The organism is Micromonospora sp. NPDC047620 (genome assembly GCF_043205005.1).
Taxonomy (GTDB): domain Bacteria; phylum Actinomycetota; class Actinomycetes; order Mycobacteriales; family Micromonosporaceae; genus Micromonospora.
The window spans coordinates 55,418-101,969 of sequence record NZ_JBIDDG010000024.1 but is presented as its reverse complement, the minus strand read 5'-3'; the positions used below and the strand labels follow the sequence as shown (position 1 = coordinate 101,969).

Here is a 46,552-nt window from a genome sequence, read left to right as displayed (position 1 = left end):
GCCGATGGTACTGCACTCGGGAGGGTGTGGGAGAGTAGGACACCGCCGGACAATCTTTCGTTCAGGGCCACCCCAATCGGGGTGGCCCTGAACGCGTTTGAGAGCGCGTTGAATAACCAGGTCAGCTGGTGTTGAGTGCGGCCTGGAGTCGGCCGGTCTTGTGGTATCGGGCGAGGCGTCGGGTCATGATGATGACCATGGCCCACTGGACCATAGCGGCGTGCTGTTCGGGGTGGCGTTCGTATGGACCTGTTCGCAGGCCAGCGTGCAACCGGGTGAGGTTCCGTCGCGGGTCCAGGTGCGGAAGTAGTGGTAGACGGTGCGCCAGGACGGGAAGTCGACCACACGCAACTGTGTCGAGGTAGCGGATGGCGTCGACGATGTCGCGGCGCGGGTAGGTTACCGGCGCCGCCGCGTTCGCGGCAGTCACCGGCAGGCAGGTACGCGGTCCAAGCGGCGGCCACCACTATCTCGTAAGGAGCGCTGTAGCATAGCGGTCATGACAGCACCTACCGCCCTGCCGGCGGGTTATCGGTTGGTCGATGGACCACCGACGGTCGGAGACTACCTAATCCTTCGCAAACGATCTGGGCTCTCACCGCGTCGACCCGATCAGGCTGCCGCCGCGGTGCAGGGTGGCTGGGCTGCGGTGCACGTATTGCACGAGGAGAGCGGCACGACGGTAGGGATGGGTCGGGTGCTCGGCGATGGCGGGTGGTACTTCCACGTGGTCGACATGGCTGTATTGCCAGAGCACCAGCGCCGGGGCATAGGTGACGCGGTACTGACTGCGTTACTGGAGACAATCCGTCGGGAAGCGCCGCCCGGTGCGTTCGTGAACTTGCTCGCCGATCCGCCGGGTCGCCGCCTCTACGAGCGGCACGGTTTCCGCCAAACGGGGCCGAACTCTGTCGGGATGGCCCGGACCCTTGACTGACAACGCAACTGGCCCCAGGTCACAAGACCGGCCGACTCCTCAACACCAGTTGACCTGGTTATTCAACGCGCTCTGAGGGTTGTCCGCCGACGTGAAGGGCGTTCCGGCGGGCACGGTGAAGGCACCCGCAGACCAGAAAGACACCCGCGGACCAGAAAGACACCCGCGGACCGGAAAGACTCATCCTGCGGACATGGGAAAGGGCGCTATCGCGGACCCCGCAATATGGGCGCGAACGCGGGCCGGGAAGGCGCGGGCGGCGGCTGACCTCGACGGGGGTGGGGGGGGGGGGGGGGGGGCCGGGGGGGGACACCCCCCCCCCCCCCGGGGGCGGGGCCCGCCCCGCCCCCACCCCCCACCCGACACCGCAACAAACGCTCAGGCAGCACCCCACCCCCCCCCACCCGACACCGCAACAAACGGGAACGAGCTCAGGCAGAGGTCCCCACCCCACCACCTCAGCTACCAACGACCGGACAAGGAGGCGGGGCGGGCGTCACTTGCGGGTCTGTATCTCCTCGCGCATCTCGCGGAACAGCCCGCCGGCGTCGTCGACGGAGCGGCCGGGGAACATCGCCATCACGACACTGCCGTGGTCGGCCCACCCGCAGACGGCGAAGTCGCCGCCGTCGCCGCTGGTGGTGCCGCACTTCATCACGCCGCCCAGCCGGCCCGCAGGCACCTCCCGCAGCCCCGTCACCTTGCCGGTCTCATCGGTCAGCAGGCCGAACAGGCTGTCCAGGTCCCGCTCCGGCTGCCAGAGCAGCGTCGTGCCGCCGAAGACGAGCACCGAGCGCTTGTCGTTTGCCGGGTCCCGGTAGACGGTGCCGAAGCTGCTGTCCAGGTCGATGTCGGCGGCGAAGCCGCTGCGCAGGTAGTCCGACGTGCTGCGGGCCCGTTCGCTGTCGTCCCGGACCAGTCCCGCCACCCGGTCCGGGGTGGTCAGGTCCGCGTCCTTCTGCTGGGCCACCCGCCACCCGGCCGTACCGATGGTGGCGGCGCCCGCGAGCCCGACCAGCGCCGCCACGGCCCAGGCCACCCGCCGGCGCCGCGACCGCCCCGCCCGCGGCCCGGTGGCGTGGTCCGGGTCCCGGTTGCTGAGGTGGATGGGCTCGTCGGTCAGGTCGATCGGCTCGGAGCCGTCGTTGACCGGCCGCTCGGTGAGATGTGCGTCGGACATAGCCGACACCGTACGCGAACGGCAGGTGGCGCACGTCGGGTCCGGAGAAGCCCTCCGTAGACTTTCAGGGTGACCGAGAGACTGGATGCCCGACGCCCCGACGCCCCGACCCTGCCCGGCCAGTACCAGCCGGGCGAGGTAGAGCAGCGACGGTACGAGCACTGGGTAGCCGCCGGCCACTTCCGGGCGTCGGCGCAGAGCGACAAGCCCCCCTTCACCATCGTCATCCCGCCGCCGAACGTCACCGGCTCCCTGCACATGGGCCACGCCCTCGACCACACGGTGCAGGACGCGCTGGTGCGGCGTAAGCGGATGCAGGGCTACGAGGCGCTCTGGCTGCCGGGCATGGACCACGCCGGCATCGCCACGCAGAACGTGGTGGAGCGGCGGCTCGCCGGCCAGGGCCTGTCCCGGCACGACCTGGGGCGGGAGCAGTTCGTCGAGCGGGTCTGGCAGTGGAAGGCCGAGTCCGGCGGCGCCATCCTGGGTCAGATGCGCCGTCTCGGCGACTCCGTCGACTGGGACCGCGAGCGCTTCACGATGGACGAGGGGCTGTCGCGCGCCGTACAGACGATCTTCAAGAAGTTGTACGACGACGGCCTGATCTACCGGGCCAACCGGATCATCAACTGGTGTCCCCGGTGCCTGACCGCCCTGTCGGACATCGAGGTGGAGCACACCGACGACGACGGCGAGCTGGTCTCGATCCGCTACAGCGACGAGGTGGTCGTCGCCACCACCCGGGCGGAGACGATGCTCGGCGACACGGCGGTGGCGGTGCACCCGGACGACGAGCGCTACCAGCACCTGATCGGCACCGAGGTCGAGCTGCCGCTGACCGGGCGGCGCATCCCGATCGTGGCCGACGCGCACGTCGACCCGTCCTTCGGCACCGGCATGGTGAAGGTGACCCCGGCGCACGACCCGAACGACTTCGAGATCGGCCAGCGCCACGACCTGCCCGCGCTCACCGTGATGGACGAGCGCGGCGTGATCACCGTGCCGGGGCCGTTCGAGGGCCTGGACCGCTTCGAGGCGCGCCCCGCGATCGTCGCGGCCCTGCGCGAGCAGGGCCGGATCGTCTCGGAGAAGCGCCCGTACGTGCACGCGGTGGGCCACTGCTCGCGCTGCCGTACGACGGTCGAGCCGCGGCTGTCGCTGCAGTGGTTCGTGAACACCTCACCGCTGGCCAAGGCAGCCGGCGACGCCGTGCGCGACGGGCGGGTGCGGATCGAGCCCGCCGAGCTGGCCAAGCGGTACTTCGCCTGGGTCGACAACATGCACGACTGGTGCATCTCCCGGCAGCTGTGGTGGGGCCACCGCATCCCCGTCTGGTACGGCCCCGACGGCGAGGTCGTCTGTGTCGGCCCGGACGAGCCGCCGCCCGCCGGGGACGGCTGGCGTCAGGACGAGGACGTCCTGGACACCTGGTTCTCCAGCGCCCTCTGGCCGTTCTCCACGCTCGGCTGGCCCGAGCAGACGCCTGACCTGGCGAAGTTCTATCCGACGAGCGTCCTGGTCACCGGCTACGACATCCTCTTCTTCTGGGTCGCCCGGATGATGATGTTCGGCCTGTACGCGATGGACGGCCGGCAGCCGTTCGACGTGGTGGCCCTGCACGGCATGGTCCGCGACCAGTTCGGCAAGAAGATGTCGAAGTCGTTCGGCAACGTGGTCGATCCGCTGGACTGGATCGACCGCTTCGGCGCCGACGCCACCCGGTTCACCCTGGCCCGGGGCGGCAACCCCGGGCAGGACGTGCCGGTGAGCGAGGAGTGGTGCCAGGGCTCCCGCAACTTCTGCAACAAGCTCTGGAACGCCACCCGCTTCGCGCTGATGAACGGCGCGCACACCGACGGCCCGCTGCCGGCCGCCGAGCAGCTCTCGACCGTCGACCGGTGGATCCTGTCCCGGCTGGCGCACGTCACCGCCGAGGTGGACGAGCAGTTCGAGGCGTACGAGTTCGCGAAGGTGTGCGACCTGCTGTACCACTTCGCCTGGGACGACGTCTGCGACTGGTACGTGGAGCTGACCAAGCCGGTGCTCGCCGAGGGGGGCGCGGCCGCCGAGGCCACCCGCCGGGTGCTCGGGCACGTGCTGGACCAGCTGCTGCGGCTGCTGCACCCGATCATCCCGTTCGTCACCGAGGAACTGTGGATCGCGCTCACGGGGGGCGAGACGGTGATGACGGCCGCCTGGCCGGCGGCCGACCGTACCCTCGTCGACGACGTCGCGGAGGCCGAGGTCGGCACCGTCCAGCGGGTGGTGACCGAGATCCGGCGGTTCCGCTCGGACCAGGGGCTGCGCCCGACGCAGCGGGTCGCCGCCCGGCTCGACGGCCTGGCCGCCGCGGGCATCGCCGCGCACGAGCCGCTCATCCGGTCGCTGGTGCGGCTGGACCCGGCCGGCGACGGCTTCCAGGCCAGCGCGACCCTCGCCATGCCGGGCGAGGTGAGCGTGGCCCTGGACACCCGGGGGTCGATCGACGTGGCCGCCGAGCGGGCCCGGCTCACCAAGGACCGGGCGGCCGCCGAGAAGGAGGCCGCGCAGGCCCGGGCGAAGCTCGACAACCCCGCGTTCGTCGGCAAGGCGCCGGAACCGGTGGTCGCCAAGATCCGCGACCGCCTCGCCGTCGCCGAGGCCGACCTGGTCCGCATCGACGCCGCTCTGGAGGCGCTGTCCTCGTGACCGACCGCACCGATTTCGCCGCCGTCGAGGCCGAGCTGGCGGGCCGCGGGTTCACCCGCATGGCCTTCGAGCTGGACAAGATCGAGTCGCTGCTGGACCTGCTCGGCAGCCCGCAGCGGGCGTACCCGTCGATCCACCTGACCGGCACCAACGGCAAGACCTCGACGGCCCGGATGATCGACTCGCTGTTGCGGGCGTTCGGGCTGCACACCGGCCGCTACACCAGCCCGCACCTGGAGACCGTCCGGGAGCGGATCAGCCTGGACGGCGAGCCGGTGGGCGAGGAGCGGTTCACCGCCACGTACCGGGAGGTCGAGCCGCTGGCCCGGCTGATGGACGAGCGCTCGGCGGAGCCGCTGACGTACTTCGACATGACCACCGCGCTGGCGTTCGCGACGTTCGCCGACGCCCCGGTGGACGTGGCGGTGGTCGAGGTGGGCCTGGGCGGCGCCGAGGACGCGACCAACGTGATCCAGGCCGGGGTGTGCGTGCTCACCCCGATCGGGCTGGACCACACCGAGTGGCTGGGCGACACGATCCAGGACATCGCGCTGGCCAAGGCGGGCATCGTCCACTCCGGCGCGACGGTCATCTCCGCCGCGCAGGAGGAGGAGGCGGCCCGGCCGATCCTGGAACGCTGCGCCGAGGTCGGCGCGACGATCGCCCGGGAGGGCTCCGAGTTCGGGGTGCTCCGGCGGGCGGTCGCCGTCGGCGGGCAGGTGCTCACCCTGCAGGGCCTCGGCGGCGTCTACGAGGAGGTCTTCATCCCGCTGCACGGCGCCCACCAGGCGCAGAACGCGGCGATGGCGTTGGCGGCGGTGGAGGCGTTCCTCGGCGCGGGCGCGAAGCGGCAGCTCGACGTCGAGACCGTCCGGGAGGGGTTCGCCACGGCCACCTCGCCCGGCCGCCTGGAGCGGGTACGCAGCGCGCCGACCATCCTGCTCGACGGCGCGCACAACCCGCACGGCATGGCCGCCACGGTGACCGCGCTACAGGAGGAGTTCGCGTTCAGCAAGCTGGTGGCGGTCGTCGGCGTCCTCGGCGACAAGGACGCGGCCAGCCTGCTGGAACTGCTGGAGCCGGTGGTCGACCAGGTCGTGGTGACCCGGAACAGCTCGCCCCGGGCGATGCCGGCCCGGGAACTCGCCGCGCTGGCCGCCGAGGTCTTCGGCCCCGACCGGGTCGAGGTCGCCGAGGAGATGCCGGACGCGATCGAGACGGCGGTGGCGATGGCCGAGGAGGACGTACCGGGGGAGCTGAGCGGGGTCGGGGTGTTGGTCACCGGATCGGTGGTGACCGTGGCCGACGCCCGCCGGCTGCTGAAGCGATGACCGGCCCGGTGCGGGGCACCGCGGGCGACGACCGCCCGGAGGGTACGGCCGCCGGGGGCGACCCGGGCCGTCCGCCGGCGGGTGGGCCGCGACGGTCCGGGCTGCGGAACCCGGAGCGGGCGGTGCGCGGGCTGGGGGCCGGCACGCTGATCCTGGAGGCGCTGGTGCTGGTCCTGGCCATCCAGCCGATCCGCATGGTCGGCGGCGACCTGGGCGGCGCGGCGATCGGCGCGGTCCTGGCGCTGGCCGTGGCGGCGGTGCTGCTGGCCGGCATGATGCGCCGGCCGTGGGCCTGGCACGCCGGCACCGTCCTGCAGGGACTGCTGATGCTGGCCGGCCTGCTGCACTGGTCGCTGCTCGCGCTGGGCGTCGTCTTCGCCCTGGTCTGGGTCTACGCCCTGCACGTCCGCCGGGTCATCCTCGGCTGACGGGCTGACGGGCTGACGGGCTGGCCCGCCATCGTCAGCCCGTCGGCGGGGTCAGGCGTCGGCGCGTTCGCGCCACTGGGTGAGGGCGATGCCGTGGCCGTCCGGGTCGCGGAACGCGGCCGCCCACACCTCCAGCTTCGTGCCCCGGTTGACCACCCGGGGGGCGTACGTGAACCGGACGCCGGACCCGCGCAACCGCTCGTACGCGGAGTCGATGTCGTCCACCTCGAGGTTGACGTGCACCAGGCGGCGGCTGATCGGCGCCGCCTCGGTCACCTCCCGCAGCACCAGCCGGGTCGTCCCGGAGGCGAGGACGGCGTTGCCGGAGCCCCGGTCGACCTCGGTGAAGCCCAGGTCCCGGTAGAAGGCCAGCGAGCGTGGCAGGTCGGTGACCAGCAGCGTCAGGCCCACCCCGGCGATCGGCGCGCCGAGGTCGTCCTCGTCCTCCGCGACCCCGGCGGTCCTGTCGTCGGCGCCGGTGGTCGCCTCGGGGCCGAAGATCGCCTCGTCCAGTTCCTCCGGGCTGATCCGCTCCTCCCGCGCCCGGTCCCGGCGCGGGATCGGGTCGTCCAGGGGCAGGTCGAGTGGGTCGAGCGGCTCCGCCGGCGCGGGCGGGTCGGTGCGCCCGCCGGCCGGGGCCGGCGGGTCGAACCGCTCCTCGGCCGGCGGGCGGGGTGTCGGGGTGGCCCGGCGTGGCAGGGTGCCGGTCGTGGACTGCTCGACGAGGGTGCCCTCCAGCACGACCGGCCCGCCGGGGCGCTGGTGCACCACGACGGGCTCGCGCTCCTCCGGGCGCCTGACGGGCTCCCCACCGAGTGGATCGCCGAGTGGATCGCCCAGCGGGTCGACCAGCGGCTCGCGGAAGTCGTCCCGGAGGTCGTCGTCCGGCGCACGGTCGGCCCACGGCGGCGCCTCCTGCTGGAGCAGCACGTCGTCCAGCGGATCCGGGCCCGCGTACTCGGGTGGGAGGTCGGCGGCGACGGCGGCGGCGGACTCGGCGTGGGTGGGCACCTCGTCCCAGAGCACCCGGACGTGCCGCTGGTCGTCCAGGGCCACCCGGATCGGCAGCGTCTGCCCCAGCGACGGCCACTTCGCCACCGGCACCCGCGGCTCGATGATCTTCTTGGACCGGGGCGGCAGCCCCGGCGCGTCGATCACCAGTTGCAGCTCGCATCGGCCGAAGGCGTACTGGGTGGGCGGCTCGGAGGCGCTGTGCACGTGGCCCACGCCGACCACCCACGTGCGCCCGCCGCCGCGCACGGTGGCCAGCGCGATGGCCAGCACCAGCAGGGCGACCCCGAGCGCCACGATCGCCCAGCTGGTCATGCCCAGCCCGAAGAGGATCACGAAGGTGGCCACGGTGCCGAGCACCGCGGCGATCAGCTTGCGTACCGGCGCGATGGGCCGGTTCCCGCCATTCGCCACTGTGGACCTCCCGGGGGTCAAGGGCCAGGCTAGGCCGGATCGGCCGCCGGGGGAAAGACCGGCCGCCGCGCCGGCGCCGGGACCGGGTCGCTAGGCTGACCGTACCCAGCCCGACCGCCTTCCGCGCACAGGAGGATCCCAGCGTGTCCAACAGCAGCCCCGATGAGCGCACCCTCGTACTGATCAAGCCCGACGCGGTCCGCCGCGGGCTGGTCGGCGAGGTGATCTCCCGCTTCGAGCGCAAGGGGTTGCGGATCGACGCGATGGTGTCCCGGACCATGGACGCCGCGCTGGCCGACGAGCACTACGCCGAGCACGTGGACAAGGCGTTCTACCCGCCGCTGAAGGACTTCATGACCGGCGGCCCGCTGGTGGCGCTGGTGCTCTCCGGCGACCAGGTCATCGACGTGGTGCGCGGGCTGGTCGGGTCGACCGACGGGCGCAAGGCGGCGGCCGGCACGATCCGCGGCGACCTCTCGCTGTCCAACCGCGAGAACCTGGTGCACGCCTCCGACTCGCCGGACAGCGCGAAGCGCGAGATCGCGCTCTGGTTCCCCGAGCTGGGCTGACGGCCGACCGACGCCGCGAGCAGCGGTCGTGCCGGACCCGGCACGACCGTCCGGTCAGGGCGCCCGTCGCAACGGGTCCAGGCCGTCGACCGGCACGACTGTCCGGTCAGGGCGCCCGTCGCAACGGGTCCAGGCTGTCGACCGGCACGACCGTCCGGTCAGGGCGTCCACGGCAGCTTGTCGGGGTTGCCGACCACGTAGAACCCGGTGATCCGGCCGCCGGACGCGCCCAGGGTCAGCGCGTACCTGCCGCCGTCGGGGCGGATGATCAGGGCGGCCGGCTGGCCGTTGAGTTCCAGCCGGCGCGCGGTGAAGTGCCGGCCCGGGCCGTACAGGCCGGCGAAGAAGCGGGCGACCCGGTCGGCGCCGGTGACGGGGTTGCGCGCCGCTTTGACCCGGCCGCCGCCGTCGGTCCAGGCGGTGGCGTCCCTCGCCACCAGCCCGGTCAGCGTGGCCAGGTCACCGTCGCGGGCGGCGGCGAGGAAGGCGTCCAGCAGCCGTTCCTGCTCGGCCCGGCCGGCGGTGAACCGCCGCCGGTCCTGCCCGATCCGGGCCACCGCCCGGTGGTGCAGCTGCCGGCAGTCCGCCACCGACCGGTCCAGGATCTCCGCGATCTCGGCGTACGGCAGGTCGAAGGCGGTGTGCAGCACGTAGACCGCGCGCTCCGGCGGGGTGAGGCGTTCCAGCAGGTGCAGCAGGGCGGTGGAGAGCGAGTCGCGCAGCTCGACGGAGTCCAGCGGCCCGAACGGTGACGGCACGGTCGGCACCGGCTCGGGCAGCCACGGCCCGACGTACGTCTCCCGGGCGGCCCGGCGGGCGCGCAGCCGGTCCAGCGCCAGGTGGGTGACCACCCGGGACAGGTAGCGGCGCGGCTCGATGACCGCCGCCCGGTCCGCCCCCAGCCAGCGCAGGTACGCCTCCTGGAGCACGTCCTCCGCGTCGTGCCGGCTGCCGAGCAGGCGGTACGCCAGGCCGAGCAGCATCGGCCGGTGCGCCTCGAGCGCACCGGCCGCCTGCGTCGCGTCGGTGATCGTCACACGTCCGTCGGGAGCTCGTTCCGGCAGGTCACGGCGATGCGGTTCCACACGTTGATTGTCGCGATGGCCATCAGCAGGTCGACCAGCTCCTTCTCGGGCCACACCTTCGCCGCCGCGTCCCAGACCTCGTCGGGCACCCCGTGCTCGCCGAGGCGGGTCACCGCGTCGGTGAGCGCCAGCGCGGTCCGCTCCCGCTCGTCGAAGAAGGGCGCCTCCCGCCAGGTGGAGACCGCGAAGAGCCGCCGGCTCGACTCGCCCTCGGCGAGCGCGTCCCGGCTGTGCATGTCGGCGCAGAACGCGCAGCCGTTCAGCATCGACGCCCGGAGCTTCACCAGGTGGAGCACGGTGTGGTCGACGTTGGCCCGGACGTACTTCTCCAGCCCCAGCACGGCGTGGTACGCCTCCGGCGCCACCTCGGCCGCGTTGATCCGCTGCATGACAACCTCCCTGATCCGTGGTGGTAACACCGACACGACGACACGGCGGGGGTCCGGCGTGACGGTCCGGGCCTGTGACGCCGGTCATGCCGGCCGGACCACCCCGGACAACCGGAGTTCCGGCCCCGGTCACCCGGCACGCCGCCGCCGGTCATCTCCGCCCGGTAGACCCACGGGGGCAGTCCCCGATCCGGGAGGAACGATGACCGAACTTGACCGACGTACGTTGCTGCGCGCCAGCCTGATCGCAGGTGCCGGTGTCGCGGGCGGCGCCCTGCTCGGCGCGCCCGCCGCGCCCGCCGCACCGGCCTGGCGGCCGGCCGGCCGACCGGTGCTCACCCACGGCGTGCAGAGCGGTGACGTGACCGCGGACTCGGCGCTGGTCTGGACCCGCGCCGACCGCCCCGGTCGGATGCTGGTGGAGGTGAGCCGCCGGCCGGACTTCCGCGGTGCCCGGCGGGTACGCGGACCGGTGCTCGACCCGACCGGCGACTTCACCGGCAAGGTGCGGCTGCGCGGGTTGCCCGGTGGCGAGCGGCTGCACTACCGGGTCCGGGTGGAGAGCCTGGACCGGCCGGGGCTGGTCAGCGAACCGGTGACCGGCGCGCTGACCACCGCTCCCGGCCGGCACGACCGTCGGGACGTCCGGTTCGTCTGGACCGGTGACATCGCCGGGCAGGGCTGGGGAATCGCCCCGGACTTCGGCGGCATGTCGATCTTCCGGGCCATGCGGGCCACCCGGCCCGACTTCTTCCTGTGCAGCGGCGACACCGTCTACGCCGACGGCCCGCTCGCCGAGACGGTGACCCTGCCCGACGGGCGGGTCTGGCGCAACCTGGTCACCCCGGAGAAGAGCAAGGTCGCCGAGACGTTGGCCGAGTACCGGGGGCAGTTCGCGTACAACCTGCTCGACGAGCACCTGCGCGCGTTCGTCGCGGAGGTGCCGCAGATCAACCAGTGGGACGACCACGAGGTGACCAACAACTGGTACCCGGGGGAGATCCTGACCGACGCGCGGTACACCGAGCGCCGCGTCGACGTGCTCGCCGCCCGGGCCCGGCAGGCGTTCGACGAGTGGCTGCCGGCGCCGGTCGACGGGCCGCGGTACCGGCGGATGTCGTACGGGTCGCGGCTGGACGTCTTCGTGCTGGACATGCGGACCTGGAAGGACCCCAACGACGGCAACACCTACGCCGACCCGGCGCGCGGGCTGCTCGGCCGGGAACAGCGGGAGTGGCTGGTCCGGGAACTGACCCGGTCCCGGGCCACCTGGAAGGTGATCGCCGCCGACCTGCCGATCGGGCTGGTGGTGCCGGACGGCGCCGCCGCCCAGGAGGGCGTCGCGCAGGGTGACCCGGGCGCGCCGGCCGGGCGCGAGTTGGAGTTCGCGCAGGTGCTCGGCGCGGCGCACCGGGCCGGGGTGACCGGGATCGTCTTCCTCACCGCCGACGTGCACTACACCGCCGCGCACCACTACGACCCGGCCCGGGCGTCGGTCGCCGAGTTCACCCCGTTCTGGGAGTTCGTCTCGGGGCCGGCGCACGCCGGCGCGTTCGGCCCGAACGCCCTGGACGGCACGTTCGGCCCGAAGGCGGTCTTCGTCAACGCCCCGCCGCGGGCCAACACCTCCCCGGCCGAGGGCTTCCAACACTTCGGCGAGGTCGCCGTCGACGGCGCGTCCGGCGCCTTCACCGTCCACCTGCGCGACCGCGACGGGGTCTCCCTCTGGACGACCACCCTGCCCGCCCCGACCCGCTGACCTCGCCGTCCGTCGGTCGACCATGAGGCGGTCGCCACCACCCGCCTGGGGTACCGCGACAGCCTCATGGTCGACGCGGGTGGGATCAGAGGGTGTCGAGGGAGGCCCGGCGGCTCTCGGCCTCGAAGACCTTCAGCAGCACGGCGGCGAGCACCGCGTACCCGGCGCCGACCGCCAGTTCGGCGGCGAGCGGCGGCGCCACGAGCCGCCGCCGTTACTCGGCGGCGATCCCGGCGGGCGGTCGGGTAACCTTGACGGCTGTAAGGCGATGACCCGGCCATCACCGGCGAGCCTCCGGAAGAACAGCCGGGTGACCGGCCCAGTAGAACCGGACGGGTCCGGCCCGTCACAGCCGGCCAACGAGCGGGCGGTCGATCCTGACCGCCAAGCGGGGTGGTACCGCGGGCCACCCGGGGCGCCGGCACGGCGTACCGGATCGGCTCGTCCTCGCAGACCCACGACCGTGAGCTGCGCGAGGAGAGCGACCCCCGATGGCCTATCCGTTGCACGACCCGACCGCCGCCGTCCCGGCGAGCCCGGACCTGCCCGCGGTCGAACGCCGGGTCCTGGAGCACTGGACGGCCGACAAGACCTTCGAGGCCAGCGTCGAGGCCCGTCCTGCCGGCACGGACGGCAAGAACGAGTACGTCTTCTACGACGGCCCGCCGTTCGCCAACGGCCTGCCGCACTACGGCCACCTCTTCACCGGCTACGTCAAGGACGTGGTGCCGCGCTACCAGACGATGCGCGGGCGCCGGGTGGAGCGGCGCTTCGGCTGGGACTGCCACGGCCTGCCCGCCGAGGTGGTCGCCGAGAAGCAGCTCGGCATCACCAGCAAGGCGGAGATCCTCGACCTGGGCGTGGCCCGGTTCAACGAGGCGTGCCGCACCTCGGTGCTGGAGTTCACCCAGGACTGGGAGCGCTACGTCACGCGGCAGGCCCGCTGGGTCGACTTCGCCGACGACTACAAGACCCTCGACCTGGACTACATGGAAAGCGTCATGTGGGCCTTCAAGACCCTGCACGACAAGGGTCTGGTCTACGAGGGCTTCCGGGTGCTGGCGTACTGCTGGCGCTGCGAGACGCCGCTGTCGAACACCGAGACCCGGATGGACGACGTTTACCGGGACCGGCACGACCCGACGCTGTCGGTGTGGTTCGGGTTGACCCCCGACGAGAGCGCGCCGGAGCTGGTGCGCGGGCCGGTGCGGCTCGGCGTCTGGACCACCACGCCGTGGACCCTGCCGTCCAACCTCGCGCTCGCCGTCGGCCCCGACATCGAGTACGCGGTGCTGGAGCGCGACGGGCAGCGGTACGTCGTCGGGGCGGCCCGGCTGGCCGCGTACGCCAAGGAGCTGGAGGGGTACGCGCAGGTCGGCACCGTCTCCGGCCGCGACCTCGTCGGCCGCCGCTACACCCCGCTGTTCGACTTCCTCGTCGAGCAGGCGGGCCCGAACGCCTACCAGGTGCTCGGCGCGGAGTTCGTCACCACCGAGGACGGCACCGGGATCGTGCACCTGGCCCCGGCCTTCGGCGAGGACGACCAGAACACCTGCAACGCCGCCGGCATCCCGACCATCGTCACGGTGGACGACCACACCCGCTTCACCGCGCTGGTCCCGCCGTACCAGGGCGAGCAGGTCTTCGACGTCAACAAGCCGGTGATCCGGGAGCTGAAGGAGCGGGGGGTGGTGCTCAAGCAGGACACCTACACCCACTCCTACCCGCACTGCTGGCGCTGCGACACCCCGCTGGTCTACAAGGCGGTGTCGTCGTGGTTCGTCGCGGTGACGCAGTTCAAGGACCGGATGGTCGAGCTGAACCAGCAGATCAACTGGACCCCGGGGCACATCAAGGACGGCTCGTTCGGCAAGTGGCTGGCCAACGCCCGCGACTGGTCGATCAGCCGGAACCGGTTCTGGGGTTCGCCGATCCCGGTCTGGAAGTCCGACGACCCGAACCACCCGCGGCTGGACGTCTACGGCTCGCTGGAGGAGATCGAGCGGGACTTCGGCGTACGCCTGACCGACCTGCACCGGCCGGCGGTGGACGAGCTGGTCCGCCCCAACCCGGACGACCCGACGGGGAAGTCCATGATGCGCCGGGTGCCGGAGGTGCTGGACTGCTGGTTCGAGTCCGGCTCGATGCCGTTCGCCCAGGTGCACTACCCGTTCGAGAACCGCGACTGGTTCGAGCACCACTACCCGGGCGACTTCATCGTCGAGTACATCGGGCAGACCCGCGGCTGGTTCTACACCATGCACGTGCTGGCCACCGCGCTGTTCGACCGGCCGGCGTTCCGCAACTGCCTCAGCCACGGCATCCTGCTCGGCTCCGACGGGCGCAAGATGTCCAAGAGCCTGCGCAACTACCCGGACGTCTACCACGTCTTCGACTCGTACGGCTCGGACGCGATGCGCTGGATGCTGATGTCCTCGCCGGTGCTGCGCGGCGGTGACATGGCGGTCACCGAGGCGGGCATCCGGGACGCCGTCCGGCAGGTGCTGCTGCCGCTGTGGAACGTCTGGTACTTCTTCTCGCTCTACGCCAACGCGGACGGGCACCGGGCGCAGCGGCGCACCGACAGCACCCACCTACTCGACCGGTACGTGCTGGCGAAGACGAACGAGCTGGTGTCGACCGTCGGCGCGCAGATGGACGCGTACGACATCTCCGGCGCCTGCGCCACCGTGCGGTCCTTCCTGGACGCGCTGACCAACTGGTACGTGCGGCGCTCCCGGGACCGGTTCTGGTCCGGTGACGTGGACGCGTTCGACACGCTCTGGACGGTGCTGGAGACGCTGTGCCGGGTGGTGGCGCCGCTGGCGCCGCTGACCGCGGAGGAGATCTGGCGCGGGCTGACCGGCGAGCGGTCGGTGCACCTGACCGACTGGCCGGACGCGGCGCTGTTCCCCGCCGACCACGAGCTGGTCGCCGCGATGGACGCCACCCGGGCGGTCGCCTCGGCGGCGCTGTCGCTGCGCAAGGCCAAGGGGCTGCGGGTGCGGCTGCCGCTGTCGAAGCTGACCGTCGCATCCCCGGCGGCGGAGCAGCTGCGGCCCTTCGCCGACCTGGTCGCCGACGAGGTCAACGTGAAGGCGGTGGAGTTCACCGGCGAGGTGTCCGCGTACTGCCAGCAGGTGCTGACGGTGGTGCCGCGCGCGCTCGGCCCCCGGGTCGGCAAGCAGGTCCAGCAGGTCATCAAGGCGGTCAAGGCGGGCGAGTGGGAGCTGGTCGACGGCGCCCCGGTGGCCGCCGGCGTCACCCTCGCCGAGGGCGAGTACGAGCTGCGCCTGGTCGCCGCCGACGCCGAACACTCCGCGCCGCTGCCCGGCGGCGAGGGCGTGGTCGTGCTGGACACGGAGGTCACCCCCGAGCTGGCCGCCGAGGGGCTGGCGCGGGACGTCGTCCGGGTGGTGCAGCAGGCCCGCCGGGACGCCGACCTGGACGTCTCCGACCGGATCGCGCTGCTGCTGTCGGCCTCCGAGGAGGTGCGCGCGGCGGTGGCCGAGTACACCGACTTCGTCGCCCGGGAGGTGCTGGCCGACACCGTCGACTTCGCCGACGGGGTGGCGGGCTTCACCGGCGAGGTCGGCGAGGGCGACCGGGTGACGGTCGCCGTCCGGCGGGTATGAGGCATTGAGACGGTGGCGGTCCGGCGTGCTCCGCCGGGCCGCCGCCACCCGCCCCGCCCGCGCCCGACAGGCCCGCTCACCAGCCGGTCGGCCCCGCCTCCCGCGCGGGGCCACGTGGACCCGTCCGCTACGGTGACACCGCCTGCCCGCACACGATCCGCCGGAGGACCAGTGCCCCTGCTCTACACCATCGGCAAGCTCACCGTGGCGCCCGCGCTCCGGTTGGCCTTCCGTCCGACCGTGGAGGGGTTGGAGCACATCCCGGAGACCGGTGGTGCGATCTTCGCGGGCAACCACCTCTCCGTCGCCGACGAGCTCTTCCTCGGCACGGTCGTGCCCCGGCACCTGGCGTTCTGGGCCAAGTCGGAGTACTTCAAGGGCACCGGCCCGAAGGGCGCCTTCTCCAAGTTCGTGCTCACCGGCCTGGGGGCCATCCCGGTCGAGCGGGCCGGCGGCCGGGCGGCGCTGGCCGCGTTCGACGCCGCCATCCCGGTGCTCAAGGCCGGCGACCTGGTCGCCGTCTATCCCGAGGGGACCCGCTCGCCGGACGGCCGGCTCTACCGGGGGCGCACCGGCGCGGCCCGGCTGGCGGTGGCGGCCGGCGTGCCGGTCATCCCGGTCGGCATGATCGGCACCGACAAGGCCCAGCCCATCGGCACCCGGGTGCCCCGTCCCGGCCGCGCCAAGATCACCGTACGGTTCGGCAAGCCGCTGGACTTCACCGGCCGGCCGGACGACCGCACATCGCTGCGGGAGATCACCGACGAGATCATGACCGAGATCCAGAAGCTCACCGGCCAGGAGTACGTGCCCCGCTACGCCCCGCCCCGCGCGCAGCCGCCGCTCGCCGGCGAGCCGGGCGCCGGCTGAGCTGTGACGGTGCGGCGTCGCCGCGCCGCTTCTCCTGGCGCACGACGTCGTCCACGTCGCCGAGCCTGCCGAGCTGGGCGATGGCGCGGGCCATCCGCGCGTTGGGCGGGATCCGGTCGCGGCTGCGGGCCAGGAAGGCCCAGTAGCCGGCGGTGTACGGGCACGCCTGCTCGCCGAGCCGCTTCTTCGGGTCGTACCGGCAGCCGCCGCAGTAGTCGCTCATCCGGTTGACGTACGCGCCGCCGGAGACGTACGGCTTCGTGCTCATCCGGCCGAGGTCGGCGTACTGGCTCATGCCGACGACGTTGACCGTCATCACCCAGACGTAGCCGTCGACGAAGCTGCGGTGGAAGAAGTCCACCATCGCGGCCGGGCGCCAGCCGCGCCGCAGCCCGTAGTTGCCGAGCACCATCAGCCGCGGGATGTGGTGCACCCAGCCGTGGTCGCGCAGGTCGGCCAGGACGTCCGACAGGCAGTGCGCCTGCACCGCGTCGGCGTCTCCAGGCGTTCGGTCCCCTTCGGCGGCGGCCGCCGGTTCTCGACGTCCAGGCTCCACCGGCCGCCGACCGGATCGTCGGAGTCGACCAGCACCCGGTGGTGCTCGCGGGCGAACCGGTAGAACGCCTCCATCCGCAGCGCGCCCCGCTTCGCGTCCGCCCACCGCGCGAAGTCGTCCAGGGCGGTCACGAAGCCGCGCGGCGGCAGCACGGTGACCCGGTCCAGGCCGCGGACGAACTCCAGGGCGGCGCGCGAGGTCGGGTGACACACGTCCAGCGGCTCGCGTACCTTGCGCAGCCCCTCCCGGTAGGTCTCGGTGCGCAGGAAGATCGCCTGGTCGCCCAGCTCCGCCGCCCGGTGACGCAGGGCGGAGAGGATCAGGTGCGCCTTCTGCCGGTGGAACGCGCGGCGCCGGAAGACCGCCTTCGACTCGATCAGCAGCACCGGCTGGCGGCGGTCGTCGACGAATGCGGCCCCAGCTGATCGGCGAAGAGCCAACGCCGTGACATGCCCGGATTGTCCCCCGGGAACCGGCTATCCGGGGGGAAGAAGGCCCTGCTCAGCCCTGCTTGGGGGTGACGATCCGCTCCCGCAGGGTGCCGAGCAGGGCGGCGCTGTCGTCGACGGAGAGCCGGGTGAAGACCGCGGTGGCGATGCTGCCGTGGTCGACGGAGGTGCAGACCACCACGTCGTCGCCGTCGACGCGGCCCACCGCGCAGCGCTCGTGCCGGCCGCGTACGCCGGTGTCGACCTCCTGCGCCTCGCCGAGGGAGTACTGCTCGGTGAGCCGGGTGATCTCGTCCTGCGCGTCCGACTCGGGGGTGAACCGGAAACCGGTGCCGCCGAAGACCGTCACCCGCTTGCCGCCGGGCGTGCCGTAGACGCCGGCGAAGGTGTCCTCGGCCAGCCAGTGCGCCTTGCGTACCTCCGCCTCCAGCTGCCTGGCGGTCTCCTTGCTGCGGCTGTCGTCGCGCAGCCGCAGGTCGGCCACCTCGGCGGGCAGGGCGGCGCTGGCCGGGTACTGCGTGACCATCGGCGTCCCGTAGTAGGCCGGGCAGCCGCAGCAGCAGGCCAGGGTGAGCAGCAGCACCCACGGCCAGCGGCGACGCTTGCGGACGGCGACCGGGACGTACCCCTTGGGGGCCTGGAAGCCGGGCGGCGGCCCGGCCGGCGCCGTATTCGCCCGCCGCTGCCTCGGCGGCGGGGGCGGCGGGGGCGGTGCAGGCGCCGGCCGCACCGGGACGGGTGCCCGGGAGACCGGCGGCGGGGACGGGTGCGCGACCGGCGGCGGCGACACCGGGTAGGCGACCGGCGGCGGGGACGGGTGCGCGACCGGCGGCGGCGACACCGGGTAGGCGACCGGCGGCGGGGCGGAACGCGGCGGGGGCGGCGGCGCAGGGGAGCGGACGGGCGGTGCCGGCGGCGCGGGGTGTGACCGGGCCGGCGGCGCGGCCGGGTACGGCAGCGTCGGTGGCAGCGGCGGCAGTTCGGCCGCCGGCAGGTCCCACCCGCCGGTGTCCGCGCCGGCCCACGGGTCCACCGGGGTGCGGTGCTCGGGCGGCTCCGCCGGGCTCGGCGGCACCGGCGTGGGCTCGGCCGACTCGCCCCAGGCCCGCTTGCGCGGCGGCGGAGGAGGGACGGGCGCGGAGCCGCTCCACCGGGGTGTGGGCGGCGCGGCCGGCTGCTCGTCGGCGGGGAGCATGCGGGTGCCCTGCGGTCCGGCCGTCGGGCGGTCGGTCGGTGGTTCGTCGGCGGGGAGCATCCGGGTGCCCTGCGGCCCGGCCGTCGGGCGGTCCGTCGCGGGCCGGTCGGCGGGGAGCGGGCGGGTGCCCTCCGGACCGGCGACAGCGGTGCCCTCCGCTCCGGCGGCGTCGGGTCCCTCCGGCCCGCTGGCGAGGGCGCCGTCCGGGGCGGTGGCGGTGCCCCGGGGAGCGGCGGCGTCCGGCGGGGCGGTGGCTGCGTCCGGCGGGGTGGCGGCGTCCGGCGGGGCGGTGGCTGCGTCCGGCGGGGCGGCTTCGTCGGCGTCGGCGCGGTCGGTCGCGGCCGCCTCCGACCCCTCGACGGGCAGCTCACGGGTGCCCTCCGGGCCCGTGGGGCCGGCGGTGGCGGCGGCTGCGGGGGAGGACGTGTGCTCCTCGGTGACCGCCGGATCCCGGCCCTGGTCCGGGCCCGGGATGCTCCCGTCGGCCGGCCGGTCCGGGCCCGGCTGCGGCTGCGGCATCGCGGCAATCTCCTCTCGCGCCGGTCCGAGGTTAGTACCGACGCGCCAGCGCGGCGATCCCGGCCACCGCTCGGGCGGCAGGGGCGGGGCCGACGTCCGGTCGGAAGCCGTGGCGACCGACCGGCGCGCGGCGTCCGCGCGGTCGCCGCCGGCGGGGCGCGTACCCTTGGGCATCATGAGCGTCCCGTCCACCACGCCGCGTCCCGTCGCGGCCAATTCCGTCTGGCCCCGGCTGGAGCCGCTGCTGCCCCAGGTGACCAAGCCCATCCAGTACGTCGGTGGCGAGCTGGGTGCGGTGGTCAAGGACTGGGACACCGCGGCCGTGCGCTGGGCGCTGATGTATCCCGACGCCTACGAGGTCGGCCTGCCCAACCAGGGCGTGCAGATCCTCTACGAGGTGCTCAACGAGCTGCCCGACGTGCTCGCCGAGCGGACGTACGCGGTCTGGCCGGACCTGGAGAAGCTGATGCGCGCCCACGGCGTGCCGCAGTTCACGGTCGACGCGCACCGCTCGGTGCGCGACTTCGACGTGTTCGGCATCTCCTTCTCCACCGAGCTGGGCTACACCAACCTGCTCAGCGCGATCGACCTGGCCGGCATCCCGATGCTCGCCGCCGAACGCACCGACGCCGACCCGGTGATCGTGGCCGGCGGGCACGCGGCGTTCAACCCGGAGCCCATCGCCGACTTCGTCGACGCCGCCGTGCTCGGCGACGGCGAGGAGGCCGTCCTGGAGATCACCGCGATCGTCCGGGAGTGGAAGGCGGAGGGCTCCCCGGGCGGGCGCGACGAACTGCTGCTGCGCCTGGCCCGCACCGAGAGCGTCTACGTGCCGCGCTTCTACGACGTGGACTACCTGCCCGACGGCCGGATCCAGCGGGTCGTGCCGAACCGGGCGGACGTGCCGTTCCGGGTGCACAAGCGCACGACCATGGACCTGGACGCCTGGCCGTACCCGAAGAAGCCCCTGGTGCCGCTCGCCGAGACGGTGCACGAGCGGTACGCGGTGGAGATCTTCCGGGGCTGTACCCGGGGCTGCCGGTTCTGCCAGGCCGGCATGATCACCCGGCCGGTGCGCGAGCGCTCCATCACCACGGTGGGGCAGATGGTGCAGCAGGGGCTGGAGTTCTCCGGCTTCCACGAGGTGGGCCTGCTGTCGCTGTCGTCCGCCGACCACTCCGAGATCGGCGACATGTGCTCGGGCCTCGCCCAGCAGTACGAGGGCACCAACGTCTCGCTCTCGCTGCCGTCGACCAGGGTCGACGCGTTCAACATCGACCTCGCGCAGGAGCTGTCCCGCAACGGGCGGCGCACCGGCCTGACCTTCGCGCCGGAGGGCGGGTCGGAGCGGATCCGCAAGGTCATCAACAAGATGGTGTCGAAGGAAGACCTGATCCGCACCGTCGTCACCGCGTACACGAACGGCTGGCGGCAGGTGAAGCTCTACTTCATGTGCGGCCTGCCCACGGAGACCGACGAGGACGTCCTCGAGATCGCGGACATGGCGCACGAGGTGATCAGGGCGGGTCGGGCGGCCACCGGGTCCAAGGACATCCGCTGCACCGTCTCCATCGGCGGTTTCGTGCCGAAGCCGCACACCCCGTTCCAGTGGGCGTCCATGGAGCGGCCGGAGGTCATCGACGGGCGGCTCAAGCTGCTCAAGCAGGCGATCAACTCGGACCGCTCGCTGGGCCGGGCGATCGGCTTCCGCTACCACGACGGCGAGCCCTCGTTGATCGAGGGCCTGCTCAGCCGGGGCGACCGCCGGGTCGGCGCGGTGATCCGCAAGGTCTGGGAGAACGGCGGCCGGTTCGACGGCTGGAGCGAGCACTTCTCCTACCAGCGCTGGGTGGAGGCTGCGGCCGAGGTGCTGCCGCAGTTCGGGGTCGACCTCGACTGGTACACCACCCGCGAGCGTGACGAGTTGGAGGTCCTGCCCTGGGACCACCTGGACTCGGGCCTGGACAAGGACTGGCTCTGGCAGGACTGGCAGGATTCGCTCAGCGAGTACGAGCAGGACGACTGCCGGTGGACCCCGTGTTTCGACTGCGGCGTCTGCCCCGCCATGGACACCGAGATCCAGATCGGCCCGACCGGGAAGAAACTCCTCCCGCTCACCCCGATCAACGGCCTGAAGCTCCCCACCGGCGCCCAGCAGTAGCCCGCGCGCGGCGGGTGGCGCCCTCGTGCCGCCCGCCGCGCACCGGGTTGATCATGCGGCTGTCGTCAGCGGCACGCGCGTTGTCGCGCGGGTGCCTTCACGATCAGCCGGTCTCTGACACCGAGGAGCACGACGATCAGTAGGAAACCACAGCCAGAGGGCGGCCAGGCCCCGGTCGTCCAGCGCGTCCGGATCCGGTACGCCAAGCGCGGTCCGCTGCGCTTCACGTCGCACCGGGACTTCGCCCGGGCGTTCGAGCGGGCGCTGCGCCGGGCCGGCGTGCCGATCGCCTTCTCCCAGGGCTTCACCCCGCACCCCAAGATCTCGTACGCCAGCGCGGCCCCCACCGGCGTCGCGAGCGAGGCGGAATACCTGGAGATCGGCCTCCGCGAGCCGGTCGACCCGCAGGAGCTGCGCGCCGCGCTGGACGCCGCGCTCTCGCCGGGGCTCGACGTGCTCGACGCCGTCGTGGCCGGCGGCGGGAGTCTTGCCGACCGGATCGAGGCGTCGCACTGGCGGATCGAGCTGCCCGAGGTCGACCCCGCCGTCCTGGAACGGGCGGTTTCCGCCTTCACGGCCGCGGACGAGGTGCTCGTCGAGCGGATGACCAAACAGGGCCGGCGCACCTTCGACGCCCGATCGGCAGTGATTCGCATCGATGTTGCGGCGTTGACGGAGACGCCTTCCGGGGTCCCGGCCGTACCGTGTGCGATACTCGAACTGGTCGTGCGGCAGGTCACCCCCGCAGTGCGGCCCGATGACGTCCTTTCCGGCCTCCGCGTGGTGGCCGACCTGGAGCCGCCGGTCTCCCCGAGGGTGATCCGGCTGGCACAGGGCACGTTGACCGCGCAGGGTGCGATCGCGGATCCGTTGGACGCGGACCGCGACGGGGCAACCATCGGTGAACGCTGACCGACGGTCGGCGTTCAGGCAGGCAGACTTCGGCGGTCGCGCACCCTGCGCGCCCGGCGGAAACACTTTTGCGGCAACCCTGCGTGGCAGCGCTCACCCGCGCCCGGGGCAGCCAGAACTGGAGAACGTCCATGCTCGAGAACGAGCCCGAGGGCGGCGAACGGACCGGTTCACAGCCGGCCGACGAGACCGCTGACAACAGCACCACCGAGAACGCCACCGGCGCGAGCAGCGCCACCGAGGCGGGGAGCACCGCCGGGGCGGAGAACGCCGCCGTCGGCATGGCGGACGCCGGAGCCACCGAGGCGGGACAGGCCCCGGTCGCGCCCGCCCGACGCCGTACCACCCGGCGCCGCGCCGCGCCCCTGAACCAGCCCGAGCAGACCGACGCGCCGGTGGAGGCGTCGACCGAGGCCGTGCCGGGCAGCGCCGAGGCGCCCCAGGCCGAGGTGCTCGCCCCGGTCTCCGGCGACCTCGACGCCGCCCCGAAGGCGACGCGCCGCCGCCGCAAGGCCACCACCGCCAAGGCCGCCGGGGAGTCCGCGGCGCCGGCCGAGGAGCCCACGGCACAGGCCGCCGGGGAGCCCGCGGTCCCGGTAGAGGAGTCCCCCGCCGAGGCGGCGAAGCCGGTCAAGGCCACCCGTGCCCGCCGGAAGAAGGCCGCCCCCGCGGCGGCCGAGCCGGCCGCGGAGACCCCGGCCGGCGCCGCCGAGCCGGCCGCCGGTGACGAGGCCGCCCAGGCCGCGCCCGGCGGGGCCGAGCAGCCCGCAGGGGCCGAGCCGAAGGCCGGCACCGAGTTCGGCGCCGCCGCCCCGCCCGTCACGGTCGGCGGCGCGGAGACCCGCGCCGGCGAGGTGCCGCCGGGTGCCGCGCCCGCAGCGGAACCGGCCGCCGAGGAGGAGCCCGCCGCCGAGCCGGAGCCGCGCACCCGCCGCCGGCGGGCCGCGCTCTCCGCGCCCACCGTGCTCTTCATGGCCCCGCAGCCAGAGGAGATCCCGCTGGCCCGGGTCGTCACGCCCGCCCCGGCCGCCGTGGAGCCCGCCGCCGAGGAGGAGCCGGCCGAGCCGACCCGCCGCCGCCGGCGCGGCCGCCGCGACGTCGAGGTGGCCGAGGCCGTCGAGGCCGAGGAGGAGCCGACCGAGGAGGCCGAGGAGGCCGCCGAGGACGAGGAAGAGGACGAGGACGAGGAGACCGCCGCCCGCCGTCGCCGCCGTCGGGGCCGCCGGGGCCGCGGCCGGGGCAAGGGCGGCGCGGAGGACATCGAGGACGAGGAGGCCGAGGAGGCCGCGCAGGCCGAGGCGGAAGAGGCCGAAGGCGAGGAGGACGAGGAGGCCGAGGGCGGCGACGCGCTGACCCGCCGTCGCCGGCGTCGCCGTCGCCGGGGCGCTGGCGACGTCGAGGCCGGTGCCGACGACGGCGTGCCGACCGTCGTCAAGATCCGCGAGCCGCGCAAGACCGTCGACGAGGTGCAGGGCGTCTCCGGCTCGACCCGCCTGGAGGCCAAGCGCCAGCGCCGCCGCGACGGCCGCGAGCAGCGCCGGACCCGGCCGCCGATCCTCAGCGAGTCGGAGTTCCTGGCCCGCCGGGAGGCCGTCGACCGGGTGATGGCGGTACGCCAGCGCGGCGACCGGACCCAGATCGCCGTCCTCGAGGACGGGGTGCTGGTCGAGCACTACGTCACCCGCAACTCCTCCGGCACCATGGCCGGCAACGTCTACCTCGGCAAGGTGCAGAACGTCCTGCCCAGCATGGAGGCGGCCTTCGTCGACATCGGGCGCGGCCGCAACGCCGTGCTGTACGCCGGCGAGGTGAACTGGGACACCACCGGCCTGGAGGGCCGGGCCCGCTCGATCGAGCAGGCGCTCAAGTCCGGCGACTCGGTGCTCGTGCAGGTCACCAAGGATCCGATCGGCCACAAGGGCGCGCGGCTGACCAGCCACATCGCGCTCTCCGGCCGGCACCTGGTCTACGTGCCGCACGGCAACGCCTCCGGCATCAGCCGGAAGCTGCCCGACACCGAGCGCAAGCGGCTGCGGGACGTGCTGAAGAAGCTGGTGCCGGACGGCGCGGGCGTGATCGTCCGGACCGCCGCCGAGGGTGCCAGCGAGGACGAACTGGCCCGCGACGTCAAGCGGTTGCAGGCGCAGTGGGAGGACATCCAGGCCAAGGCGGCCGAGGGCGGTGCCCCGGTGCTGCTCTACGAGGAGCCCGACCTGGTCATCCGGGTCGTCCGGGACCTGTTCAACGAGGACTTCCGCGAGCTGGTGATCGAGGGCGAGCAGTCGTACGACGTGGTCGAGTCGTACCTGTCGCACGTCTCGCCGGACCTGGTCGCCCGGCTGCGCCGGCACGTCGGCACCGCCGACGTCTTCGCCGAGTACCGGATCGACGAGCAGATCATCAAGGGGCTGGACCGCAAGGTCTTCCTTCCTTCGGGCGGGTCGCTTGTCATCGACCGCACCGAGGCGATGACCGTCATCGACGTCAACACCGGCAAGTACACCGGCTCCGGGGGCAACCTGGAGGAGACGGTCACCCGGAACAACCTGGAGGCGGCCGAGGAGATCGTCCGCCAGCTCCGGCTGCGCGACCTCGGTGGCATCGTGGTGATCGACTTCATCGACATGGTGCTGGAGTCGAACCGCGAGCTGGTGCTGCGCCGGCTGACCGAGTGCCTGGGGCGGGACCGCACCAAGCACCAGGTCACCGAGATCACCTCGCTCGGCCTGGTGCAGATGACCCGCAAGCGGATCGGCGCGGGCCTGCTGGAGGCGTTCAGCGAGACCTGCGAGTGCTGCAAGGGCCGGGGCCTGATCATCCACACCGAGCCGGTGCCGGAGAAGCCGCGCTCCGGCGGCGGCGCGGGGGAGAAGGTCAAGGCGGTCGCCTCGGCCGTCGCCGCCCCGGCCACCGAGCAGGGCGGCGGCGCGTCCCGGAAGCGGGCCCGCAAGAGCGCCCCGGCCGAGCGGACCGTGGCCGAGGTCACCGAGCCCGACACCGCGACCCCGGACGCCGACTACCACGACACCATGGGCTACGACCTGTCCCGCTACGAGACGGACACCCCCGCCGCGCCCGTGGTCGCCGACAGCCAGACGGGCGAGTCCGCCCGGCTGGCCGCCCCGGACGACCCGGACGCGCTGGCCGACACCGACGGCGACGAGCCGGAGGGCGGCTCCGGCCGGCGCCGGTCCCGGCGCAGCGGCGCGCGGCGGCGCACCCGGCCGTGATCGGCTGACCAGCCTGACGTTTGGCAGGGCCCCTTCCCCGGCAATGTCCCGGGGAGGGGGCCCTGTCGTATGGTCGATCCCCGGCCACGATCGGCCACCCTCCCGGTCAGGAGAAGAACGATGCGCCGTCTGCTCGCCGTCACCACGGTCACCGCTGTCCTTCTCGCCGGCGCCGGGTGCGCGGCCGAGCGGCCGGAGCCGGCCGCCTCGGGCACCGCGTCGAGCGGGCCCACCGGCGGTCCGGGCGGCGGGGCGACGGGCACCGGGCCGGGTGGCGGGCCGGGGGCCGGCAGCGGGGCGGCGGGCGGCAACGCCCCCGAGGTGTGCGCCGCCGCGCAGGCGGCCGGGGACACCGCCGTGCGGACGTACGTCGAGGAACTCGGCAAGATGGTCGCGGCGGTCGGGGCGAACGACGGCACCGCGGCCGAAACCGCCCGCAAGCGCATCTCCGCGGCGCTGACCGACTGGCGGGCCGCCCTGCGGCGGGAGTCGGGCCGGGCCGACGACGCCCAGCTCAAGACGCTGCTCGCGGACATGGCGGCCGAGGTCGGCACGCTGGGCACCGACGTCGACGCGATCGACGAGACCGAGCTGGACCGGCTCCGGCAGCGGCTCGACCAGCTCTGCGCCCGCTGACCTGCGGGGCCGGTTTGGGCGTCGGCCCTCCCATGGCGTACGCTAGCCTGCGGCGCACTTTGGTGTGCCGAGTTCCCGTGCGCCCGCGCCGCCGTGCTTCTGCTACCCGGCGAGCCGCCGTGGGAACACCCGCCAGCAGCCTCAACGACAGGGAGTCCGCCTCCGATGTACGCGATCGTCAAGACCGGCGGCAAGCAGTACAAGGTCGCCGAGGGCGACGTGATCGAGGTCGAGAAGCTCGCCGGTGCCCCCGGCGACGCGGTGAAGCTCACCGCGGTGCTCCTCGTCGACGGTGACGACCTGGTGACCGACGCGGCGAAGCTTGCCGAGGTCGCGGTGTCCGGCGAGATCGCCGCGCACACCAAGGGCCCGAAGATCCGGATCCACAAGTTCAAGAACAAGACCGGCTACCACAAGCGCCAGGGTCACCGTCAGCCGCTGACCCAGGTCAAGGTGACCGGCATCTCCAGCGGGAAGTAGGTCGTCCTCAGATGGCTCACAAAAAGGGTGCGTCCAGCTCGCGCAACGGTCGTGACTCCGCGGCCCAGCGGCTCGGCGTGAAGCGCTTCGGTGGTCAGGTCGTCAGCGCGGGTGAGATCCTCATCCGTCAGCGTGGCACCAAGTTCCACCCCGGTGACCTGGTCGGCCGTGGCGGAGACGACACGCTCTTCGCGCTGGCCGCCGGTTCGGTCCAGTTCGGCACCAAGCGCGGTCGCAAGACCGTCAGCATCGTGCCGCAGCAGTAGTTTCTCCGGCGCAGCGGGCCGCGGACCTCGTGTCCCGGCCCGCTTCGCCTTTTCTCGTGCGGGGAGTCGACCTCGCTGGAAGGATTGACGCCCGTGGCGACGTTCGTTGACCGGGTCGTCCTGCACCTGCAGGCCGGCGATGGCGGGCACGGTTGTGTCTCGATCCACCGGGAGAAGTTCAAGCCCTTCGGCGGCCCCGACGGCGGCAACGGCGGACACGGCGGCAGCGTGTCCCTCGTGGTCGACCCGCAGGTGACGACGCTGCTCGACTTCCACTTCCGCCCGCACGTCAAGGCCGAGAACGGCAAGGGCGGCGCCGGGTCGAACCGGGACGGCGCGAACGGCCACAACCTCGTGCTGAAGGTGCCGAACGGCACCGTCGTGCAGGCCCTCGACGGCACCGTGCTGGCCGACATGGTCGGTGCCGGCACGACCTTCGAGGTCGCCCGGGGCGGGCGCGGCGGCCGGGGCAACGCGTCGCTGGCCAACGCCCGGCGCAAGGCCCCCGGCTTCGCCGAGCTGGGCGAACCCGGCGAGCAGCTCGACGTGGTGCTGGAGCTCAAGAGCGTCGCCGACGTCGGCCTGGTGGGCTTCCCGTCGGCCGGCAAGTCGTCGCTGATCTCGGTGATCTCCGCCGCCAAGCCGAAGATCGCCGACTACCCGTTCACCACCCTGGTGCCCAACCTGGGCGTGGTCCGGGTGGACAACCACACCTTCACGGTCGCCGACGTGCCGGGCCTGATCCCGGGGGCGGCCACCGGCAAGGGCCTCGGCCTGGAATTCCTCCGGCACATCGAGCGCTGCTCGGTGCTGGTGCACGTCATCGACACCGCCACCCTGGAGCCCGGCCGGGACCCGGTGGCCGACATCGACACCATCGAGGCCGAGCTGACCGAGTACGGCGGCCTGGCCGACCGGCCCCGGCTGGTGGCGCTGAACAAGGTCGACGTGCCGGACGGCCGGGACCTGGCCGAGATCGTCCGCCCCGACCTGGAGGAGCGCGGCTTCCGGGTGTTCGAGGTCTCGGCGGCCACCCGGGAGGGGCTGAAGGAGCTGACGTACGCCATGGCGGAGCTGGTGGAGCAGGCGCGCAGCGCCGCGCCGCCGGCCGAGCCGACCCGGATCGTGATCCGGCCGAGGGCGGTCGACGACGCCGGCTTCACGATCGAGGCCGCGCCGGACGGCGGCTGGCTCGTGCGCGGCGTCCGTCCCGAGCGGTGGGTGCGGCAGACGAACTTCGACAACGACGAGGCGGTGGGCTACCTGGCCGACCGGCTGGCGCGCCTGGGCGTCGAGGAGAAGCTCGGGAAGGCCGGCGCGGAGCCGGGCGACCTCGTCCGGATCGGCGACCGCGAGTTCGACTGGCAGCCGACCCTCTACGCCGGCGCCGACTTCGTCCCGGGCAACCGGGGCACGGACGTCCGGCTGGAGGAGAAGTCGACCCGCGCCTCCGCGGCGGAGCGGCTGGCGGCCCGCAAGGCCCGCCGGCAGCGCCCGGCCGACGAGGTCGAGGCCGGCCCGTCGGACGAGGTCGGCCCGTACGACGGGGTCGGGGAGGGCGACGCCGAATAGCTCGTCGCGCTCCGTGAGCGGGTCGACTGCCGGAAACCTGCCCGAAATCCGCGCCGCCTAGCGTGGCCTGATGCTGATCGAGTCCCGCCCCGCCACGGATCCGGAGATCGACGCCCTGGTCACCGCCCAGCAGCGCGAGCTGCGCGAGGCGGACGGCGGGTTGGACGGCCAGGCGACCGTGACCCACGACCACATCCGCTACCTCGTGGTGGTGGCCGACGGGCGGGCGATCGCCTGCGGCGGGATCCAGGCGCTCGACGACGGCACCGGCGAGCTGAAGCGGATGTACGTCCGTCCGGCGTACCGGGGGCGGGGCATCGCCCGGCAGTTGCTGGCCGCGCTGGAGGAGTTGGCCTTCCGGCAGGGGTACGCGGTGGTCTGCCTGGAGACCGGCACGTACCTGCCGGTCGCGATCGGGCTCTACACCTCCTGCGGGTACGAGCCGATCCCGGTGTACGGCGAGTACGTGAGCAACCCGTACAGCGTCTGCTTCGCCAAGCGGCTGCGCGTGCCGGCCTGACGGCGCCCCCGCCCGGCGCCGGACGGCCGGTCAGTCGCCGGTGTGCGAGTGCGCGGCGGTGACCGGCTTCGACTCCGGCGACGCGTGCTGACGCAGGAATACGCTCAGCACGATCAGCATCCCGACCGCGAGGAACTCGCTCTGCCAGTTCTGCATCGACTGGTACCAGAACTCGCTGGTGCCGAGGAACTCCCGGACGCCGATCGGTGGCGCGCCGGCCAGCAGCGCCTGCTCCTCGTTGTAGGTGGCCGTGCCGCCGACCAGGTGGCCGAGGACAGCGCGTGGTCCCGTAGCCGGCGGAGCATGACGACCTCCTTGTCGCGCTCCCGGGGCGCTGCGGTCAGGGGCGGTCGAAGGGCCTGTCCAGACGGCCGCCGGTGCCGACCTGGTTGGACAGCAGCAGCCCCAGGGCGAGCATGCCGAAGCCGAGGGCCAGGTGTAGCCAGTTGTCGGCGTCGTTGACCGGGATGAAGTTCAACACGCTCTCCCGGTCGATCGCGAAGCCGTACAGCCACAGGCCGAGGTAGAGCGCGCCGCCGCCGGCGAGGAAGACCCGGGCCCCGGCGACGGTGCGGGCCAGCACCAGCCCGGCCAGCCCGAAGCCCAGGTGCAGCGCGTTGTGCAGGATCGACACCTGGAACAGGCCGAGCAGTCGGGCCTCGGAGTGGTGACCGGCGAACGTCATGTCGCCGTAGCCGGTGGTGATGCCGGGGATGAACCCGAGCACCCCGACCAGGGCGAAGATCCCGGCCGCGGCCACGGCGGCGAACTGCACCAGGGGCTTCGGTCCCGGCGGGGCGCCGCGTGCGTTCCGTGCCATCGATGTCACCTCCGTGGACCCGCGGAACGCCCTGCCCGCGGCGCGGGTCGCGGCGACCGGCCGTCACTGTCCGTGATGGCATCGGCACCCGGCCCGACGATCCTCCATTTTGTAGTCCGCACCCGACGGGCCGCAGGAGAAGTCACGAACGAGGTATGGAGGCGGCGACGGAGGGTAGGTCAGAGGAGGCGACGGCAGCAACGGCCGGTCGCATTCCCCCAGCACAACCGCGACGACTTTCCGAGCGGAAGGGACATCATGACTTACGATCTGTCACCCACGACTTCCACGTACGGGCAGGAGTCGACCAACGGCGGCGGCGTCCGCGAGCAGGCCCGCCAGGTCGGGTCGGAGGCGAAGCAGGCCGGCGGCGCCGTCGCCGGGGCGGCCAAGGAACAGGGCAGGGAGGTCGTCGGCGAAGCGACCCGCCAGGCGCGCAACCTCTACGGCGAGGCCCGCAGACAGGTGGCCAGCCAGGCCGGTGAGCAGCAGCGGCGCGCCGCCGGCGGGCTCCGCTCGCTGGCCGACGAGATGCGCTCGATGGCCGAGCAGGGCGGCCAGGCCGGGCCGGTGAGCGAGATCGCCCGCCAGGCCGCCGACCGGGTGCACGGCGTGGCCGGCTGGCTGGAGCAGCGGGAGCCCGGCGACATCATCGCCGAGGTGCGTGACTACGCCCGCCGCAACCCGGGCACCTTCCTCGTCGGCGCTGCCGTGCTGGGCGTGCTCGCCGGCCGGCTGACCAGGAACATCTCCGCCGCCGGCGACGGCCAGGGCGGCAACGGCCACTCCGCGTACGGCTCGGGTGCCGGCTACGACCCGGACCGGACGGCGGTCATCCCGACGACGCCGGCCTCGCGTGCGGTGCCGGACGCCGTGCCGCCGGGTGGCTACCTGGACCCGGCCCCCGGCGCGTACGCCGATCCGCAGACCACCACCAGCTACGCCGACCCGGCGGGTGGCGTCGGCCAGCCGCTGCCGCCGGTGACCCGGACCGACCCGCTGCCGGGCGTGCCGTCGAGCGGGACCACCCGTCCGTGAGCCCACGAGTCATCCGAAGGGAGGCGGCGGCATGAGCGTGCCGACGCAGGGGCCGGGGCTGAACTCCGGTGACAACCCCCACGACGCGGACGAGGTCCGGGGCAGCTCGATCGGTGAGCTGATGCGTCAGGTCACCACCGACCTGTCGACCCTGATGCGGCAGGAGGTCGAACTCGCCAAGGCCGAGATCCGCCAGGAGGGCAGGAAGGTGGGCAAGGCCGCCGGCTTTTTCGGCGGCGCCGGCTTCGGCGGTTACATGGTGGCCCTGTTCCTGTCGCTGGCCCTCTGGGCCGGGCTGTCCAACGTGATGGACGCCGGCTGGGCGGCGCTGATCGTGGCCGTCGTCTGGGGCGCGATCGCCGCGGTCCTCTACTCCATGGCCAAGAAGAACGCCGAGCGGATTCGCGGCCTCAAGCAGACCAACGAGAGCGTGCAGCGGATTCCCGACGCGCTCAAGCCCCACCCGCAGGAGGTCACCCGATGAGCACCGACCCGGACCAGATCCGCCGGGAGATCGAAGCCACCCGGAGCAACCTGAGTTCCGACGTGGACGCGTTGGCGTACAAGGTCAGCCCCGCCCGCATCGTCGACGACCGCAAGCAGCGGGCCCGCAACGCACTGCAGAATGTGAGGGACAAGGTGATGGGAACCGCTTCCGACCTGGGTCACAGCACCAAGCACGGCGCCCACTCGGTGGGCGACCGCGCCTCGTCGGCGGCGTCCGCCGTCAGCGACGGGGCGCACTCGGCCGCCTCGACGGTCGGCGACGGGGCGCACTCGGCCGCCTCGACGGTCGGCGACGGGGCGCACTCGGCCGCCTCGACGGTCAGCGACGCCGCGCACCGCGCCCCGCACGCGATCCGGCAGAAGTCCGAGGGCAACCCGCTGGCCGCCGGCCTGATTGCCTTCGGCGTCGGCTGGCTCGCCTCCTCGCTGATCCCGGCCACCCGTCGTGAGCAGCAGGTGGCGACGCAGGTCAAGGAGAAGGCCGGCGAGCATGCCGGGGTGGTGAAGGAGAAGCTGGGCGAGGTCGCCGGCGAGCTGAAGGTGGAGCTGCGTGAGCCGGCGCAGCACGCCACCGAGTCGGTGAGGTCCACCGCGCAGGAGGCCGTGCATGCCGTCAAGGACGACACCCGCTCCGCCGCCCAGGACGTGAAGGACCAGGCGCAGCAGTCGCGCGAACAGGTGCGGCACTGACCGACCCCGGCCAGCGCACGCCGCAGCTCGCGGCCACTCCCGAGCGGCCGCGAGCTGCCGTGTGCACGGCCCCCCGCGCCCCCCTGCACGGCCGCCGCGATCTTGCAGTTTGTGCCCACCTTTCGCGGCTTTGTGGCCGGCTTATCCGGGCAGGAAGTGCAAGATCGCGTGGGCGTAGGCGTGGCGCGGGAGAGGTGTTGGGCGGGTCAGCGGCGGCGGGGGCGGAGGCGTCGGCGGAGGGTGCGGTCGAAGTGGGCGGCGCGCCGGACCCGGCCGCCGGCGTAGCGGACCCCGCCGAAGAGGAGCCGCCGGCCGAGGGCGAGCCAGCTGCACGCGCCGCGTTCCAGCACCCAGAACGGGGCCGCCAGGGCGGCGGTCGGCGGGAAGACCGCGCTGCCGCCGGCCCGGCGCCGGCCCGCCTCGGCCAGCACCACGGTGGTCCCGGCCGCGCCGAGCAGCAGCCCCGGTCGCCGGGCCGCGACCGCCGCGGCCAGCGCCGGCAGGACCGCGAGCGAGGCCACCAGGCGGGCCGGCTGGGCCAGGTCGTCGTACGCCTGGCGCACCCGCTGGCCGAGGAAGTGGGCGGTGTCGGGCGGCAGCCGGCGTACGTGCAGCCAGGCGGGTGCAGCCTCGGTGCCCCCGTACGCGCGCACGGTGCGGATCAGCTCCAGGTTCTCGAAGAGCACGTCCGGGTCGTAGCCGCCCATGGCGAGAAAGGTGCTCCGGCGCACCGCCAGGGTGCCGGGGTAGTCCGCGCCGAGCGCCCGGTTGAGCAGGGTCCGCCCGGTGTCCCACCACGCGTGCCAGGGCAGCGGGTCGAAGTAGTTCTGCGGCCGGACCAGGTCCACCCGGTCGAGCAGCCGGTGCACGGCGCGCAGCCCCGCCTCGTCGTACCGGACGTCGTCGTCGGCGATCACCACGTGCTCGTGCCGGGCCGCGGCGACGCCGGTGAGCACGCCGGTCACCTTCCCGTTGACGCCCCGTACGGCGGGATCGGGTGGCAGGTGCCGGACCAGCCCCCGCCAGGCCACCCGGTGCCGGGCGAACAGCTCCGGCGGCGACCCGTCCACCACGGTCACGTCGACCCGCGAGCCGAGCCAGCGCAGGTAGCCGGTCAGCTCGGGCAGCCCGGCGTCGTCGGTCCAGCGCAGCGGCAGGACGTACGCGATCGGCAGCCCGCGGTCGTCGGCGGCCCCGGCCGTCGGCGTCGGTGTGGCGCGATGGTCGCCGGTGGTCCCGGCCGCGCGGTGGTGGTCCGGGCCGGGCGCGTCGCCCGCCGGGCGGGCGGGGGCGGTCACGGCCGCTCCGGGCGGCGGTAGACCGACACGTGGTCGCGACTGTCGTCGGTGAACGGCCGCCCGGTCCAGTCCTCCCACCGGTGTTCCCGGCGCATGCCGGCCAGCTCGGCCATCAGGTCCAGCTCGGCGGGCCAGGCGTAGCGGTGGTTGGCCGGCAGCAACCGCACCCCGGCGTTGCTGAACCGGACCTTCGTCGTGGTCATCCGCTGCTCGGCCGGGTGCAGCAGGGCCACCTCCAGCAGCACCGCGTCCTCGGCCACCCGCACCGGGCGCAGCGCGCCGCCGGCCCGGAAGGCCCCGGGATCGGGCACCCAGGCCTCGACCACGAACCGGCCGCCGGGACGCAGGTGGGCGGCGGCGTTGCGGAAGCAGGCCACCTGGGCGGCCTGGTCCGGCAGCGCGAAGATCGTGTTGAACGCCAGCACCACCAGGGCGAACTCGCCGGGCATCCGGGTCTGCGCGAAGTCGCCGACGGCCATCTCGACCGCGTCGCCGCCTGGCTTCGCCCGCAACCCCGCGACCATCTCGGGGGAGCCCTCGATGCCGGCGACGGTCAGCCCCCGGGCGACCAGCGGCAGCGCGAGCCGGCCGGTGCCGACGCCGAACTCGCACACGGGGCCGCCGTCCGCCAGCGCGGCCAGCCGCTCCACCGCGGCGTCCGGTGCGAGGTGGGCGTACGTCTCGTCGTAGACCTCGGCCACGTACCGGCCGTACTCGCTGGCGTCGAAGGACAACGGTGTCTCCCGGTGACGGTGGGTGCCCGCAGCAGGTGCCCGCATATCGGCCGGTCAAACCGGTTCGCCGATTCCGTCGGGCGGTCACGGGCGGCGCACTGGGAGCGGGCGGCCCGTGCCCGGGCACCGGTTGCCGACCGGCCAGACCGGCCGGGGGTGGTGCGCTCAGGCGGTGCGGCGGACGTTCGTGACCACGAAGCCGCTGGGCGGCAGCGCCGGCATCCGACTCAGGCTCAGCGCCAGGTCCTGCGGGGGCACGTCGTAGCGCATGGCCGTGGTCAGGTTCGTCACCGCCCGCCTCATCAGCTCGATGGTGATCCACTCACCGGCGCAGCGGTGGCCGGACAGATGGTTCCCGCCGCCCTGTGGGACGAAGCGGAACGGGTCACCCCGCCAGCCGGTGAAGCGCTCCGGGTGGAACCGCTCCGGCTCGGGCCAGAGCTCCGGGTGGTGGTCGGTGCCGTACAGGTCGAGCAGCACGCGCCGGCCACGCGGGAAGTGGTAACCCTGCCAGTCGAAGGAGCGACGGACCCGGGCGGCGGCCACCGGGAATAACGGATAGAAGCGGCGTACCTCCTGCACGAAGCTCTCGGTGGCCTCCTCGCTCTCGCGGGCCCGCTGCCGCCAGGACGGGTGGTCGTGCAGCGCGAGCGCGGCGAACACGACGAACCGGTCGACGGCGACGGTGGGGCGCAGCACGTTGAGCAGTTCGACGGCGGCGATCCGGCGGGGGAGCAGCCGCCCGTGGGCGTCGCGGTGCTCGGCGATCACCCGCAGCGCGCTGCCCTCGGGCGCCGGGAGCGTGCCGACGCGCGCGCGGTCGATGACGCCGCCGATCCAGCGCTCGCCCCGGCGGCGGCCCAGCAGGCCGCGCCAGTGCCGGGAGCCGAGCGCCGTCGGTCCCTCGATCATCGCGTGCAGGTCGGCGGTGCGCCGGTCGACCTCGGAGGCCGCCAGTGGTACGCCCGCCCAGGCGCAGACCGCGCGCGTCAGCATCCGGCCGACCTCGTCGTACAGCACGACGGGCCCGCCCGCCTCCCAGGCCGGGATGCGGGCCCGCCACTCGTCGTCGAAGAGCTGGCCGAGGTGCCGGACCGCGGTCGGCGTCATGATCGACATGATCATGGCCTTGCGGTCGCGGTGGTCGGCGCCGTCCAGGCCCTGAACGCCGCCCCGGCCGGTCAGGGTGCGCTGCGCCCGCATCGGCGTGGCACCCGCGCGGACGAACCGCTCGGTGTCGTAGAACAGCTCGGCCGCCGGGCGGCCGCGCAGGCAGATGGTGCGCTCCAGCAGCAGCCGGGCCTGGAAGATGTCGCTGCCGTGGCGGTCGCAGCGGCGGCCGACGAAGCGGTAGCCGTCGCGCAGGAACGCCACCGAGCTCTCCGGGCTGCGCTCCGTCGGGATGGTCGCCATCGGGCCTCCTGCAGCGGGCGGCGGCCGTTGCCGGCCGGCCGGTCTCGTCGATGCCTCTGCGTCTACCCAGGCCGGCGTGGCGCAATCCCGCGCAGCCCGGCGTGCGGCCGTTGCCGGGCGGCGGTCTGGCCGGCTGGCCGGTGTGCGGCCGGTGCCGGGTGGTGGGCGGCTGGCTGGCTGGCGTCCGGGGCGGCGGGCGGTCGGGGACCCGTCCCGCCGGGCTGGTCCGGCGCGGACCCGGTGCCGCCCGGGACTCGCACGCGGTTCCCGGTCGCCGGCCACGTCCGGCCGGATGGCGGAACGTGAGGGGAGGGGGCCAGCGCACGGCGCGCCCGCTGGCCCCTCCCAGCGGAGCGAAAAGCTGGTTGGCTCGGGGGAGCGGTCCGGTCGGGCCGCCGACGGCGTGCCGACGGCAGGCAGCCGGGCCGGAACCCGGGCGGGTCACCTGGGGGAGGGCCGCGCCCACGATCGCCACGGGAGGACCCATGCGGGACAACAGGCCGCCGTACTGGCGGCAGCGGCAGGCGCTGGGGGCGCTCGGCGCGGCACGGGACGCGGCCGGCGCCCCGTTGATCGCACCGCCTCGCCGCCCGGCCCGGCCGGGCCGGTTCTTCACCGTGCACCTCGGCTTCACCGCGCCCGACCTGGAGTCGGCCCGGGAGGTCGCCGTCGGATACGCGGAGGCGCTGAGCCTGCTGCGACCCGAGCTGGCCCTGGGCGCGTCGGCGCTGTCGCCGGCCGAGGCGTGGCAGCACGCCGAGCGGCTGTTCTGCGGCGCATCCGGGCCGGACGGCGAGCGCTGCGTCGACGTGGCCGGCCACCCCGGCTTCCACCACGCCCCCGGCCCGGGCGGACTGGGCTGGGGCGACGGCGACTAGGGCGCGCGGCCCACGGGACGCCCCGGCCCGCCCGCCGCGCGGGGGCGGGCCGGGAGCCGACGGCGGTGCAGCCGACCGATCCGACCGCGTCCTCGGCTCAGTCCAGGTCGAACTCGCCGTCCTGGGCACCGGCGACGAAGGCGTCCCACTCGGCCTGGGTGAAGACCAGCACCGGGCCGTCCGGCTCGGCCGAGTTGCGCATGCCGATCAGGTCGTCGACGAAGGCCACCTCGACGGCGCTCTCGGAGGTGTCGCCCTCGGCCCGCTGCCAGACCGCCCGGGAGAGGTCGAAGTCGCCCTTGGGGTGCGAAGCCATGGTTCAGTCCTCCAGTGCCACGGGGTCATGGGAAACACGTGCGGATCCCATCGGGCAGGATAAGCGGATGCCGAGCCTGACCCGTGTAGAGGCGACCGCGCGTGGCGCGGCGATCACCGTCGAGTCCTACCAGGTGGACCTCGACCTGACCGGCGACGGTGAGCGGTTCCGATCGACCGCCATCATCCGGTTCCGGGCCGCCGCCGGGGCGCAGACCTTCGTCGAGGTCAAGCCTGCGAAGCTGCTGACGGTACGCCTCAACGACCGGGACCTCGACCCGGCCGCGCTGGCCGACGGCCGGTTCCCGCTGGCCGACCTGGCGGCGGAGAACGCGCTCACCGTCACCGCCGAGATGGCGTACTCGAACACCGGCGAGGGGATGCACCGTTTCGTCGACCCGGCCGACGGCGAGACGTACCTGTACGCGATGTCCTTCCTGGACGAGGCGCCGCGCATCTTCGCCGCCTTCGACCAGCCGGACCTGAAGGCCCCGGTGACGCTCTCGGTCACCGCCCCGGCGGAGTGGACGGTCGCCGCCAACGGGGCACTCGCCGCGAACCCCCGGCCGGGGCGCTGGGAGTTCGCCCCCACCGCCCCGCTGGCCACGTACTTCTTCTCGGTGGTCGCCGGCCCCTGGCACGTCCGCCGCGACTCCCACGACGGCATCCCGCTCGGCGTGTACTGCCGCCGTTCCCTCGCCGCCCACCTGGACGCCGACCTCGACGAGATCCTCACCGTCACGAAGCAGTGCCTCGACCGCTTCCACCAACTCTTCGCCGATCGCTACCCGTTCGGCAAGTACGACCAGGCGTTCGTGCCCGAGTTCAACGCCGGCGCGATGGAGAACCCCGGCCTGGTCACCTTCCGGGACGACTACGTGTTCCGCTCGGCGGTCACCGACAGCCAGCGCGAGGTGCGCGCCACCACCATCGCGCACGAGATGGCGCACATGTGGTTCGGCGACCTGGTCACCATGCGCTGGTGGGACGACCTCTGGCTGAACGAGTCCTTCGCCGAGTACCTGGGCACCCGGGTGACCGCCGAGGCGACCCGCTTCGACCGGGCCTGGACGACCTTCGCGATCCGCCGCAAGTCCTGGGGGTACACCGCCGACCAGCGGCCGTCGACCCACCCCGTCGCCCCGGCCGAGGTCGCCGACGCCGCCGAGGCCCTGCTCAACTTCGACGGCATCTCGTACGCCAAGGGGGCCAGCGTGCTGCGGCAGCTCGTCGCCTGGCTGGGCGACGAGGCGTTCCTCGCCGGGCTGAACGCGCACTTCGCGAAGCACCGGTTCGGCAACGCCACGCTGACCGACCTGCTGGCCGCCCTCGGCGACGCCGGCGGGCGGGACCTGGGCGCCTGGGCCGACCGGTGGCTGCGCAGCGCGCAGGTCAACACGCTGCGCATCGAGAGCTCGGTCGATGCCGACGGGCGCTGGCGGGACGCGGCGATCGTGCAGACCGCCCCCGCGTCGCACCCGGTGCTGCGCCCACACCGCGTCGGCCTGGGCCGGTACGCCGACGGCACGGCGAGCCGATTCGAGGTCGACCTGGACCCGGACGCCGACGGCGGGCGGACCACGCTGACGCCGCTGCTCGGCGAGCCGGCCACCGGGCTGCTGCTGCCGAACGACGGCGACCTGACCTTCGCCAAGATCCGCCTCGACCCGGCTTCGGCCGACGCGGTGCCCATGGTGCTGCCGGGGCTCGCCGACCCGCTGGCCCGGGCCCTGCTCTGGGGTGAGGCGCTCGACGCGGCCACCGACGGGGAGCGCCCGGTCACCTCGCTGGTCGCCCTGGTCGCCGCGGCGCTGCCCGCCGAGACGGAGGTGACGATCGCCGAGGAGGTGCTCACCCTGAGCCGCCGGCTGATCGACCGCTACCTGGACCCGCTCGCCCGGGACGCCGCCCTGCTCCGGGTCGCCGGGGCGTGCGCGGCGCTGCTCGCCGGGGCGCCGGCCGGGGGCTCGTTGCAGCTCGCCGCCGCCCGCGGCCTGATCGCGGCCACCACCGACACCGGGCTGCTCGCCGGGTGGCTGGCCGGTGACGGCGTGCCGGAGGGCCTGGCCGTCGACGCCGACCTGCGCTGGGCGCTGCTGCTGCGCCTGGTGGTGCTGGGCGCGGCCGGCGAGGCGGAGATCGCCGCCGAGGCGGCCGCGGACCGTAGCGCCACCGGGGCGGAGCGGGCCGCCTGCTGCCGGGCGGCGCTGCCCGACGGGGAGGCCAAGCGGGTCGCCTGGGCAATCGTGGTGCGCAACACCGAGCTGTCCAACCGCCTCGTGGAGGCGACCGCCGAGGGCTTCTGGCAGCCGGAGCAGGCCGAGCTGACCGCACCGTACGTCGAGCGGTACTTCGCCGACATGCCGGCGGCGGCGAAGCTGCGTACCCCCTGGGTGGCCGACGAGGTCACCGTGCGGGCCTTCCCCCGGTACGCCGTGGCGCAGCCCACCCGGGAGCTGGCCGCGGCCCTGCTGTCCCGGGACGACCTCACGCCCGGCCTGCGGCGCTGGGTCACCGACCTGGACGACGACCTGCGCCGCGCGCTGGTGGCGCGGACGGCGGTGGCCGCCGCGTCGGCCTGAGCGGACCGGTGGCCGGGACGGCCGGCGGCCCGGGACAGGCGCCGGCCGTGCCCGGCCTACGATCATCGGATGGAGGAGGACATCCGGCGGATCGGCATCATGGGCGGGACCTTCGATCCGATCCACCACGGGCACCTCGTCGCGGCCAGCGAGGTGGCGGACCGGTTCGGCCTGGACGAGGTGGTCTTCGTCCCCACCGGCCAGCCGTGGCAGAAGGAGGACCAGCCGGTCACCCCGGCCGAGGACCGCTACCTGATGACGGTGATCGCCACCGCCTCCAACCCCCGCTTCCAGGTCAGCCGGGTCGACATCGACCGGGGCGGGCCGACCTACACGGTCGACACGCTGCGTGACCTGCACGCCGAGTACGGCCCGAAGGTGCAGCTCTTCTTCATCACCGGCGCCGACGCGCTGGAGCGGATCCTCTCCTGGAAGGACCTGGACGAGATCTTCGAGCTGGCCCACTTCATCGGGGTGACCCGGCCCGGCTTCGAGCTCACCGACGCGCACCTGCCCGCCGACACGGTGAGCCTGGTGCAGGTACCGGCGATGGCCATCTCGTCCACGAACTGCCGGGAGCGGGTCGCCCGCGGGGAGCCGGTCTGGTACCTCGTGCCGGACGGTGTGGTGCAGTACATCGCCAAACGGCGCCTCTACCGGCAGTGATTCGCCCGGTATCGGGTGGTTCGGCCGGGTAACGCGTCAGAACTGGCGAGTCGGGATTACGCCGTGTGTGAGACGCTTGGAGGATCGCACGGTTGATCGAAGGAGAACGGTGACAGTTTCCGAACGCGCTCACGAGTTGGCGATCGCCGCCGCCCAGGCCGCGGCCGACAAGAAGGCGCAGGACATCGTCATCATCGACGTGGGCGACCAGCTCGCCATCACCGACGCGTTCCTGCTCGCCGCCGCCCCGAACGAGCGTCAGGTGCTCGCCATCGTCGACGCCATCGAGGAGCGCCTGCTCCAGCTTCCGGAGAAGGCCAAGCCGGTCCGGCGCGAGGGCGAGCGGGGCGGCCGGTGGGTGCTGCTGGACTACGTCGACATCGTGGTGCACGTCCAGCACACCGAGGAGCGCGAGTTCTACGCCCTCGACCGGCTCTGGAAGGACTGCCCGACGATCCCGTTCGTCGACCGGGACCTGGTCGACGCCGAGTCCGGCACCGGCTCCGCCGCCGCGGAATGACCCGCCTGATCATCTGGCGGCACGGCAACACGGACTGGAACGCCGCCAGCCGGGTCCAGGGGCAGACCGACGTGCCGCTGAACGACCTCGGCCGCGAGCAGGCCCGCGCCGCCGCGCCTCTGCTCGCCGGGCTGCGGCCGGACGCCATCGTCGCCAGCGACCTGAGCCGCGCGGCGGACACCGCCGCCGCGCTCGCGGCGCTGACCGGGTTGCCGGTGCGCACCGACCCGCGGCTGCGGGAGCGGCACTTCGGGCTCTGGCAGGGGCTCGTGCTCACCGAGGCGGCCGAGCGACACCCCGCCGAGTTCGCCCGCTGGCGGGCCGGTGACCCGGATCCGGGCTCCGGCATCGAGACCCTCGACGACCTCGGCAAGCGGATCGGCGCGGCGTTCCAGGACGCCGCCGACCTGGCCCCCGGCGGCACCGTCGTGGTGACCACCCACGGCGGCGGCGCCCGGCAGGGCCTCGGCCAGCTGCTCGGCTGGGAGCACGCGGTGCTGCGCACCGTGGGGTCGCTGTCCAACTGCCACTGGACGGAGCTGCGGCACGACGACGCCCGAGGCTGGCACCTGCGCGCCCACAATGTCGGCCTGATCACTGTGCCGGCCACCACCGAGGCCGTCTGACTCCGGCGTTCCCCGCCGCGATCGGCTAGCGTGCCGGGCATGCCCGTCGCGGTCGTCACCGACTCCACCGCCTACCTCCCGCCCGAGCTGCTGCACGCCCGCCGGCTGACAGTGGTGCCGTTGACCGTCGTGCTCAACGGCGCGGAAGGGCTGGAGGGGGTGGAGGTCACCCCGGTCGACGCCACCCGGGCGCTCGGCGGGCGGCGGTTCACGGTGAGCACCTCCCGCCCCGCCCCCGAGCAGTTCGCGCGGACGTACCGGGACCTGTTCGACGCCGGCGCCGACGGGATCGTCTCGGTGCACCTGTCGGCCGAGCTCTCCGGCACGGTGGAGGCCGCTCGGCTGGCCGCCGCCGAGTTCGACGACCGGGTCGCCGTGGTCGACAGCCGTTCGACCGGCATGGGCCTGGGCTTCCCGGCCGTCGTCGCCGCCACGGCGGCCGAGCGGGGCGGGGACCTTCCGGGCGTACGCGACGCCGCGCTGGCGGCGGTCGACCGCACCAGCATCTGGTTCTACGTCGACACGCTGGAGTTCCTGCGCCGGGGCGGCCGGATCGGCGCCGCGGAGGCGCTGCTCGGCACCGCGCTGTCGGTCAAGCCGATCATGCACATGCCGGACGGGGCGATCGTCGTCAGGGACAAGGTGCGCACCGCCAGCCGGGGCGTGGCCCGGCTCGTCGACCTGGCCGTCGAGGCGGCCGGCGACGACGACGTCGACCTGGCCGTGCACCACCTGGCCGCGCCCCAGCGGGCCGAGGCGCTGCTGGAGACACTGACCGCCCGGCTGGGCGACCGCCTGCACCACGCGTACGTCTCGGAGGCGGGCGCGGTGGTCGCCGCGCACGCCGGGCCGGGCCTGGCCTGCGTGGTCGTGCACCGCCGGCCGCCCGCCACCGACTAACGTCGATCCCGCGACGGCCATGCCCCGCCGACGCTGTCGAGCTGCCCCACCGGACGGGGCAGCGCGGCCGGCCGGCGCGCGGGCCCTGCACCGTCAATGCCGCCAAGGGCCGGGAGGCCCGGCGCCGCCGCCGGCGGGATCGGGGAGGATGCGATGTCCTGTGTGGTGACCGGTGGCGGGCGCGGGGTGGGCCGGGCCGTCGTGGAGCGCCTCCTCGGAGCGGGGGACGCGGTCGTGGTCGTGGAGCACGATCCCGACGCGGTGGCCTGGCTGACCGCGCACCCGGCCGCCGACCGGCTGGCGGCGGTCGTCGGTGACGCCGGCGATGAGCAGGTCGCCGCCCGGGCCGCCGACCTCGCCGAGGAGACCGGGCCGCTGACCGGCTGGGTCAACAACGCGGCGGTGTTCCGGGACGCCTCGCTGCACGCCGATCCGGTCGGCGAGGTGCTCGACCTGATCGGGCGCAACCTGCGTCCCGCCGTGGTCGGTGCGGCGACGGCGGTGCGCCGTTACCTGGCGGCCGGCACGGGCGGAGCCATCGTGAACGTCTCCTCCCACCAGGCTCGGCGGCCGGTGCCCGGCTGCCTGCCGTACGCGACCGCGAAGGCCGCCGTCGAGGGGCTGACCCGGTCGCTGGCCGTCGAGTACGGCCCACGGGGCATCCGGACCAACACCGTGGCGTTGGGCTCGATCGCCACCGAACGGCACGCCGCCTTCCTGGCCGGGCAGGAGCCGGCCGCGGCGGAGTGGATCGACGCCGAGCTGACCCGGCTGCACCCGGTCGGCCGGATCGGCCGGCCGGAGGAGGTGGCGGAGGCCGTCGCGTACCTGCTGTCGCCGGTGGCGGGCTTCGTCAACGGGGTGACCCTGCCGGTCGACGGGGGACGGTCGGTCTTCGGTCCGGATCCGGAGGCGTGCTGACCTGCGGCTTTCCGGGGCCTAGCACAGCTTGGGCATGATCAGGCGGTTGTCCACAGGGGGCCGCGCCGTCCACAGCCGGCCTCGCGACCCCCTCCGGACGGCCACCGCGGTCCTAGCCTCGCGTCGTGTCAGACGACGAGGAGACGGTGGTCCGGGAACGGCTGCGCCGGCTGGTGACGGGCCCGCCCTCGGCGGGTACGCCGGCGCGCGAGGCCCGGTTCGCCGGGCACACCGGATGGTCTCCGCCGGCACCGGCCGGCCCGGACCTGGAGTCGTGGCCGGGGTCGGGTCCCGGCACCGTTGAAGCGTTCCGGTCGGCGCCGGCCCTCGCCCCGACCCCGGTCCCGGCCGGGCGGACGGCGCCGCCGGAACCCGATCCGCCGCCCGAGACCACGGCGGCCACGGTCGAGGCGGCGACGTCCTCCCGGTTGCCGGGGCCGGGCGCGTTCGACCCCGGGCGGCGGGGTGTGCGGGCGCTGGCCGTCGTCGCCGTGCTGGTGGTGCTCGGGGCCGGCTTCTGGGCCTGGCGGTCCCGACCGCAGGCCGAGCCGGTCCGGCCGGTGGCCACCGCCGAGCCGCCCGTGGTGTCGGCGACCGGGCCGGTGGAGCCGGGGGCGTCCCCCGCCAGCGAGCTGGTGGTCGCGGTCGCCGGCAAGGTGCGCCGTCCCGGGCTGGTCCGGGTGCCGGCCGGCGCGCGGGTCGCCGACGTGGTCGAGGCGGCTGGCGGGGCGCTGCCCGGAGTGGACGTGGCCCTGCTCAACCCGGCCCGCAAGGTCACCGACGGGGAGCTGATCCTGGTCGGCGTCGCCGCCGCGCCGGGCGCGGCACCACCGCCCGGCGCGGCGCCCGGCGGGGCGCCGGGAGCGGCGCCCGGCGCGGGCGGCCGGCTCAACCTGAACACCGCGACGCTCGCGCAGCTCGACGCCCTGCCCGGAGTGGGTCCGGTGCTCGCCCAGCGCATCCTCGCCCACCGCGACCAGCAGGGCGGCTTCCGCTCGGTCGGCGACCTGCGCCAGGTCGACGGCATCGGCGACGCCCGGTACGAGCAGCTCAAGGACCTGGTGACGGTGTGACGGCGGGCGGACCGCCGGCGCGGGCCGAGGGACCGTCGCCGGTGACGGCTGCCGTCGGCGGCACGCCGGGTGCCGCGGGGCGCCGGCCGGCGGAGGAGCCGGACCTGCGGCTGGCCGGCCTGGCCGTGGCGGCCTGGCTCGCCGCGCTGGCCGGGCTGCACCTGACCGCCGGCGTGACGCTGTTGCTGGCGGCGGTGGCCGCCGGGGTGGCGGGCCTGGCCGGGCTCCACCTCGTCGGCGTCCTCGGCCGGCCGTCCGCCCCCGTCCGGCGCTACGGCTGGATCGCCGTCGCGGTGCTGATCGGCGTGGTCTGTGGCGCGACGGCGACCGCCGCCCGGGTGTCCCTCCGCGACGCCGGGCCGGTACGCGCACTGGTCGAGGAGCGTGCCGTCGTCACCGCCGAACTGGTCGTCCGCGACGACCCCCGCCCCGTACGCGGTGTCGCCGGACGGCCGGCCACCATGCTCGTGCCGAGCGAGCTGACCGGGGTCACCGGCCCGGACGGGCGGCGGGTCGTCGCGCCGGTGCGCGTGCTGGTCCTCGCCGCCGACCCGGGCTGGAAGGGGCTGCTGCCCGGGCAGCGGCTGACCGCCGAGGGGAGGCTGGCCGTCCCGCGCGGCGGGGACCTGACGGCCGCCGTGCTGAGCGCGGCGGGCCCGCCGGAGCGGCACGGTGCGGCGCCGACGTCGCAGCGGGCGGCCGGGGCGCTCCGTGCCGGCCTGCAACGCGCCTGCGCGCCGCTCCCCGACGAGCAGGGCGGCCTGCTGCCCGGCCTGGTCGTGGGCGACACGAGCCGGTTGCCGCCCACGGTGGAGGAGGACTTCCTCGCCACCGGCATGACCCACCTGAACGCCGTCTCCGGCTCCAACGTGGCTATCGTCGTCGGCGCCGTGCTGCTGCTGGCCCGTTGGGCGCGGGCCGGCCCCTGGCTGGCCGCCGGGCTCTGCGGGCTGGCCCTGGTGGGGTTCGTCGTCCTGGTCCGCCCCTCGCCGAGCGTGGTGCGGGCCGCCACGATGGGCGCGATCGGGCTGGCCGCGCTGGCGGCCGGGCGTCCCCGGGCGGCCCTGCCCGCGCTGTCCGCCGGCGTGGCCGTGCTGTTGCTGTTCGACCCGGAACTGGCCGGTGACGCCGGCTTCGCGCTCTCCGTGCTGGCCACCGGCGGCCTGCTGCTGCTCGCTCCGAGGTGGCGCGACGGGCTGCGCCGGCGCGGCGTGCCGGCCGGGTTCGCCGAGGCACTGGCGGTGCCGGCCGCCGCGCAGCTCGCCTGCGCCCCGGTGGTGGCCGGGATCTCGGGCACGGTGAGCCTGGTCGCTGTGCCGGCGAACCTGCTCGCGGTGCCGGCGATCGCGCCCGCCACGGTGCTCGGCGTGCTGGCGGCGGCGGTGTCGCCCGTCTGGCCCGTCGGGGCGGAGTTCCTCGCGTGGCTGGCCAGTTGGCCGGCCTGGTGGCTGGTCACGGTGGCGCGGCACGGGGCGCGGCTGCCGGCCGGGACGCTGCCGTGGCCGGGCGGGGTTCCTGGGGCCCTCCTGCTGACCGGGCTGACCGTCGCGCTGCTGGTGGCCGCCCGACGCCCGGTGGTCCGCCGGTTGGTGGCGGTGGTCGTCGTCGCGGTGGTGGCCGGCGCGCTGCCGGTGCGGCTGGCGGCCCCCGGCTGGCCCCCGGCGAACTGGGTGGTCGCCGCCTGCGCGGTCGGCCAGGGCGACACCGTCGTGCTGCCGGTCGCTCCGGGCCGGGCGGTGGTGGTCGACGCCGGGCCGGATCCGGCGGCGGCGGACGGCTGTCTACGCCGGCTCGGCGTACGCGAGGTCGCGCTGCTGGTGTTCAGCCACTTCCACGTCGACCACTCGGGCGGTGTGGCGGGCGTGTTCCGGGGACGGCCGGTGGACGCTGTGCTCGCTCCGCAGTGGGCGGAGCCGGCGGCCGGGCGGGACCTCGTCCGCGCCGAGGCGGCGGCGCACTCGACCGAGGTGGTCGCCGGCCGGGCCGGTTGGCGGTACCGGGAGGGCGTGCTCGACCTGGTCGTCGTCGGTCCGCCACATCCGCTTCGGGGCACCCGGTCGGACCCGAACAACAACTCGCTGGTGTTGCTCGCCACGGTCGCCGGGGTGCGGATCCTGCTCGCCGGCGACGCCGAGACCGAGGAGCAGCGGGCGCTGCTCGACAGCGCCGTGCCGGGCGGGCTGCGGGCCGACGTGCTGAAGGTGGCACATCACGGCTCCGCCTACCAGGATCCGGCCTTCCTGGACGCGGTCCGCCCGGCGGTCGCCCTGGTGCCGGTCGGCGCCGGCAACACGTACGGGCATCCGCACCCGGCGGTGCTGGGGCGGCTGGCCCGGGGCGGGGCGCGGGTACTGCGTACCGACACCGACGGGGACGTGGCGGCGGTGCTCGGCCGGTCGGGCCTCGCGGTCGTGACGCGCGGCACCCCGCCGGGCCGGCAGCCGTAGGAGTCGATGGCGATTCTCGGCTTTGGCGGCATATTGAGATAAATGTCTGGATTTGCACTGAGTGCGGGCTCTGCCGTCGCAGTGCGGATGAGCAGGCTGGATCCGGCCGCCGGCCGTGCGAATATGGGCGGCGTGACCGCCGCCAGCCTCGCTCCCATTCTGCTCGTCCTCGGCGACGAGGAGCTGCTCGCCACGCGCGCGGTCACCGAAGCCGTCGCCCGGGCCCGCAGTGTCGACCCCGACGTGGACGTCCGCGAGTACCAGGCCGGCGCCCTGACCGTCGGCGAGATCGCCGAGATGCTCAGCCCCTCCCTCTTCGGCGGGCGGCGGGT

General features: G+C 74.2%; 42 protein-coding genes (1 of these 42 only partly in view). 29 read left to right on the top strand and 13 right to left on the bottom strand.

All coding sequences use genetic code 11. The features are described from left to right. Window positions 1-499: 499 nt before the first annotated feature. Window positions 500-937, top strand: coding sequence for a GNAT family N-acetyltransferase (locus ACGF5C_RS25810; RefSeq protein ID WP_393305575.1), 438 nt, complete (start codon window positions 500-502; stop codon window positions 935-937). A 496-nt stretch (window positions 938-1,433) separates the two neighbouring features. On the opposite strand, the gene ACGF5C_RS25805 is transcribed toward ACGF5C_RS25810, so the two are convergent. Further along, complete coding sequence (locus ACGF5C_RS25805; RefSeq protein ID WP_393305573.1) at window positions 1,434-2,117, bottom strand: hypothetical protein; 684 nt, start codon at window positions 2,115-2,117, stop codon at window positions 1,434-1,436. Between the two features lie 69 nt (window positions 2,118-2,186). On the opposite strand from ACGF5C_RS25805, the gene ACGF5C_RS25800 reads away from it, so the two are divergent. From ACGF5C_RS25800 to ACGF5C_RS25790, 3 genes are read left to right on the top strand one after another with little or no spacing between them, the layout of a single operon-like run. After that, entirely contained in the window at window positions 2,187-4,805 is a 2,619-nt protein-coding gene (locus ACGF5C_RS25800) for a valine--tRNA ligase (RefSeq protein WP_393305572.1), read from the top strand. Continuing rightward, the gene (locus ACGF5C_RS25795; RefSeq protein WP_393305570.1) at window positions 4,802-6,136 is read left to right on the top strand and encodes a bifunctional folylpolyglutamate synthase/dihydrofolate synthase; all 1,335 of its coding nucleotides are present in this window, start codon (window positions 4,802-4,804) and stop codon (window positions 6,134-6,136) included. Before ACGF5C_RS25800 ends, ACGF5C_RS25795 begins: the two co-directional genes overlap by 4 nt. Next, window positions 6,133-6,564 carry a DUF4233 domain-containing protein gene (locus ACGF5C_RS25790; protein ID WP_393305568.1) on the top strand — a complete coding sequence of 144 codons (432 nt, stop codon included), beginning with the start codon at window positions 6,133-6,135 and terminating at the stop codon, window positions 6,562-6,564. Before ACGF5C_RS25795 ends, ACGF5C_RS25790 begins: the two co-directional genes overlap by 4 nt. A 51-nt stretch (window positions 6,565-6,615) precedes the next feature. On the opposite strand, the gene ACGF5C_RS25785 is transcribed toward ACGF5C_RS25790, so the two are convergent. Further along, window positions 6,616-7,989, bottom strand: coding sequence for a VOC family protein (locus ACGF5C_RS25785; protein ID WP_393305566.1), 1,374 nt, complete (start codon window positions 7,987-7,989; stop codon window positions 6,616-6,618). Window positions 7,990-8,132: 143 nt separating this feature from the next. Between ACGF5C_RS25785 and ndk the strand changes: the two genes are divergently transcribed. Next, window positions 8,133-8,558, top strand: coding sequence for a nucleoside-diphosphate kinase (gene ndk, locus ACGF5C_RS25780; protein WP_393305564.1), 426 nt, complete (start codon window positions 8,133-8,135; stop codon window positions 8,556-8,558). 158 nt (window positions 8,559-8,716) lie between these two features. Here ndk and sigJ read toward each other — a convergent pair whose 3' ends face one another. Next, window positions 8,717-9,595: an RNA polymerase sigma factor SigJ gene (gene sigJ / locus ACGF5C_RS25775; protein WP_393305562.1), complete on the bottom strand. Its 879-nt coding sequence runs from the start codon at window positions 9,593-9,595 to the stop codon at window positions 8,717-8,719. Next, window positions 9,592-10,032 (bottom strand): carboxymuconolactone decarboxylase family protein, encoded by a 441-nt coding sequence (locus ACGF5C_RS25770; RefSeq protein WP_393305560.1) that lies wholly within the window; start codon window positions 10,030-10,032, stop codon window positions 9,592-9,594. The genes sigJ and ACGF5C_RS25770 overlap by 4 nt, the downstream gene beginning before the upstream one ends. A gap of 202 nt (window positions 10,033-10,234) precedes the next feature. Here ACGF5C_RS25770 and ACGF5C_RS25765 point away from each other — a divergent pair, with 202 nt between their 5' ends. From ACGF5C_RS25765 to ACGF5C_RS25755, 3 genes are all read left to right on the top strand, one after another. Further along, complete coding sequence (locus ACGF5C_RS25765) at window positions 10,235-11,791, top strand: alkaline phosphatase D family protein (protein WP_393305558.1); 1,557 nt, start codon at window positions 10,235-10,237, stop codon at window positions 11,789-11,791. Between the two features lie 491 nt (window positions 11,792-12,282). Beyond that, on the top strand, window positions 12,283-15,426 hold the full coding sequence (ileS, locus tag ACGF5C_RS25760; RefSeq protein ID WP_393305556.1) for an isoleucine--tRNA ligase: 3,144 nt from the start codon (window positions 12,283-12,285) through the stop codon (window positions 15,424-15,426). Between the two features lie 171 nt (window positions 15,427-15,597). After that, complete coding sequence (locus ACGF5C_RS25755; RefSeq protein ID WP_350710873.1) at window positions 15,598-16,296, top strand: lysophospholipid acyltransferase family protein; 699 nt, start codon at window positions 15,598-15,600, stop codon at window positions 16,294-16,296. On the opposite strand, the gene ACGF5C_RS25750 is transcribed toward ACGF5C_RS25755, so the two are convergent. From ACGF5C_RS25750 to ACGF5C_RS25740, 3 genes are all read right to left on the bottom strand, one after another. Continuing rightward, the gene (locus ACGF5C_RS25750) at window positions 16,217-16,783 is read right to left on the bottom strand and encodes a hypothetical protein (RefSeq protein ID WP_393305554.1); all 567 of its coding nucleotides are present in this window, start codon (window positions 16,781-16,783) and stop codon (window positions 16,217-16,219) included. The two genes, ACGF5C_RS25755 and ACGF5C_RS25750, sit on opposite strands and share 80 nt — an antisense overlap. Further along, window positions 16,708-17,238 carry a cryptochrome/photolyase family protein gene (locus tag ACGF5C_RS25745; RefSeq protein ID WP_393305552.1) on the bottom strand — a complete coding sequence of 177 codons (531 nt, stop codon included), beginning with the start codon at window positions 17,236-17,238 and terminating at the stop codon, window positions 16,708-16,710. The genes ACGF5C_RS25750 and ACGF5C_RS25745 overlap by 76 nt, the downstream gene beginning before the upstream one ends. A 115-nt stretch (window positions 17,239-17,353) precedes the next feature. Next, window positions 17,354-18,556, bottom strand: a complete 1,203-nt coding sequence (locus ACGF5C_RS25740; RefSeq protein ID WP_393305591.1) for a hypothetical protein — start codon at window positions 18,554-18,556, stop codon at window positions 17,354-17,356. 634 nt (window positions 18,557-19,190) lie between these two features. Between ACGF5C_RS25740 and ACGF5C_RS25735 the strand changes: the two genes are divergently transcribed. From ACGF5C_RS25735 to ACGF5C_RS25700, 8 genes are all read left to right on the top strand, one after another. Beyond that, window positions 19,191-21,176: a TIGR03960 family B12-binding radical SAM protein gene (locus ACGF5C_RS25735; RefSeq protein WP_393305550.1), complete on the top strand. Its 1,986-nt coding sequence runs from the start codon at window positions 19,191-19,193 to the stop codon at window positions 21,174-21,176. A gap of 192 nt (window positions 21,177-21,368) precedes the next feature. Further along, entirely contained in the window at window positions 21,369-22,088 is a 720-nt protein-coding gene (locus tag ACGF5C_RS25730) for a TIGR03936 family radical SAM-associated protein (protein ID WP_393305589.1), read from the top strand. A gap of 131 nt (window positions 22,089-22,219) precedes the next feature. Continuing rightward, window positions 22,220-25,318, top strand: a complete 3,099-nt coding sequence (locus ACGF5C_RS25725) for an Rne/Rng family ribonuclease (protein WP_393305548.1) — start codon at window positions 22,220-22,222, stop codon at window positions 25,316-25,318. Between the two features lie 120 nt (window positions 25,319-25,438). After that, window positions 25,439-25,954, top strand: a complete 516-nt coding sequence (locus ACGF5C_RS25720) for a hypothetical protein (protein ID WP_393305546.1) — start codon at window positions 25,439-25,441, stop codon at window positions 25,952-25,954. Between the two features lie 165 nt (window positions 25,955-26,119). After that, on the top strand, window positions 26,120-26,434 hold the full coding sequence (rplU, locus tag ACGF5C_RS25715) for a 50S ribosomal protein L21 (RefSeq protein ID WP_088982529.1): 315 nt from the start codon (window positions 26,120-26,122) through the stop codon (window positions 26,432-26,434). An 11-nt stretch (window positions 26,435-26,445) separates the two neighbouring features. After that, window positions 26,446-26,700: a 50S ribosomal protein L27 gene (gene rpmA / locus ACGF5C_RS25710; protein ID WP_013288010.1), complete on the top strand. Its 255-nt coding sequence runs from the start codon at window positions 26,446-26,448 to the stop codon at window positions 26,698-26,700. Window positions 26,701-26,793: 93 nt separating this feature from the next. After that, window positions 26,794-28,272, top strand: a complete 1,479-nt coding sequence (obgE, locus tag ACGF5C_RS25705) for a GTPase ObgE (protein WP_393269277.1) — start codon at window positions 26,794-26,796, stop codon at window positions 28,270-28,272. Between the two features lie 70 nt (window positions 28,273-28,342). Further along, complete coding sequence (locus tag ACGF5C_RS25700) at window positions 28,343-28,792, top strand: GNAT family N-acetyltransferase (RefSeq protein ID WP_393305544.1); 450 nt, start codon at window positions 28,343-28,345, stop codon at window positions 28,790-28,792. A 30-nt stretch (window positions 28,793-28,822) separates the two neighbouring features. Here ACGF5C_RS25700 and ACGF5C_RS25695 read toward each other — a convergent pair whose 3' ends face one another. Both ACGF5C_RS25695 and ACGF5C_RS25690 read right to left on the bottom strand, forming a co-directional pair. Next, a complete protein-coding gene (locus ACGF5C_RS25695) occupies window positions 28,823-29,056 on the bottom strand; it encodes a DUF6766 family protein (protein ID WP_393305587.1) in 234 nt (77 codons plus the stop codon). 76 nt (window positions 29,057-29,132) lie between these two features. Further along, window positions 29,133-29,612 carry a DUF4383 domain-containing protein gene (locus ACGF5C_RS25690; protein ID WP_393305542.1) on the bottom strand — a complete coding sequence of 160 codons (480 nt, stop codon included), beginning with the start codon at window positions 29,610-29,612 and terminating at the stop codon, window positions 29,133-29,135. Between the two features lie 258 nt (window positions 29,613-29,870). Between ACGF5C_RS25690 and ACGF5C_RS25685 the strand changes: the two genes are divergently transcribed. From ACGF5C_RS25685 to ACGF5C_RS25675, 3 genes are read left to right on the top strand one after another with little or no spacing between them, the layout of a single operon-like run. After that, a complete protein-coding gene (locus ACGF5C_RS25685) occupies window positions 29,871-30,650 on the top strand; it encodes a hypothetical protein (protein ID WP_393305540.1) in 780 nt (259 codons plus the stop codon). 31 nt (window positions 30,651-30,681) lie between these two features. Further along, on the top strand, window positions 30,682-31,134 hold the full coding sequence (locus ACGF5C_RS25680; RefSeq protein ID WP_393305538.1) for a phage holin family protein: 453 nt from the start codon (window positions 30,682-30,684) through the stop codon (window positions 31,132-31,134). Continuing rightward, a complete protein-coding gene (locus tag ACGF5C_RS25675) occupies window positions 31,131-31,847 on the top strand; it encodes a DUF3618 domain-containing protein (protein WP_393305536.1) in 717 nt (238 codons plus the stop codon). Before ACGF5C_RS25680 ends, ACGF5C_RS25675 begins: the two co-directional genes overlap by 4 nt. A gap of 206 nt (window positions 31,848-32,053) precedes the next feature. On the opposite strand, the gene ACGF5C_RS25670 is transcribed toward ACGF5C_RS25675, so the two are convergent. The 3 genes from ACGF5C_RS25670 to ACGF5C_RS25660 all read right to left on the bottom strand — a co-directional run bounded on the left by ACGF5C_RS25670 (window position 32,054) and on the right by ACGF5C_RS25660 (window position 35,292). Then, window positions 32,054-33,145 carry a glycosyltransferase gene (locus ACGF5C_RS25670; protein WP_393305534.1) on the bottom strand — a complete coding sequence of 364 codons (1,092 nt, stop codon included), beginning with the start codon at window positions 33,143-33,145 and terminating at the stop codon, window positions 32,054-32,056. Next, window positions 33,142-33,879 carry a class I SAM-dependent DNA methyltransferase gene (locus tag ACGF5C_RS25665; protein ID WP_393305532.1) on the bottom strand — a complete coding sequence of 246 codons (738 nt, stop codon included), beginning with the start codon at window positions 33,877-33,879 and terminating at the stop codon, window positions 33,142-33,144. The genes ACGF5C_RS25670 and ACGF5C_RS25665 overlap by 4 nt, the downstream gene beginning before the upstream one ends. A gap of 165 nt (window positions 33,880-34,044) precedes the next feature. Beyond that, window positions 34,045-35,292, bottom strand: a complete 1,248-nt coding sequence (locus ACGF5C_RS25660) for a cytochrome P450 (RefSeq protein WP_393305531.1) — start codon at window positions 35,290-35,292, stop codon at window positions 34,045-34,047. A gap of 485 nt (window positions 35,293-35,777) precedes the next feature. Here ACGF5C_RS25660 and ACGF5C_RS25655 point away from each other — a divergent pair, with 485 nt between their 5' ends. Next, window positions 35,778-36,170, top strand: coding sequence for a hypothetical protein (locus ACGF5C_RS25655; RefSeq protein ID WP_393305530.1), 393 nt, complete (start codon window positions 35,778-35,780; stop codon window positions 36,168-36,170). 97 nt (window positions 36,171-36,267) lie between these two features. Here the strand turns inward: ACGF5C_RS25655 and ACGF5C_RS25650 are convergent, their stop codons facing one another. Then, entirely contained in the window at window positions 36,268-36,486 is a 219-nt protein-coding gene (locus ACGF5C_RS25650; RefSeq protein WP_088992395.1) for a DUF397 domain-containing protein, read from the bottom strand. Between the two features lie 67 nt (window positions 36,487-36,553). Here ACGF5C_RS25650 and pepN point away from each other — a divergent pair, with 67 nt between their 5' ends. The 9 genes from pepN to holA form a co-directional block, all read left to right on the top strand. Then, window positions 36,554-39,067, top strand: coding sequence for an aminopeptidase N (gene pepN / locus ACGF5C_RS25645; protein WP_393305528.1), 2,514 nt, complete (start codon window positions 36,554-36,556; stop codon window positions 39,065-39,067). A 69-nt stretch (window positions 39,068-39,136) separates the two neighbouring features. After that, window positions 39,137-39,733: a nicotinate-nucleotide adenylyltransferase gene (gene nadD / locus ACGF5C_RS25640; protein WP_393305526.1), complete on the top strand. Its 597-nt coding sequence runs from the start codon at window positions 39,137-39,139 to the stop codon at window positions 39,731-39,733. A 109-nt stretch (window positions 39,734-39,842) separates the two neighbouring features. Further along, window positions 39,843-40,253, top strand: coding sequence for a ribosome silencing factor (gene rsfS, locus ACGF5C_RS25635; RefSeq protein ID WP_350710838.1), 411 nt, complete (start codon window positions 39,843-39,845; stop codon window positions 40,251-40,253). Then, complete coding sequence (locus tag ACGF5C_RS25630; protein WP_393305524.1) at window positions 40,250-40,879, top strand: histidine phosphatase family protein; 630 nt, start codon at window positions 40,250-40,252, stop codon at window positions 40,877-40,879. The genes rsfS and ACGF5C_RS25630 overlap by 4 nt, the downstream gene beginning before the upstream one ends. Before the next feature lie 39 nt (window positions 40,880-40,918). After that, window positions 40,919-41,779: a DegV family protein gene (locus tag ACGF5C_RS25625; protein WP_393305522.1), complete on the top strand. Its 861-nt coding sequence runs from the start codon at window positions 40,919-40,921 to the stop codon at window positions 41,777-41,779. Between the two features lie 153 nt (window positions 41,780-41,932). Next, window positions 41,933-42,700 carry an SDR family NAD(P)-dependent oxidoreductase gene (locus ACGF5C_RS25620; protein ID WP_393305520.1) on the top strand — a complete coding sequence of 256 codons (768 nt, stop codon included), beginning with the start codon at window positions 41,933-41,935 and terminating at the stop codon, window positions 42,698-42,700. Between the two features lie 125 nt (window positions 42,701-42,825). Continuing rightward, window positions 42,826-43,773 (top strand): helix-hairpin-helix domain-containing protein, encoded by a 948-nt coding sequence (locus tag ACGF5C_RS25615; protein WP_393305518.1) that lies wholly within the window; start codon window positions 42,826-42,828, stop codon window positions 43,771-43,773. A 41-nt stretch (window positions 43,774-43,814) separates the two neighbouring features. After that, a complete protein-coding gene (locus ACGF5C_RS25610) occupies window positions 43,815-46,220 on the top strand; it encodes a ComEC/Rec2 family competence protein (protein WP_393305516.1) in 2,406 nt (801 codons plus the stop codon). A 123-nt stretch (window positions 46,221-46,343) separates the two neighbouring features. Continuing rightward, on the top strand, window positions 46,344-46,552 hold the 5' portion of the coding sequence (holA, locus tag ACGF5C_RS25605) for a DNA polymerase III subunit delta (protein WP_393305585.1). The gene runs 772 nt beyond the window's last position; the window shows 209 of its 981 coding nt (coding positions 1-209); it begins with the start codon at window positions 46,344-46,346; its stop codon lies off the right edge, out of view.

Bases quoted from the DNA above. Each gene is read 5' to 3' on its own strand.
- ACGF5C_RS25700 (WP_393305544.1), top strand. From the start codon at position 28,343: ATGCTGATCGAGTCCCGCCCCGCCACGGATCCGGAGATCGACGCCCTG.
- ACGF5C_RS25690 (WP_393305542.1), bottom strand. From the start codon at position 29,612: ATGGCACGGAACGCACGCGGCGCCCCGCCGGGACCGAAGCCCCTGGTG.
- ACGF5C_RS25675 (WP_393305536.1), top strand. From the start codon at position 31,131: ATGAGCACCGACCCGGACCAGATCCGCCGGGAGATCGAAGCCACCCGG.
- ACGF5C_RS25650 (WP_088992395.1), bottom strand. From the start codon at position 36,486: ATGGCTTCGCACCCCAAGGGCGACTTCGACCTCTCCCGGGCGGTCTGG.
- ACGF5C_RS25735 (WP_393305550.1), top strand. From the start codon at position 19,191: ATGAGCGTCCCGTCCACCACGCCGCGTCCCGTCGCGGCCAATTCCGTC.
- ACGF5C_RS25680 (WP_393305538.1), top strand. From the start codon at position 30,682: ATGAGCGTGCCGACGCAGGGGCCGGGGCTGAACTCCGGTGACAACCCC.
- rplU (WP_088982529.1), top strand. From the start codon at position 26,120: ATGTACGCGATCGTCAAGACCGGCGGCAAGCAGTACAAGGTCGCCGAG.
- ACGF5C_RS25625 (WP_393305522.1), top strand. From the start codon at position 40,919: ATGCCCGTCGCGGTCGTCACCGACTCCACCGCCTACCTCCCGCCCGAG.
- ACGF5C_RS25810 (WP_393305575.1), top strand. From the start codon at position 500: ATGACAGCACCTACCGCCCTGCCGGCGGGTTATCGGTTGGTCGATGGA.
- ACGF5C_RS25630 (WP_393305524.1), top strand. From the start codon at position 40,250: ATGACCCGCCTGATCATCTGGCGGCACGGCAACACGGACTGGAACGCC.
- ACGF5C_RS25805 (WP_393305573.1), bottom strand. From the start codon at position 2,117: ATGTCCGACGCACATCTCACCGAGCGGCCGGTCAACGACGGCTCCGAG.
- ACGF5C_RS25685 (WP_393305540.1), top strand. From the start codon at position 29,871: ATGACTTACGATCTGTCACCCACGACTTCCACGTACGGGCAGGAGTCG.
- pepN (WP_393305528.1), top strand. From the start codon at position 36,554: ATGCCGAGCCTGACCCGTGTAGAGGCGACCGCGCGTGGCGCGGCGATC.
- ACGF5C_RS25720 (WP_393305546.1), top strand. From the start codon at position 25,439: ATGCGCCGTCTGCTCGCCGTCACCACGGTCACCGCTGTCCTTCTCGCC.
- rpmA (WP_013288010.1), top strand. From the start codon at position 26,446: ATGGCTCACAAAAAGGGTGCGTCCAGCTCGCGCAACGGTCGTGACTCC.
- ACGF5C_RS25620 (WP_393305520.1), top strand. From the start codon at position 41,933: ATGTCCTGTGTGGTGACCGGTGGCGGGCGCGGGGTGGGCCGGGCCGTC.
- ACGF5C_RS25740 (WP_393305591.1), bottom strand. From the start codon at position 18,556: ATGCTCCCCGCCGACGAACCACCGACCGACCGCCCGACGGCCGGACCG.
- ACGF5C_RS25725 (WP_393305548.1), top strand. From the start codon at position 22,220: ATGCTCGAGAACGAGCCCGAGGGCGGCGAACGGACCGGTTCACAGCCG.
- ACGF5C_RS25765 (WP_393305558.1), top strand. From the start codon at position 10,235: ATGACCGAACTTGACCGACGTACGTTGCTGCGCGCCAGCCTGATCGCA.
- ACGF5C_RS25660 (WP_393305531.1), bottom strand. From the start codon at position 35,292: ATGGCGACCATCCCGACGGAGCGCAGCCCGGAGAGCTCGGTGGCGTTC.
- ACGF5C_RS25655 (WP_393305530.1), top strand. From the start codon at position 35,778: ATGCGGGACAACAGGCCGCCGTACTGGCGGCAGCGGCAGGCGCTGGGG.
- ileS (WP_393305556.1), top strand. From the start codon at position 12,283: ATGGCCTATCCGTTGCACGACCCGACCGCCGCCGTCCCGGCGAGCCCG.
- ACGF5C_RS25790 (WP_393305568.1), top strand. From the start codon at position 6,133: ATGACCGGCCCGGTGCGGGGCACCGCGGGCGACGACCGCCCGGAGGGT.
- ACGF5C_RS25770 (WP_393305560.1), bottom strand. From the start codon at position 10,032: ATGCAGCGGATCAACGCGGCCGAGGTGGCGCCGGAGGCGTACCACGCC.
- nadD (WP_393305526.1), top strand. From the start codon at position 39,137: ATGGAGGAGGACATCCGGCGGATCGGCATCATGGGCGGGACCTTCGAT.